The following is a 55,794-nucleotide window of genomic DNA, read 5'->3' on the forward strand; positions in this document are numbered from 1 at the left end:
GCGACCAGCCCGCCCAGTTTCGACAATTCAAGCTCTCGCACTGGAATCTATCGAGCCTTGAGCAGGATCGTTTCGGAATAACATATTACCGACCCTCCAGCGAAGCACTCTCAGATCCCATTCATGAAAACTCACTACCGGCAGAGCGCCTCTCAGTGCTTGAGATTCCTGGTGTCGGGCGAACAGCGATCCTGATCTGTGCTGACATGTCGCGGGACAATCCTGGCGACTGGCTCAGCATTAATGCTGTGCTCGATTGGCTATATGCGCCGATCATGGATAAGTCGGTCTGCTGGCAGATATCCGATCAAACTGCGACCGCGCGACCTTGGATTGTGCAGAGAACTTATCGTTCGGCTCGGCTAGCGCGCACTCTAGTTATAACAACGAACAGCATGGCGTTAAGCCGCTGGGTAAACGAGGCAAACCAGCGCTCCAAAAGTGCGTGGCCGCCCTACACCGAAGTCGGGATCGGTCTTGCGATCGACGGGCGCCGCACCCCCCCCTGTCACAGTCACATAGCGGTCGCCATCGATGGCACCGGTGTTCTCGAATCTTTTTCGCAACCTGTAGACGAATGGAAGCCATTTCCGTCACCGCAATAGTTGTTCTGTTGGACCCAGAGATGCCGCTTCTAACTGATATGTCGGCATTTACCACTGCGTGCTCGGTAACTAGTCGAAAATCCATGTTTCGTTCTGACCGCCACGCCAGCTTCATGCGTTTCAGGTGACAGAACCCACTTTGTTAAATATACAGCAAAATCTTTGTCGTAATTGCAACACGGGGCCAGTGGGACCGGCCCCGCTAAGCCCAAATTACGCCGCCTTGAAAGCCATCACCCTCTCGGTGTTCAGCGTGTAGAGCCGAGGCCGACCAAGGATCGCCCGCGGTGCCTTGCGGGTGTTTCGTCCTTCTTCGCCGGGCATGAGCATCTGCATATCGAGCAACGCTTTGGCCGCCACGTTCGAACTTGCACCGGGGAAAAGTTTTGACCAAGTCATCGCGGGCAAATATGCACGCGTTGCGTCGCGCCAACCTTCCGGCTCGTCACCTTGAGTAAGCGGACCTTTCAAGTCGGGCAGCCCGTTCAGATTAGCAGTGAGGAAGTCTTGTAACGGCTTCACGAAGCTTTCCACAGCTTCACGCTTGGCACCATAGCGCCGATCATACCAGTCATTAAACGCCTGTTCGGCTGCATTTTCGGCTTCACCATCACTCCACCCGGTCAAGCCGAACTTCGTCGCAATGGCACCAGCCGCCCCGATTACTGCGAAACGCTTCGCAACTCGCGCGATAGGTCCATCAGGTGCACTCGGCAGCTTCGCGAGCCAGCTATTTGCATGCCCACGGATCAGCAGTTCAAGGATGTCATGCTTGGCCACGGTTTCGTTTGCAATCAGCGCCTTGACGAATTCGATGCCAACCGCGCCGTGGTGGAGGCGCACCACCTGCTGGATAGCTTCCGCAAAGCTCGCACCACTGACCGCTCCGTGCAGATTGTCAAATACACCATAGGCGCGGCTGTCAGCTTCAACGTCGATCAAGCGCACCTCGTGTCCCGTTTTCGTGTCCAGCCGGGCTTCTTTCAGCTTTTCCTCGACGCTGATCTCACCGGAGGAGATCAGTGCCAACCGCCACCGCACTTGATCAGACAAGGTCGCATCCTTGGTCATCCTGGCTTTGCCAACCCCGTTTGCCAGCATGTAGATCGCGCCGTGGAGATCACGCGGATTGATCTCGGCAATCTCGTCCAGCGGCAACAGCATATCGTTGAGCGATGCCGCCATAGCCTCCAAGCCGTTTGAAGTTGCGCGCCACTGGGTGATGAGGCGTCGATCACCCCAAACCGACGCCGCGAGGTTGAGGAGCGTCGTCTTGCCTGAAGATGATGCGCCGCGGAAGTGCAGGCCACCGCCAGTCAGGCCCAACGGGGCCAGCAGCGGGCCGGAGAACGCCAGCGATACCGCAAGGATCATAAGAGGATTGCCTCGACACATCATGCCGACGTCTTTCTTCCAAGCTTCATTACTACCAACGCTGACAAGTCCGGCCCCGATCCCGATCTGCGGTGCAAGCGGCAAGACATCATCCGTTCCGATCAGCGTCGAACCCAAGACGAATGACTTATGATTATCGTCAACCCAGCCCATGCGGTTGACAGTCCGCAACCGCTGATCAGGCTTCCAAGCTCTCAACAGGTTGAGAAGGCGTTCTTTCATATTCTTGCCCACCGCAAGTTCAAGCCCGCGGTCGAGCATCGTGGCAATCACATCGGTCGAACGGCGCATGAGATCAGCATTCGTAACCGGAATCTCATGCCAACGACCGTCCGCCGACTTCACGCTGATAAGACGCCCCCAGCCTTTGCCGCCTTGATCAGAGAACATTGAACCGCCCCGGGTTTGCCGGAGACCAATTAGTCCGTATTACGCGACCATATCGAGTGTGTTCAGATTTGCATAGAAGGCCTCCTCTGCCTCAGCCGGTGGTATATTTCCGATGGGTTCAAGCAGGCGGCGGTTGTTGAACCAATCGACCCATTTGAGGGTTTCCAGTTCGACCTCGTCCATGGTTTTCCATGAACTACGCCGCCGGATGACCTCGGTTTTGTAGAGGCCGTTTATGGTTTCGGCCAAAGCATTGTCATAGGCGTCGCCGACGCTGCCAACGGATGGTTCGATGCCCGCTTTTCCCAAACGCTCGGTGTATCGGATCGAGACGTATTGGCTTCCCCTGTCGCTGTGGTGGATCAGCCCGCCCCGATGAGCCGGACGGCGGGCATAAAGTGCTTGCTCAAGTGCATCAAGAACGAAGTCGGTCTTGGCAGACCGCGACGCCTTCCAGCCAACAATGCGGTTGGCGAAGGTGTCGATCACGAAGGCGACGTAAACAAATCCCTGCCATGTCGAGACATAGGTGAAGTCGCTGACCCATAGCATATTTGGTGCTAGCGCTCGGAACACGCGGTTCACCTTGTCACGCGGGCATGGAACTGACGTGTCTGGGATCGTTGTTTTCATAGCCTTTCCGCGAACAACGCCCCGCAATCCCATGCTGGTCATAAGGCGTGCCACGGTGCAACGCGCGGCACCTTCACCTTCACGGCACAACTGTCGCCAGGTTTTGCGAACCCCATAGACCTGCCAGTTATCATTCCAGACTTTCGTTATTTTGGGTCGCAAGACCAAATCCCTCTGCTTTCGTGCGGAAGCTTTGGCCGGATCGGCACGCACAGCGAGACAGGCATAGTAAGTAGATGGGGCAATCGGCAGCACCCTGCAGATCGACTCGACCCCATGCACCACGCGATGATCATCAATAAAGCCGATCATGGCTTGAACGGGCGGTCGAGTTCCGCCTGAGCAAAATAAGCAGACGCCTTGCGCAGGATCTCGTTTGCCTGCCGAAGCTGGCGCACCTCACGTTCAAGTTCCTTGATCCGGTCACGCTCAGCACTGGTGGCACCATCGCGTGCCCCACTGTCACGTTCTGCCTGCCGAACCCAGACCCTCAAGGTCTCCGGGATACAGCCGATTTTGGGCGCAATCGCAGACACTGCCGCAGATTGCGTTTCATAGGAGCCTTGATGCTCCAGCACCATGCGAACGGCCCGTGCCCGCATCTCAGGTGAATAGCGATTTGATGTCTTACTCTTTTCCATAGCCCTCATCCTTAGTCAGGTTGAAGGTCTCCGGCAAACCCGGGTAATCCCCCCATTTTTAACGGGGTGCATCCGTAGAACTTACGCGGCCATTTTCAGTTTCTGGGCGGGTGTGATGCCGCCGATGCCCATGTTCGGGCGGTCGTTGTTGTATGTCCATAGCCATTGTGTGGCGTGATCCTGTGCCTCCTCGATGGTTTCGATGATGTATTGGTCGAGCCATTCATGCCGGACGGTGCGGTTGTATCGCTCGATGTAGGCGTTCTGCTGCGGCTGGCCGGGTTGGATGTGCTGGATCGTGATGCCCTGTCTCTCAGCCCAGATCAGCAGCTTGCCACTGATGTATTCCGGGCCGTTGTCGACCCTTATGGTGCCGGGTTTGCCGCGCCATTCGATGATCCGGTCCAGGCTCCGGATGACCCTTTCGGCGGGTAGCGAGAAGTCAACCTCGATACCCAGCCCCTCGCGGTTGAAGTCATCCAGCACGTTCAGCAGCCGAAACGCACGGCCATCACCGAGGCGATCTGCCATGAAGTCCATGGACCAGGTCATGTTGGGTGCCTCGGGCACAGCAAGCACATCAGGTTTGTCCCGCTTCAGCCGCTTGCGGGGCTTGATCCGCAGGTTCAGTTCCAAGGCGCAATAGATCCGATAGACGCGTTTGTGGTTCCACGGATGGCCCTTCACGTTGCGCAGATGCAGAAAGCACAGCCCAAAGCCCCAGGTCTTGCGGGCGTCGGTCAGACCCACCAGAAGGTCGGCGATCTCTTCGTTCTCGGCTTTTAACTTCGGGCCATAGCGATAGCAGATCTCGCTGACCCCGAAGGCCCGGCGGGCCAGCGCAATGCTGACCTTGTGTCGCGCCACCGCTTTCTCGGCCATCTCGCGGCGTTGAGATGGCCGCGTCATTTTTTTCCGAGAGCCTCTTTCAGCAGGTCGGCTTGCATGCTCAGGTCCGCATACATCCGCTTCAGCCGGCGGTTCTCGTCCTCGATGGCCTTCATCTGGCTGATCAGCGACGCATCCATGCCGCCATACTTCGCCCGCCACTTGTAGAACGACGCATTGCTCATGCCATGCTCGCGGCACAGCTCTGCCACCGGCACACCGCCTTCGGCCTGACGCAGGATCGCAAGAATCTGCGCCTCAGTGTATCTGCTTGTCTTCATTCAGAATCTCCTCGTTCATCTTGGCGAGAAAATTCTACTTATGCAGCCCCTTACTTTCGGGGGGGATTACCCCCGGGGCGGTTCAATAGTCTGTTTTTACTGCGCACGGACGGTCAAACACCCGCACCCCTCGTCAAATAGACTCTCTGTGAGTCTGCAGGTATGTCCGGCCCATTGTCAGTAAGAGATCACCACCTGGCGACGTGGTTCAGTTTGTTCTCCCCTCGAAGCGATCCGCAGAAATGCCAATCTCGATGATGCCGTTCAAGACGGCAACACGAACCTGAAACCAGACGACCTGACGTTTGAAGTCCCGTGCCATGAGGTGCTGCCCGAGAGTTCTCCCGACGCGGCTTCGACGGCAGAACCCCGATCGAATTTGCACTCAATGGGTATCACGCAACTTTTGTCGAACGACGTCTCCAATTGCACTCGCCCTCACTTGCGTGCATGCAGGTCATGAAGAACTTGCCACTTCCAAGGGCGCTCTCAGTGCACAAGGATTTGACATGTATAGAAAGTTTCACTTTTTCTCCCCCAGGTTCATCGCCCTCTCGATCTTGATTGCCCTGCCATCTCCTGCACAAGCAGATAGTCCTTGGATGAGAACCGAACAGACCGATCCGATGACGGACGAGACGCAAGTTTTTTACTCGACAATATCGCATGTTCCGTTGAAGTGCAGTATCGGGAGTGCGCGGGCAATGCTGTATCTAACTTGCAGTGATAAAGCCGTTGCTGTGCTCAATACTGAGGGTTGTGTATTCGAAGAGGCGAACGTCTTCTCGTATCGCATCGACAAACGCGAACGCAGTTTTGTTTCCGCTGATGCTTTTTCCTCAGGTCAAGCTGTTCAACTGACCGATTTCCCAAATGACGACCAACCCACAAGACTCATCGAGGAAATTCTCACTGGCGACGAGTTGTTGATCCGAATCAGACCATTCGCTGCGCAGGAAGAAATCGTAGACTTCGAGATCAGCGGCCTCAAAAGTATCGTGACGGACGACTTCAAAGCCTGTTTTCCGGGTGCTTTTGCGGATGCCAAAAAGCAGGAGCAGGACGTGAAGAAACCGACTAACGATGGTACCTTCGAGAGTGTTGGCACATTAGGGCCAAGAGCAGAGAACAGTTTGGAAAGACAGATACTGGAGGAATTGAGCTGCGGGCGGTTGCCAAACCCCTCACCAATCTTCGAGATGCTACGCCAAGCGGGCAAAGTTTCGTTTGATGAGAACGAGGGTGCAGACAGCGCCACCTGTTTCCGAATTCGAGGCGGCTTGCCGATGGGCGGCGTGACGTTCACATCTGTCTGCGGCTTCGAAGAGGACGACAAGATACGTGCGCAGTATCCCGGTCTCTATCATCGCGGGCCGGGCACTTCACCAGGCCAATTCATTTCATTTGGCACTGCGGAAGAAGAACCGACAGTCAAAGACTGGTATAAGGCTAATCTGGACCCGTCCAAAATTGATAAAGCTATAAGTGATCGCTTTTTGCAGCTTGGCGCTTCGACCGAAGTTGGGTGCACCAGTTGGATGTTCCCACCACCGAACTGACTTACTCCTCGAACATCCGGGCGTTGGAAACCTTTTAACCCGCGCACTGGTATGGGTTGCTCCCGAACGGGATGGAAGTCCGCGGGGCGATCTAGCATGATGATAGAACTGTGGGCGCCGGGAAATCTTCCGATCCTTCGATCCGCTTGATAGCGAAGACCAGCGTGGTCAGGCCACAACATCGCTACCCCGACCACCCGTCACACTGCCAGACTCAATGGGGCGACTGCTAAGGTGCATCCGTAGTGCCGGTGATGTCGACTGTGCTGCGAAGGTGAGGACGCTGCCCCTGTCCGCCCCGTGCGCGCTGGCTCGAAAATGGTGCCGTCGTGCTCCGCGTTCACGGTTGGACATGGAGTTTGTTAAATACATGAGGCGACGTGCTCTTGCGAATACACGCATGTGGATGACCAAAGCCTGATGCCGCTGCTTAGTAGAAGGCTAAGGTTGCGCACGCATCGCCGCGTCCATCGTCCTCATGTGCTTTGTCGGTCCTGAATACATCAGTCCGGTCGATGGCGTTGTGGCGTATTTCGATTGCTGACGACCATATCACGGTCCATCTCTTCGGGAAAAATGCAATTTCGAAGGTTGTTTTGTCAACTTTGTGACTGGTTTCGCTCGTTCGGATCAACGAAATAACGGATTTTCTATCGCCGAAACTTAACATCGGTTGTGAATTATGGGCATTATATCTTGCATTTACGTCCCGAAATGCGACGTTTTGAACGGTAACTTAACATCCACCGGGTCAAATTTAACATTTTACTTTCCGACTGTTTTTGTCGGAAAGTGATTTTGTCCACGTGATTACGTCAGAAATGTCAAAGCATGGCAGCACGCATACAGCGATGTGAACGAACAACGTGTCGCAAGAATAGATCACATGTTAGCTAAAACTGTGCTATTAGTGCGCTTCAAGCTAACATACGAGCCAGTCACTGCAAAGGCACCATGATTCCGAACTTTGATACAGCCACCGAAATCCGTGAAGCCATCCGTATTCGCGCGCGATCCCGCAGGAACGCGCATGGGCTGACGCAGGCCGAGTTGGCGGCGCGCTCCGGTGTTCCCCTGGGCACCTTGAAACGGTTCGAACATACCGGCGAGGTGTCGTTCACAACGTTACTTGCCCTTGCTGAAGCGCTGGATGCGCTTGACGGGTTTCATAATCTGTTCCCGACGATTGCGGCGCGCACGCTGGAAGATGTCGAGCGCCAGTCGCAATCACTGAAGCAGGCGCGAGCGCGTAGGAAGAGCGCATGATCCGCAGATTGTCCGTCGCGCTTGATTTCGGCGGCCAGGCTCTCGTGCCCGTCGGCCGAATGGGCTGGGACGCAGCTGCCCGTCAGGCCGTTGTTGAATGGGAAAGCACGTTTATCGTCCAGCCGCTGCCGATCAGCCCGCTTCTAGTCAAGACCTACACAGGCCTGCTGCGGCCGCGTGGACGCGCGTTTGGCGACCTGCCGGGTCTGTTCGGTGACAGTTTGCCTGACGGTTGGGGGAGGTTGCTGATCGACAGAGAGCTCGCCGCGCGCGGGCGCTCAGCGGTGGACATCACGGATCTGGACCGGCTTGCGATGGTCGGCCGCGATGGCATGGGTGCGCTGACCTATCAACCCGAAGAGCAGTCCGAACCACAAGACGAAATCAGCCTCGATTGGTTTGACCGGCTGGTGCCAGAGGTAGGTGGCGCTGCCACGGCAGACGACCTGGAACGACTCCGTATGATGGCGGGCGGCTCTCAAGGTGCACGGCCGAAGTTCGTCGCGCAAATCTCGGTCGATAATGCGCATCTGCGAAGCCACCGGCTGCCGTGGGAGCCAGGTTGGAGGCACGTATTGGTCAAGCGACGTGCTCAGTCAGATGAGGTGGGTGCGGTCGAGGCCGAAGCCGCCTATGCCACGATGGCCCGCGCCGCCGGGATCGACATGGCCCCCGTGGAAGTGTTGCGCGCGACATCGGGCGAGGCGTTTTTTGTCACGGATCGTTTCGACCGCGATGGCACAGGTCGCCTGCACATGCAAACCGTAGCTGCGCTGCTGGACGTGGATTTCCGCAGTGCCACACTCGACTATGCGGAACTGCTGAAGGTCGTGCGCTTGATGACCCGCGACCAGCGTGCTGTGGAGGAGATGTTTCGGCGCATGATCTTTAACGTCCGTGCGATGAACCGCGATGACCATCTGAAGAACCATGCCTTCCTGATGGATCACACCGGCGCATGGCGGCTGGCACCAGCATACGACCTCAGTTTTAGCCGCGGTCCAGGTGGCGAACATACGTTGCTAGTCGGTGGTGAGGGACGCAGGCCGGGCCCGGCCCAGTTCGAAGCCGTGGCGGCGAAGGCGGGGATCAAGCCGAAGCGAGCGGTGGAGGTAGTTGAGGAAGTAGATGCGGCGGTTTCGGGCTGGATGGGCTTCGCGAACAACGCAGACGTTCCTACAAAGCTGAGCGCCGACATCGGCAATCTCCATGGTGTCGCCAGAGGGTGGTGACAATGCACTGGTTTGCAAAGGATAGCCGCGTCGCTGAAGGTGAGCTGCGAATGCTGTGCGTCGGAAATAGTAATTTCAACTATTTTGGTGCATCCATCCCAAAACAGCGTGGGCGGTGACGATGTCTTTGATGCGCAGCTTCACCTCTCTCTGCCCAGTAAGTTCCGCCGTCACAAATATCTGAACTAGCTCTTCCGGTTCTATCGTCAGATCTGACAGGGCCGGTCGACGGAAATACCAAAGCACCCAGGACTGGTTAAGCACTGCCGAATAATACCACCGACTATTGACCTCGAAGCGCAGCTCCCGAGATATGTAGCCATGCGCGCCAGGGCGGACGGTCATGCTGCCTGGCAGCTTGGCGTTAGCGAGCGTCAGATAGATGGATCTGACCGTTTCATCAAAATCGCCATTGAGTTGCGCCTCGAGTTTTTCCGCTTCTACCAGCATGTTCGAAATCCCAACCGCACCGTCCACTGTCAGCTTTGACGTGCGGCAGGCTTATTGCAAGGCGCAAAATCCGCGGTCCTGCACAAGGCTTTCGACTTCACGCGCTGTTAAGGTGGATCGGATAACAGGTGCAAGAACGCAAATGCAGGCAGATGTGTCGCCTGTCGCGAATGCCAACTTGAGCGCCGACGAATTAGATGTGGCCTATCGGGCCGCTCGAAGCGTTCAAGAATGACAAGGGAGTGGAAGGTTGAGGCGCCCCCGACCTGTGGACACCGGCTGCATCCCCATCGTTTTCGCGCGATTTTTCTAGGACTTCGCAGGTCCCGACCTCTCAGCGCAACTCCCACCCGACCGCGCTGCTACGACTCGGTAAGTAAGTCATGTAACCAACAACATGAGCGAGAACATGACCAACCCCTACCAGAACACCGCTACCGCGAAGCTGATCGCTGATCGTGTCCGAGACCTGTCGCACCGCAAGACCCAGGCTGAGATCGCGTCAGAAGCGGGCTTTGCGAATGCGAACATGATGACCTTCCTGAAAAACGGTCGCAACAAGGTGCCGCTGGACCGCGTCCCGTCTCTGGCGAAGGCGCTGGATGTCGACCCTGCTTACCTGATGCGCCTCGCGCTCGACCAGGCTGTCGGCGCGACTGCTGCTAAAGCGATTAACGAGATCTTCGGCACGCCCGCGACCGAGAACGAGCGCGGCTGGCTGAACGAACTGCGCGATGCGTCGGACAACACCGATCCGCGGTTGACGGCTCGGTCGCGCACCGCACTGAGAGGAGTGTTCGGTAAATGAGCGATAGCGATAGCGTGTTCACCCTTCCGACGGCCCCGGCGGGACCATGGGACCAGCTGACCCCGAACGAGCAAGCGTGGGTCGAGTTCATCCGCGTCATCTCATGCGGCAGCGACCCGAAGATCACCCCGACCCGCGTCAGGGCGCTGATGGCGCTTCTCGACGCGGGATGAGGCGTCGGCGAGGAAGATGTCACCCGGTTCCCTCGGCTAGGAAAGGCATCGCAGTGCATCTGGCATTGCGGCGCCACGCTCTAGCGAGGTATCCTTCGGATAGCGTAAATGTAAGAAATCTGGTGCCAGAACCAGGGTCCAATCCGGTGCCAGAATCCTGCGTAACCCATTGATTTTGTTAAGTCATAGCAGAGTTCAATCCTCTCTTGCAGCACCATTTTCCTTGTTTCAGATCAAGAAGATACGCGCCATCAAGGGCTTAGTGTGGCTTCGGTTCTACACCGGAGTCCTACACCGTGGTATTACAAATGGCCCGTCCGCAGAAAAATCCAAAGTCCTGCGTCTACTATTTCCGCCAGAAGCCCCCCTCAGCCCTCGTCGCCATAACAGGCAAGAAAGAGGTGAGTTGGTCGCTGCGGACCAAAAACCCAGAAGAAGCGAAGGTGTGCAACGCTGCGGCAGTTCAGAAGCAGGCGATGATCTGGGCAAGGTACAGCAAACAGCCTGACCCCCTGCCTCAGCAACAAATCGTGGCACTCTCCCGTGTCCTTTACCGCGAGATTATAACTGGGTGGAGTTGGAACCCGGTGAGGCAACCGTCTGGCAAGCGGTGCTGAAACTGCTTGAACGTGTCGCAGCCTCGCCAGATGGTCTGTCGAAATGGTATGGCCTAACTGCTGATAATCTGTTGCTAGGTGTTCAGTCCCGGCATCCGGTGGTTCGGGTTTGGGATGAATCGATCTGGCTCTGATGTCCAGATTTTGCAGATGTATGCGTAGGGCGTGCGGCCGTTCAGCGTCTTGTGCCGTCGGGCGAAGTTGTGGGCGGCCAGGAAGTCGGCAAGGTGCGTGCGCAGCTGATCGTGGCTGTCGTAGTGGAAGCGCTTTACTGTCGCGTCCTTGATCGTGCGGTTCGGTTGGCTGACAGGTGTTTGCCGTCAAACACCGAGAAGCATTCGCTCGACTTGGCCGTTCGTCCATGGGTGGTTGGGTTTCGTCAATCGGGGCTTGATGCCGTTGGCCTCGCAGATCATGTCGAAGCGCATTGGCCGGGAATAGATCGTGTTCCGGTTCCGTGGCTGCTCGGCGAACGGGATGCCCCTCGCCATTGGGCTTGAACCCGTGGCGCTTCCAATGGCTCGATCGGTGAGAATGGTCTGAACCTGATAGGGCACGGCCTCGAGCATGTGTTGCCGGAACTCCCAGGCGGTGCGTCTGTCAGCCGTTGCAACGCGTTGCGCGATGGCGAACTTGGCTGTCCGGTCGATGCCGACGAAGAACGAGAGCTTGCCTTCAGCGGTCTGCATCTCAGCGATGTCCGCTCTTGTGGTTTGCAGGCAAACCACTGCCGGGCAGCGGATGTGGAAGAACCCGCCTCTCGGCGATGCAAGCATCGCCTGTCGGCCAATGGATCGGGTAGCGCTTGAGCTTCTGGCGTTTGGGCTTCTCGCCCTCGACGTCGGGCAGGCGGGAGATGCCATGTCGCTGCAGACACCGGTGCCGCGCCGAACGGGTCAGGTGCGGGATCGGCGGTTGCAATGCATAGAGGCAGTCATCCAACGGCAGCAGCGTATGGCGCCGAAACGCGACAATCATCGCCTCTTCGGCCTTTGTCAGAACGGTGGACCGCGGCTCCGACGGCCCGGTCTTCATATCCTCGACCGTCGCGCGCTTGCGCCACTTCGCCACCGTCTTGGGGTTGATGCCCAGCTCGCGCCTCAACTGCGCGAGCGAAGCTTGTGATCGCTGTATTGCGGCTCTGACGGCGTGCGCCTCTCGGCGAATGCATGCATTCACCTACCGGGCAACGGGATCGTGGTGCTTCCGTGACGAACCTGTCCCATGTTGCTTCCTTCCATGCCTGAGAAAGGATCGCACCATCAAACCGTGGAATCAAACACCTAGGGATGTCCGAAGCAATGGGCGAAAAAAATGGACATTCTCAGGTGCGGCGGTGCTGAGGTCCGGGCTCGCGAAAGCTGCCTATGGCTCGGCTCTACATCTGTCGCTACAGCACTCACAGCCCCAGCGCGCGTTTCCGGGCCTCTGACCAACGCGTGATAAGGTGGTCGGTCATCAGCCCCATGAAGGCCACGGCGAAACCCAGAACCAAGCCTTTGCCCACATCGGTGGAGGACAAGGCGCGCTGCATCTCTTGACCCAAATCTTGCGTGCCGATGAAGGCAGCGATGATTACCATGAACAGCGAAAACATCACCGATTGGTTGGCCCCGACAAGCATGGTTGGCAGCGCCATCGGCAGACGCACATGCCACAGCACTTGGCCGCTCGTCGCCCCGCTCATATCTGCGGCCTCGACCATTTCTGGTGGCACGTTGCGCAAACCTTCGATGGTGTAGCGCACCAGTGGCACGGCAGCAAACACCACCACAGCGGCGACCACCGCCACGTCATTGACACCAAACAGCATGATCACGGGGATCAGGTAGATGAAGCTGGGGAAGGTCTGGGCGGTGTCACACACCAAGAGGATGCGGGCCGCACGCGTGGGATTGCGCGCGCCCCAAATCGCCAAAGGAATGCCCAGAATAGCCGCAATCACCACCGAGATGCAGACCATATACACCGTGATCATCGCGCGGTCCCACCAGCCCGACACGGCGATCAGGCCAAAATACGCCACGCAAATCAGTGCGGATCGCAAGCCCCCGATCGCCCAGCCCAAGGCGGCGAGCAGCAGCAATACGGCGGTGAACGGCAGCCACAGATAGGCATCGCGCATCGGGATCAACACCCAAGTGATCAAAAACCAGCGCAGCCAGAGCGTGACCGGCGTGATCAGCCGGATCACTTGATCCATCAGCGCATCTATCGGCCCCGCCACAGACAGCGCCTGCTTGCGCTCGACTTCGAGAAAATACGGGAAAAAATGCGCCAACCCAAAACCCAAGGCGCAGAGTGCCAGCCAGATCACCAACAGCCGATTGCGTTTGAGCCAAGACGGGCTTGCGGCCTCATGCACGGGGAGGCGCAGCGCCCAAGCCTTGGTCAGCCGATCCAGCGTCACCGCCAGCAACACGATGGTCACGCCGATCTCGACCGACAGACCGATTTTCAGCGATTGCAGCAGCTGCAGCAGTTTCTGCCCCAAGCCCGGCATCCCGATGAAGCTGGCCAACACCACCATCGCCAGACATTGCATGATGACTTGGTTGACGCCGATCAGAATCTCGGACCGCGCGGTGGGGATGCGCGCCCGCGTCAGCAACTGCCAACGGGTGGCGCCTGACATCTTGCCTGCCTCGATCACCTCCTCGGGGACTTTTTTCAGCCCCAGCAGCGTCATGCGGATCATCGGCGGCACCGAGAAGATGATGGTGACAATCGCGCCCGCTTTGGGGCCGACCCCGATGAACACCACGACCGGGATCATATAGGCAAAATGCGGCAAGGATTGCGCGATGCTGAGGATCGGATTCAGCACCCGCTCAAATCGCGGCGACCGCCAAGCCAGCACCCCCAGCACAAGACCGAGTGTTACCGAAAACGGGGCGGCGACAACGATCACCGACAGGGTTTCCATCGCCCACTGCCATTGTCCCATCAACGCGATCCAGACAAAGGTGCCGCCGCTGATCAGCCCCAAGCGCCAGCCTTTCAGCGCATAGCCGGCCATAAAGGCGGTGACGGCAATGACGCTCCACGGGATCGGGCCAAGGTTCGGCCAGCGGCTTTTGCCGTAAAGCAGGTTGGCGGTAACATTCAACAACCATTCCACCACGTCGGAAAATGCCCGCGTCACCGCCATCAGGCCCAGATCGTTTTGCAGGAAAGCGAAAATCGCGTTGATCCAATCGGCAAAGGGCAGCACCAGCCATTCCGGCGGGCGGATCATGCCTTGCGGCAGGATCGCCTTGCACAGCATCAACGCCACGGCCAGCGCAAGCAGCAGTTTTGCGGTGCCAGCAAAGCGCGCAGACCGCCACATCACTGTGCATCCCCGAGCAGCACATCCAGCGCCGTTTGCCGCAAGACCGAGCCGATCACTGCGCCCTGATCGTTGATCACCGGAATCTCGATGCGCGGGTCAGAGATCAGTTGCCGGGCCAGATCGCGGATGGTGCGATGCGCGGCCACGGGTTCGCCTATGGCGGGTGAGGTCAGCGGGGCGACAAGACTGCCGATATGCACCACGCGGGCGCGGTCAATCTCGGAGGTGAATTTCGCCACATATTCGGTGGCCGGATGCAGCACGATCTGGTCGGGGGTGTCGCATTGTTCGACACGGCCATCTTTCATGATCGCGATGCGGTCGGCCAGACGCAGAGCTTCGTCAAAATCATGGGTGATGAAGATGATCGTCTTGTTCATCATCCCTTTCAATCGCAGAAATTCATCCTGCATCTCGCGCCGGATCAAGGGGTCTAGGGCCGAAAACGGCTCGTCCAGAAACCAGATGTCAGGCTCGACTGCCAAGGATCGCGCGATGCCAACGCGCTGCTGTTGGCCACCAGAAAGCTCGCGCGGGAAGTAATCTTCGCGGCCTTTCAGGCCCACCAGCTCCAGCATTTCGCGGGCACGGGCGTAGCGGGTGCTGCGATCCTGTCCGCGCATTTCCAGCGGGAAGGCGACGTTTTCCAGAACGGAGCGATGCGGCAGCAGGCCAAAGCTTTGAAACACCATTCCCATCTTGCGACGGCGCAGGTCGATCAGTTCGGGTTCAGACAGGGTCGCAATGTCGCGGCCCTCGACCGTAACCGATCCGCCGGTAATCTCGATCAACCGCGACAGACAGCGCACCAGCGTGGATTTGCCCGAGCCTGACAGGCCCATCACAACCAGCATTTCCCCGCGCCTGATCTCCAGATTAACGTCACGCACCGCATGGACATAGCCTGCCTGCGACAGACCGGGATCGGCCTTCAGCTGCGCCAGATGCTGCGCCGGGTTTGGCCCGAAAATCTTTGAGACATTGCGGCAGGTGATAACGCTTTCCGACATGCGGGAACCTCGATCTTGGGCAAAGGATCGGCCCACCTAGCAAAGCGCTGGATGGGCCAAGTGACTGCGATTGTTCGGCTTAGTTCAGCCAAGCTTTCCAAACGTCCGGGTTGGCATCCATCCAAGCCTTTGCCGCGTCTTCAGGCTCCATCCCGTCGATATCGACCAGTTTGGCCATCTCGGCGATTTGCGGGTTGGTCAGGCTGACTTTGGTCAGCGTGGCATAAGCCGCAGGCCATTTGTCTTTCATGCCATCCCAAGCGGCGATTTTCAGATAGCCGTTGGCGGGGTTGCCGCAGTCATAGGTCTTGTCGGGGATTGGGCCGACAGACGGATCTTCGTTGCAGCCCGGCACCCATTCGGGGAAGTTCACAAATTCACCCGGCCAGACGGCCTCAGCGAAGTTCGGAGTCCAGTTGAACACCACGATCGGGGTTTTGGTCTTTTCGGCAGCGCCAATCTCGGCCCAGATCGCGGCGGCAGAGCCTGCGTTGACCACGGCGAAATTCATGCTCAGAGCATCGACCTTTTCCTGATCATGCTTCAACCAATCGACCGGGCCGCCCAGAAAACGGCCCTTCTCGCCGGTCTCGGGGGTTTTGAACAAGGCCGCACATTCGTTCAATGCTTTCCAGTCGGGCAGACCGGGGCAGGCTTCTTTGGTCCAGGCCGGATACCACCAATCTTCGCGCGTGATGGCATTGTGGGCACCTGCGGCGTGGATGCCACCCTTGGCGACTGCTGCATCAAAAGACGCACCAAACGCGCCTTCCCAGACTTCAAGCTCTAGCGACGCATCACCCAAACGGATGGATTCGTAAACCGCCTGACTGTCGGTTGTCACATATTCCACGCTGTTGCCCATCGAGGTGAAGACGTCGCCAACGACATGGCTCATCACGATCTGGCTGGACCAATTGTGTACCGGAATCATGATCGGATCGGTCGAATCTGCGGCCCAGACGGCGGGTGCCAGCAAAACCAGTGCCGTTGCTCCGGCAAGCAGTGTTTTCATAGAGTTCATGGTGCATCCCTGTTGGATATCCGCGCCTGCGCGCGGTGTTTCGCGGGAAATTTACGGCCTTCCCTGCGAATCAAAGCTAGGGATGGGTTGTGAATGCGTCAGACCCTTGCGATGAACGGACTCGCACTATTTGTAAAAAATTGTTAACAGCGGGAAACACTCCAGACGGGAGGGCCGATGTCGTCCAGACCAGCGCATATTGTTATCGTCGAAGACGAGCCTGTGACTCGCAGCACTTTGGCGAACTATCTCGGCTCGTTTGGCTACCGGATCTCGGAATGCGACACGGCGGAGAAGGCCGAGAAGATCCTTGCACAGAACACCGCCGATCTGCTGATTGCCGATATCAACTTGCAGGGCAAAGACGGGTTAGAGATTACCCGTGAGCTGCGCGCACGGTCCGAAATCGGCATCATCCTGTTGTCGGGCCGTACCGATGATGTCGATCGCATCGTCGGGCTGGAGCTTGGCGCGGATGATTACGTCTGCAAACCCTTCAATCGGCGCGAGTTGCTGGCGCGGGTGAAAAACCTGTTGCGGCGCACCACCGCGATGCGGGCAATGACGCGGCGGGTGTTCCGCTTCAACGGCTTCAGCTTTGACGTGGCCTCGCGCCAAGTCACCGATGCGGCGGGGCAGCCGATTGTGCTGACGCGGGCGGAATACGAGTTGTTGCGGGTTTTTGTGACCAATCCGGGGGCGGTGATGGACCGTGATCGGCTGATCATGGCGATCACCCACCGGCAAGACGGCACGAACACCCGCACGATAGATGTGTTGGTGCAACGCTTGCGGGCAAAATTTGGCGATGACCCCAAAGCCCCGCGTATCTTCACCACCTCGCATGGCGAGGGCTATGTGTTCACTGCGCAGCTTGGTTGAGGATGGGGTCAAGCACCGCCAGAGCTGTTTCGATGGCCAAACGGCTTTGCTCGGCCAAAGGGGGCAACTGTTGAAGGTAAGTCTCAAGCTGGGTGGACGGGCCAAGCTTGGCCGAACCCTCGATCTGATCCAAATGCGCCGCCAAAACCGGCAGGTCAAAATTGCCCGTAGCCCCCTTCAGATTATGGGCTGCCTGCGCCAAAGCTGTCCTATCGCGGGCCGCTGCGGCGGCGTCGATGGCCAGCAGCGCGTTTTGCAAGCCTTCCAGAAACATACGCGCCAGTCCGCAGGCACGCTCTGCCCCCATATCGGACGCCAGATCGAACAGGACATGCCTTTGTGGAACGACTTCAAGCAGTGCTGCTGACAGCGCGTTGAACGACAAAGGCTTCGGCAAGATCGCTGACATTCCGGCCCGCAGATTTTCCAACCGATCCGCCTCCTGCACATGCGCCGAAACCCCGATGATCGGCAGGCCCGCAATCCGCGCATCCGCCATCGCCCGGATCATCCGCGTCGCGTCGGTGCCAGAAAGACCCGGCAAGTTTACATCCATCAGGATCACATCAAACCGAGTAACATCCAGCACCGCTAACGCGGCTTCGGCGATTCCAACCACATGCACCTGATGCCCCATGTCCTCCAGATAGGTCTGAATAACCATCTGATTGATATTGTTATCCTCCACCACCAGAGCGTGCAGTTTTCGGGCATCGGGCAAAGCCGGAGTATCCACCACATCGCGCGGCAAATCCGCAGCATTGCCGGGGCGGAAGCCTGCAACCAGCGTAAACTTCGTGCCTTCCCCGCTGGCGCTTTGCACCGTCAGTGTCGCCCCCATCGCGTCGGCAAAGCGCCGGCAAATCGCAAGCCCCAAGCCCGTGCCGCCATAATGCCGCGCGGTCTGCGCATCCTCCTGCTCGAACACGCCAAAAATCCGCTCTTGCGAGGCTTCTGCAATGCCTTTCCCGGTATCACTGACGGCAAAGGTCAAGATAAAGCCGCCCGTGTCTTCCTGCGATGTAACGCTTAAACCAACTTCGCCCTGCTCGGTAAACTTCACCGCGTTGGAAACCAGATTGAACAAGATTTGCCGCAGTTTCCCCATATCGCCCACCACCGCTGCCGGCAAAGCGGTAAGCGCGTTCAACCGGAGCAGCAGCCCTTTCTCTTGCGCACTGGGCCGCATCACCACCGCAATGTCGCGCAACAAATCCCCCGGCGAGAAAGTCACTTCCGCCAAGGTCGCGGCCCCGGCTTCAATCTTGGAATAATCCAGAATGTCGTTCAAAATCACCATCAAGCCCTCGCCCGAGGCATGGGCCGCGCGCAACTGGCCCTGCTGACGTGGCGATAGCGCATCCCGCCCCAGACTGCGCAGCATCCCCAATACGCCATTCATCGGGGTGCGGATTTCATGGCTCATCATCGCAAGAAATTCTGACTTGGCGCGGTCGGCGGCCTCGGCCCGGTGGCGCGCTTCGGCATGGGCGCTGACCTCGCCGCGCAACTGCTTGGTCTGCTCTGCCACCAAAAGTTGCAACTCAAGCCGGTGGCGGCGCAGTTCGGCCAGATTCTGATCGCGTTCGGCTTCCAGCGCATGGTTCTCAATGCCTTGCAGACGAAACACCTCAACGGCCGCTTCCATTTCCGCGATTTCATCGGTGCCGTGTGGGGTGATGCGCCCGACTTCTTCGCCATCGGCAAGGCGGGTCATGGTGGCGGAAAGCGTATCCAGACGGCGGGTGATATTGCCGCGCACATAGATCCAGACCACGGCCAAAGAAATCAACAAGGCCGCAACCGAGCCCCAGACGTAAAGCTGCTGCGTGGTGCGGATCGCGGCACTTGCCCCCGCCCCCGCCAAAACCGCCCGCCCGGTGATCTGATCGGCAAGCGCCTGCGCCTCGCGCTCCAGTCGCACCGCCGCCTCTCGCACGTCGCTTTGCGCCACATCGATCAGGCGGTTCAGATCGAGGATACCTTTGGTCAGGCTGAACATGTCGGCGGCATCCGGCGGTGGGGTGGAGCTTGGCCGGATCATCTGCAACAGCGTCAACGCCTGCTCGGCCCGGATCGGATCATTCACCGCCAGAATACGGCGCGTCACAATTTCAATGCGGGCCTGAAGCTCGGCTTGCACCTGCGCAAGCTCTGCCAGGCTTTGCACCGTGGCGATCCGGTTCAGCAACAGCCCCACCTCGCCAATATACGAGCGCATCTCGGTCATCAGACCTTGGCGAAACAAATCGACCTCGATCAGTTTGTCCAACGTTTCTAGGCGCGTCGTGCTGTCGGGGCCGCCGTTATCGGGATCATACAGGCTAGAGATCACCGCCGAGGTGCCCATCTGCGCGTTCGCCACCAGCGTATCGGCGATTTCCAGCAACTCTGTGGTGGCATTCAGCCCGGCTTGCAGTCGCGCCTTCTGCGCCGCAATCGCGATGATACGGTCCTGCACCAGACGGTCGAGCCGCTCGATCCCGCCTCGCACATCGGCCTCGGCTTGCTCCAGGCCCGCCGGGACCGCGTCCCCCGTGCTTTCATAGCGCGCAACCCTGCGTTTCAGCGCATCGGCTTGGGCAAAAAGATAGCCCGCACGTTCCCTTCGCGCGGCCTCGGTGGTGACGGCGGCAAGCTCGGGTGCGACCACGACGATACGGCTGATTTCCTCGGTAAAGCCACGCACTTCGGAAATCGCCGGGATGGTGTCCTTGATCACATTGGTTTGGTTGCGCGCCACCTTTTGCAACTCGATCCAGCCCAACACCCCGGTCAGAGTCGGCAAGCCCGCGATGACCAAAAAGGCCATGAGCAACATATGCCCCAAACTCACGCGCGATGGGCTGGACTTGTGCAGCATCTTCCGTAACCTTACCCGGGATCTGGCACCAGATTACAGGGGATGGAAGCAAAGGCATGAGATTTTTGCGACATGTCCTGTTTGCGGGCATCGCTGCCCTCGCAATCCAACCTGCACGCGCCGAATCTTGGCAACTGGAAGTGCCAATGGTGCCGTTTGACGATGACAGCCCAACGCAGCCGCTGCTCTACCATCCGCTTGATCACGCAGCCAAACCGTGGCGGCTTTGCGTGCTGTATCCGCATCTGAAAGATGCTTATTGGCTGAGCGTCAACTATGGCATGGTCGAAGAAGCCAACAGGCTTGGCGTTTCCTTCGATCTTTACGAGGCGGGGGGCTATCCAAACCTCGCGCGCCAGATCGAACAGGTGAAAGCTTGTGGCAAGCGCAATATGGATGCGCTGATCCTTGGGCCGGTCTCTTATAACGGCCTGTCCCCGGCTGTTCTGGACATTGCGAAACAGATGCCCGTCATCGCTGCGGTGAACGACATGGACGATGCAGGCATCTCTGCCAAATCCAGCGTGCCATGGCGGGAAATGGGCGCGGCGGCGGGGCGCGCCATCGCCCAACGGCATCCCAAAGGCAGCCCTGCGGCCAAGTTGGCATGGTTCCCCGGCCCCAAAGGTGCGGGCTGGGTGCATTTCGTGGAACAGGGGTTTCTCGAAGCCCTTGCCGACAGTTCGGCGCAGATCGTTGCCATTCGCTACGGCGATACCGGGATCGAGCAACAGGTGCTTTTGGTTGAAGACGTGCTCGACCGCGTGCCCGAGGTGAATTACCTCGTCGGTAGTGGCCCGATGGCCGAGGCTGCCGTCTCGATCCTGCGCGCGCGCAATTTGACTGGCCGGATCGGCATCGTCTCAACCTATGTCAGCCACGGCGTCTATCGCGGGATCAAACGCGGGCGTATTCTGGCAGCCCCTACTGATTTCGCCGTGCTGCAAGGCCGCTTTGCGATCGAACTTGCCGTGCGGGCCATCGAAGGCAATCTGACGATCCGCCATGCGGGGCCACGAATTGTCACCCTGACACTTGAAAACATCGACGAGATCGGCACACAGGAATCCCTCGCCCCGGCCTCGTTCGTTCCGGTGTTCAAAGTATCGAACTGACCCAGCCGACCGCATGCAACACCGATTATCCCAACGTGGAATTCGAGCGATGAACTAACATGGCGTCGCCGCTACAGCGACTTGTCGGCAAACGATCGTCAGCTTCTGGCCGAAAATCTTCTTCAGCGACCACATGCGTGCGCAGATCGGCGCAAAGCGGAGCAGTGCCAGATCACTTTTTTCGCAAATATGACGAAGACACATATCCCTTCAGGCCGCGGGCCTGTTCTAACGCGACCTTGCACCAGCGGGTGCCGCCGATAAGCTGACAGCTGTCGATGCGCACCACGGCTCCGTTTGGCAAGCCTACGATGACATTGTAGCCAGTTCCGGGGCCCGCGCGCATCTTCAGCATGTCATCACCCTTGACGTCAAAAACCTCGTATCGGTCACGCCAACCCGCTGCCGCAGGTTCAGCGCTCAATCCCGCAGACAACGCCAACGCCGCCAGTGCAATAAGAACCGTTCTGCGCATTCTGATCTCCCTTTCCGTAAGTCACATAACAGTTTAGCCTGCTGCGCTGCCGAAAGGAACGGCTAGAAGACTGCAGACTGTGGCTTTGCCAGATGCCCGCGCTGCGGTAGTCAATCTGGGCGGTGGCCTGCGTCAGAGCCTTGATTTAGCCACCGAAGCTGATCGGGGTCTGACGGCCAAAGGTATCGATCTGCGACAAGCGGGCGGTAGCGCTGAAATACAGGGTGATCTGCGCCGACATGGTCAGATCGTAACGCCACGTTTGCAAGTTGTACACGCTTGGCACGAGTTTGGCGTCGGATAGTCTGTATGGACGCGGATCAGGATCGCCGCCCACCGGTCAGGGTCGGGATATCGCCGATGCCCGGAAGCAGCGATTTGCGGCGGTCGATGGATAAAAGCGCTGCGCCTATAATCCGGCGTTCGGGCAGGACGGGCAGCGATCTGGGAGAACCGTTAGATCTGTGAACGACGTCGCGAAGCTGAGCGCTGGGAGACAGGATAATCCTGTCATACCCCTTTATGCGATGGCTCCGCCGAACCCCGCGCTTTTTGCTGGCCACGCGCAACGCATAAGTGTGTCTCCCGGCCCGCTTTCCGCCACGGTCAGTTCACCGCCATGTGCGGCCATGATGATGCGGCAGATCGACAATCCCATCCCCATGCCCTTGGGCTTGGTGGTGAAGAATGTGTCGAACATCCGACTTTGGTTTTCAGTAGAGATGCCTGGACCGCTGTCACCTACCGTCAGTACAATCTGCTGGCCTTGCTCGGCCAGCGCGACCGCCAACACGCGACCTGCACCGGGAACCAGGTGCATCGCCTCGACGGCATTCAGCACAAGGTTCAGCACGACCTGGTGCAACTGGACGCGGTCGCCCAGGACGGCGGGCAGACCGATGCGAATGTCGGACTTCAGCACCACTGACCCAGCCGTCAATTCACCCGCCGCCAGAAGCAGGATGTTTTGCGTCACCTCTGCCAGATCGACGGTGGACCGGTCGCCGCTGCGATCAGCAAACATCGAACGCACCGTCGAGATGACCTCTGCGGCGCGGTGGCCATCGGCGGCGATACGGCTCAGCTCGGTTCGCGCTTCGGCGATGTTCGGCGATGCACGATCAAGCCAGCGTTGGGCCGCACTGGCGTTGGCGACGATGGCGGCGAGGGGCTGATTGACCTCGTGCGCGATGGTGGCGGTCATCTCGCCCATGCTGGTCATCCGGTTGGCCGCGCCAGTTCGACGATCGCCACGCGCGCCTTTTTGCTCGGCGAAGCGCCGCTGGTGAAACTGCACGATCAGTGTGAACAGCAGCAGCGTTTGAAAGAGGATCATACCGCCTGCGGTCAACACCTCCGCCCGGTACTGCTCGAACAAGGTGGGGGTATGAAACAGGACAACCGTGCCAGCCGGCAGCTTGTTTTCAGGCAGCCCCCAACGTTGCATTGCCCTTTCATCGACCCGGAACTTTGGCGCGGTGGTCAGGTGCGGTGGCAAGTCATCTCATCGGCATCTGTGCCGTGTAGGATTTGCAGAACCAGGTGTTTGATCCCACGGTTTGATGGTGCGATCCTTTCTCAGGCATGGAAGGAAGCAACATGGGACAGGTTCGTCACGGAAGCACCACGATCCCGTTGCCCGGTAGGTGAATGCATGCATTCGCCGAGAGGCGCACGCCGTCAGAGCCGCAATACAGCGATCACAAGCTTCGCTCGCGCAGTTGAGGCGCGAGCTGGGCATCAACCCCAAGACGGTGGCGAAATGGCGCAAGCGCGCGACGGTCGAGGATATGAAGACCGGGCCGTCGGAGCCGCGGTCCACCGTTCTGACAGAGGCCGAAGAGGCGATGGTCGTCGCGTTTCGGCGCCATACGCTGCTGCCGTTGGATGACTGCCTCTATGCATTGCAACCGCCGATCCCGCACCTGACCCGTTCGGCGCGGCACCGGTGTCTGCAACGGCACGGCATCTCCCGCCCGCCTGATGTCGAGGGCGAGAAGCCCAAACGCCAGAAGCTCAAGCGCTACCCGATCCATTGGCCGACAGGCGATGCTTGCATCGCCGAGAGGCGGGTTCTTCCACATCCGCTGCCCGGCAGTGGTTTGCCTGCAAACCACGAGAGGGGACATCGCTGAGATGCAGACCGCTGAAGGCAAGCTCTCGCTCTTCGTCGGCATCGACCGGACAGCCAAGTTCGCCGTCGCGCAACGCGTTGCAACGGCTGACAGACGCACCGCCTGGGAGTTCCTGCAACACATGCTTGAGGCCGTGCCCTATCAGGTTCAGACCATTCTCCCCGATCGAGCCATTGGAAGCGCCACGGGTTCAAGCCCAATGGCGAGGGGCATCCCGTTCGCCGAGCAGCCACGGAACCGGAACACGATCTATTCCCGGCCAATGCGCTTCGACATGATCTGCGAGGCCAACGGCATCAAGCCCCGATTGACGAAACCCAACCACCCATGGACGAACGGCCAAGTCGAGCGAATGCTTCTCGGTGTTTGACGGCAAACACCTGTCAGCCAACCGAACCGCACGATCAAGGACGCGACAGTAAAGCGCTTCCACTACGACAGCTACGATCAGCTGCGCACGCACCTTGCCGACTTCCTGGCCGCCTACAACTTCGCCCGAAGGCACAAGACGCTGAACGGCCTCACGCCCTACGCATACATCTGCAAAATCTGGACATCAGAGCCAGATCGATTCATCCTAAACCCGATCCACCGGATGCCGGGACTGAACACTTAGCTTACCGTCATTGATTGCAGCGCATTGGTCCCGACTGGCGATTCGCAATCGTGGGATCACCGGCATACATCGAACGGCGCTTTGCTCCGGTTACGCCGGAGGATTTCACAAACCACAACTGTATCATGCTGCGCCTGACTACCTCTGGCGGGATTTATGCCTGAGAACTGAATTGGGGACACCGCGAAATCAACGCGCGGGTCGAGGGCCAGCTCACCTTCAATAGCATCGTGCCCGCGCTAAATGCGGCGGTAGACGGGCTGGGGCTTGCCCACGTGCCAGAGGACCTCGCGCGGCCCTATCTTGTAGATGGTCGCCTTATCGAGGTTTTGACGGTCCGGCGCGATGGCGAGGAACAGGCGGTCACTTAGGGCAATTATGGTGCTGTTGGTGCCTTCCAGCCCAAAGCTGACGGTTGGCCTCGATAGTGTTGCGAGGCGTTGCCCTCCAAAGCTGCCACTCGAAAAATGGTGCCGCATTTCGCGGTCAGGCGGGGATGTGGCGCCTATAGGACGGGAGTGCCTTGCGGCAGAGACAGCTCAGCGGCGCAGGTTTCCTCGGACGACTTCGCTTGCCGGACCACCAAGCGATGAAACGGTGGCCGCGACCTCGGGCCTCATCCAATTGACTCGCTTGCCCCGGTGCGTTAAATGGCGCGCAAGGTGCCGGGCACCTGCCGCCTGCGGACGCAAGTCACGGTGAAGCCCGGATCACGACGACATCTCACCCTCGAAGCATTTCGCGTGGTGGGCAATGCAGGCTCCCATCCATATTGAAATGCCTCATCAGAGGAGTGAGCGATGTCTGTCCGGCACGCTGTCCCACAGGACAATCCGTTTCTGACCGCCCCCATCGGGCGGCTGTTTTTATCGAACGCCCTTCCCATGGCCGTGGTCATGTCGATGGGTGGCATTCTGAACGTGGTCGATGGCGTCTTCGTCGGACGCTTCATCGGGGCCGAGGCGCTGGCGGCCGTCAGCCTTGCCTTTCCGGCGGTGTTGCTGATGTCTGCGCTGGCGACACTGGCGGGCGGCGGCATGTCAAGCTTGCTGGCGCGATCTCTGGGCGCGGGGGATCGCATCGCGGCGGCCCGGGTCTTTGCCGGGGCGCATGGGTTGGCGTTGTTGATTGCGGCCCTTCTGGTGGTGCTTTGGGCGGTCTTCGGTCGGGCGCTGCTTATCGAGCTGGCCGCAGGTAATGCGCAGGTCGCCGAGACGACGTGGACCTACCTGTCCATTCTGATCTGGGCAGCGCCAGTTCAGCTCATCCTTGGCTTGCACGCGGACGCCCTTCGGGTCGAGGGCCGTGCTGGCGCGGTTGCCGCGCTTTCAGTCTTGGTGAACCTGGTCAACATCGGTGCGAATTGGCTGGGGATCGTCATCCTTGGCCTCGGGATTGCAGGCTCCGCCCTGGGGACGGTGGCGGCGCAGGTCCTTGGCCTCGCGCTGGTTCTTGGCCTGCGATCTCGCGGACGTGGGCTGTTGCCGCTTGGGATCCTGCGGCAAGAACGCTGGGATGCAAACTGGATCCAGATCATCACCCTCGGCTTGCCCCTATGTCTGAGTTTCCTCGGAATCGCTTTGGTCGCCAGCGTAGCGATGCTGGCGCTGCGGCATCACGCGGCAGAGTATGACAGGCTGATCGCGGCCTATGGTGGGGTAACACGGCTTCTGAGTCTGGCCTTTCTGCCGCAGTTGGCGATTGCATTGGCTTTGCAAGGCATCGCGGGCCAGAACGCCGGGGCCGGGCGGGACGACCGGGCCATGGCGGCGCTGCGGCTGGCAATGGCTGCAGCCTTCTTGTGGTGTGTTGTGGTGGCGCTGACCGGGTTCTTCGCGGGACACGTGGTCGGCGGCTGGTTCAGCAGCGATCCGCAGGTGGCCATCGCGATTGTCGCAATGCTTCGGCCCATGCTGGCGCTTTACGTATTCGCTGGCCCGATCCTTGTGCTGGCCATGTATTTCCAGGCGCTCGGTCAACCTGGACGGACGGCCGCGCTGACCCTGGTGAAGCCTTGGTTGCTGATGCCCATGATGATCCTTGGACTTTCCGCCGTTTTGGGGGTGAAAGGCATCTGGCTGGCCTTTCCCATGGCGGACGGGGTTGTTCTGCTCATTGCGCTGGTCATCGGACGGGGCATTCTGCTGACTGGGAAAGCGTCTGGTATGGAGGATGCGGCATGACCATCGATGAGGCAAAAGCGCAGGCAAAAGCCCTGCGCGCAGCTCTTCAGGCCCAAGGCAACGCCGTCAGCCATGCCCAGGCGCTGGAGCTGATTGCCCGCCAGCACGGCGCCAAAGACTGGAACACGCTGCATGCCAGATTGGCGCTGCGCAATGCGCCACCGGAACTTGCGCTTGGCGACCGGGTGCGTGGCCACTACCTCGGTCAGGCTTTTTCTGGCCGGGTGGTTGGTCTGTCGGGCCCGTCCACCCATCGGCAAATCGAAATCCGCTTCGACCACCCGGTCGATGTGGTGCGGTTCGAAAGTTTCTCAAACGTGCGCAACCAGATCCGGTCTGTGATCGACGAAAACGGCCGCTCGCATCGCCAGACGTCGGACGGCGTGCCGCAGCTGATCGTCGGGAGAGAGGGCGGGTGAAAAGGAATGATGAGTTCTGCTCCGCAGCCCAAACTAGGTGTCCAGGCCCCTAATTTCCGGCAAATCGACAACGGACAGTGCATGTTCGCATAGGATGCCAGTCGGTGCCTCTTCCCAGGTCATGGCAGGATCGAACCAGCCTTACGCCGATTGCAGGCAATCGCCTACCGGCCAATGGATCGTCAGCGAGCCGCGGCGCTTGAGCGCTTCGTTGTCGCTCAGCCAGTTCTGGGTCTTGTAGGCGGGGTGTGGGTCAGCTCATGCCGCCCAGCTACCACGCTGGATTCATCAGATGAATCCCTCAGGGGATTTGTGCAACAGAGCCATGCTTTAGTTCTCCGAGATCCACCGGATGCCGATTTTAATCGGACGAGATGTCGGCCAGCTTCAGGCGAGATCTGCTCGTTTCGCCTGAAGCTGGTCAGAGGATGAAGCCTGATCCATCAGCGCATCGCGATCGAAGATCGAGCGGGCTTGCCGGCGACGGGAAGATCACGCTTCAGCAGATGCCGGGATGGTGCTTTTAGCCGCCACTTGCGCCCGAAGGACGGCAACGATTTCTGCGGCCGTTGCCAATTCTGCAAAGAGCATCGCCATATTCATCAGGGTAGCTTTCTGCTCTGCGGCTGTGAGGGTTGCGGTGGCGTCAGAGGCGAAGATCACGTCATAGCCCAACTGCATCGCATCGCGTGCGGTCGATTCGCAGCAGCAGTTTGTCATCGTTCCCGTGATGATAAGCGTCTTGATCCCGCGCGCCCTAAGGGCTGCGTCAAGATCACAGGTGCCATGGGTGAACGCGCTGTAGCGGGTCTTGTCTGCCACCAGATCGGCCTTGCCCACGTCAAGCCCTGCCCAGAGTTCAAGATCCGGCGAGCCCGGCGAGAAAGCCTCCATCTGGGCGGCGGCACGGTTGCCGTCCAGAAAGCGGTTGTAGAATACGTTCCAATAGGCGGGTTCATCCTTCAAAAAGGCAAAGCGCGTGAATGCCACCAAGCCGCCTGCGGCGCGCAGCGCCTTAGAGATGGCGTTGACCGCTGGCACGATCCCCCGGGCATCAGGCACTTCAAGCAGGGCCCCCTCGCGCATGAAACCCGCTTGCAAATCAATGACCACATGCGCAGTGGTCGCTGGATCAAGCCGATCCATCAACCGGGTGGTGCCGCGTGTCGCTTGAATGCGAGACACTATATCAAGGTCGAAGTTATAGTTCTGCATCGAAGGCTCCATTGGCTGCGAAGAAGGTGGGACGGCAAGAAAAACGCTGCTCATATTCTGTGCCCGCCCTCGTCAGAGGTCGAGAGCAATATGCCCGTTTGGCCGGGAGCAACACAGAAGCACCTGACCATCAGCGGGCCAATCAAGTGGTTCGGTGGCATAATCGACTTCACCCGCGAGCAAACGGCAGGCGCAATTCCCGCAAACACCGGCCCGACAGCTGAACTCTGGCTCAAGCCCCTGTGCTTCGGCAAAATCGAGCAGGCTGGTAAAGCTGTCGCTCCAAGCCACCTTCAGGCCCGACCGGGTGAATTCGATGGTTTTCCCGCGTGCATCACTTTTGGTGGCTGGGGTTTCGGCAACGGGTGGGTTGAGCGCGGCTTGTCCGAACACCTCTCGGCGGATCGCGGCTTTTGCGACGCCAAGGCTCTGCAAAGCGGTCTCTATCGCGGTCATGAAACCGGGCGGGCCGCAAAGATAGACGTGATAATCGTCAAGCGGCAGCAGACGGCGCAGCACATTCCGGTCAACGAAGCCAAGATGATGGCAATGGCCGGATCGGATATCTTCCTCGGTGCCCGTCGCATAGGCGTTGAATACGCGCACCCAAGGGCGGTTCGCGGCGAGGATTTGAACCTCATCGGCAAACGAATGTTCGCTGCGGTCATTGCAGGCATGGATGAAATAGACCTCGCGCCCGGCTTCCTGCGCCAAGGCGTGCAGCATCGAGATGGCCGGGGTGACCCCGATCCCACCAGTGATCAGCACGACCGGGTTTGGCGCGGCTTCCAGAACGAAACTGCCACGCGGCGCGGCGGTGCGCAGCACGGTTCCGATCTGGGCCTGTTGGTGCAGGAAGCGAGAGCCGCCAAGGCCGTTCGGCTCTAACTTTACGCTGATCCGATAGCTGTCGGTCGCATCTTCGGCAGAAGACAGCGTGTAGGTCGCAATATTGCGACTGTGAAGACCCAGCCGCAGCGGCAAATGTTGTCCGGCCCGGAACGGTGCCAATGGCTCGCCCGTAGTGGCGCGCAGCACAAAGGACACGACATTGCGGCTTTCCTGGACGCGGTCGGCGACCACAAGGTTCAAGTCGTTGCGTCCTGCGTTCTGTGCTGGCGCGGATGTGGTCATGTCAACTCCTCTGGATGAGAGCTGCAGCGGCGGGAAACGCCCGCCTGAGCTGGCCCTGTCTGCGCGGCGGGCCTTCGTATGCCACAGTTGCGCGCGCAATCTTCTGTATCCGCAGGGGATGGACCAACAGATGTCGGCCCACCCCCTGCCGCGTTCAGTCGTGGAAAACATAGGCGCCATTGCCGGGTGCCGAGGCATCTTCGGTGCGCTCACGCTCCAGCATTTCGGCAATGCGCTTGCGGTAGACCATTGGTCCGCGATCAATAGCGATGCGGATCGGGCGGCGTTTTTTCGGTCGCTGTTCTTCGGCGTGAACCGCCTCAAGGATTTCCTTGTCCTCAGAGAAGGCGATCTCAAACATCCGGTCGATCTTGACCGAGGCTTCTTCGGTATCAATGGCTGTGTTGCGCAGGTGCATCCAGCGGTCAATCGTGTAGTTTTCATCCACCGGGGTCAGGAAGTGCAGGGCGAAAACGCGGTTGCCACGATCGCGTTCATCCTCTGCAATCTCCAGCCCGGCATCCGCCGAGCCGAAATCAATGTAGGCGGTGCAGGGTAGGTGGAGGTAATAGTAATGCCAGCGATCGACATTGCCGGTAAAGCCGCCAAACGCCTTGAAAAAGCCGATCGGTTCAGAGTTGCGAATCCAGCGCCACGCGACGATGGCATCGCCATCGGTCGAGATATGGACCGGAACATTTTCTGAGGCCGAGTTGCCCAACGTTGTCGGATGGACAAAACTGACATGGGCCGGATCGACAAGGTTTTCCGCCACGTTCAGATAGTTCGACTTGATATGCAACGCGCCGCCGTGGTGCATATGCCAAGCCGCGTCGTCGAATTGGGGAAGGCTGAAGATCGTGGCCGGATCCGCGCGCTCTTTGTCGCCCATCCAGATCCAGACGATGCCGTGACGCTCTTCCACAGGATAGGCGTCGACATAAGCGGCAGTCGGCACCTTGTCTTGCCCCGGGACGCGCACGCATTTGCCGTCGGCATCAAACGTAAGCCCATGGTAGCCACATTGCACAGCGTCGCCGATCCGCTTGCCCTTGTGCAAAGGCAGAAGGCGGTGCGGGCAACGGTCTGCCAGTGCCGCGATACGTCCGTCGGTGCGGCGGAAAAGCAGAACGGGATCTTCCAGGATTACAAAACGACGCAGTTGTTCGTCGACTTCCGTTGACCAGGCGGCAACGTACCATGCGTTGCGGACAAGTGTCGTCATATGCTTTTCCTCCGGGTTTGTCGGTTGCCGACACCATATATTTAGTAGGCGAAATACTATAGTTAGTGAACGAAGTATTTTCTTGATTGTTGATTCGGTCAACAAAAATCGCGTTCGTGCAACAGTTGAACGCGGAAAATGGTGAAGAATGCGCGGCGAGACATCGGCTCAGATTGCATCCCACTTTTCTGCAGCTGTTGTTTTGCGCGCAGGCGCCGTGACGTATTGTGCCTACCCTCTTGCTGCGCACAGCCGGGCTTTGCATCGCCATTCCATGCCGCCCGTGTCAGCGTGCGGCGGGAAGACTGCTTAATTCTTCGCGTTTGTCGCTGACCGTTGCCCAGACATCATGATCGGCCGGAGGCGCGCCTTTGCTGTTAATGTTCGGCCATATCTCGGCGAAACGCCGGTTGATCGCCAGCCAATACTCGATGTTGGCTTCCGTATCCGGTTTGATCGCATCCACCGGGCATTCCGGCTCGCACACGGCGCAATCGATGCATTCATCCGGGTGGATGACGAGCATATTTTCGCCTTCATAAAAGCAGTCGACGGGGCAGACCTCAACGCAGTCTTGATATTTGCAGCGGATGCAGGCCTCTGCGACAACATATGTCATCTTGAATGATCCCTCTTCGTGGAAGTGCAGCGCCGATAAAAATCGGCATGTAGAAGCAAGCCATCAGGTCATGGTCTGACCCGATGATTTGTACGATGGGTGTGCCCTTAGGCCGGGCTGTTAGCGGGATTTCGACAGATTCAGGATGCGCCCGAACAAACCGCGCGGCGCAAGAATGACCACGAAGATGAACATCAGGCCCATCGCCAACAGCCAGTATTGCCCCAGCTTGTCCGACAGCAGGTTTTCGACCCAGCGCACAAATATGGCACCAACAAAGGCCGCAAGCAAAACCTCGCGCCCCCCGACAGCGACCCAAATCAGCACTTCGGTCGAAAGACCAAAACCGACAAGCGGAGGCGACACGAAGCCGAACTGCGCCGTAAACAAGGCCCCCGCCAGCCCGGAAATCATCCCCGCCAACGAAAAGGCGAACAGTTTTGCGACTGTTACATCAAAGCCAAAGTAGCGCGTCCGGTTTTCGTTGCTGCGGATCGCCGCAAGTAGCGTTCCAAATGACGATCGGCTGATTAGAAGCAGCAGCAGATAGACGGCCATGACGATTGCAAGCACGAGGAAGTAAGTCTCGTTCGAGCTAAGGAACATGTCGTCGCGTGTGTAGGGCGCTACGAGTGGCGGCACGCCAAGCAAGCCATTGAAACCGCCAATGAAATCCCAGCGTTGGGCGGCAACTTCGGCCACAACGGCGGCGCAGAGGGTCACGATTCCAAGATGCGCGCCGGACAGTCCGCGCCCGCCCAGCATGAAAAGTGCCAAGCCGAAGGCCCCGACTCCGCCCCCGACAGCACCCAGGATGATACCCGTCCACTGGCTTTCTCCCAGCAGTGGCAGCTTGCCCAAGGTGATCAGCGCCATCAGATAAGCGCCGATGCCGAAGAAGATCGCCTGACCGAAACAAAGAATACCGGCTTGCCCCCAGATGAACGCCAGACTGAGCGCAAAGAGCCCATAGGTCAAAAATTGCGCGAGTTGGCTGATGCGCCAGTCGTCAAGGGCCAAAGGCGCAAGTAGCAACAAGACCCAGATGCCGATGGTCAAGAACAGTGGCAAGCGGCGAGTCATTAACGGAATCCCTTCGACAAGCCATTCGGAAACAGCCGGATGACGACAATGGCGATGACGAAGACGCAAATCTGGGCGGTGGCTTGCGCCATACCGCTTGAAAGCGTGGTGGAGGCGCCGCCGATGATCCCGGCCCCGATCACGGCACCGAGCAACGAATTCAGGCCCCCGACAAGCACGGCAAGGAAGGCGGGGATCAGAAAGCCGACACCCATCTGGGGATCAACGCTCATGATCGGAGCCATCACAGCGCCAGCTATGCCGGCCAGTGCTGCGCCAACCGCGAAGGTGCCGCGATCCATCAAGCGGGTGTTCACGCCCAATGATCCGGCCATGCCACGATTGGCAATGACGGACCGGATCTGAAGCCCGATCGAGGTGCGAAACAACACCAGATAGACGGTGGCAGCCAGAAATGCCGACACTGCCATAATCACCAGCCGATAGGCGGGATAATCTATGCCCAGCACCGAGACCGATCCCGGCAGCGGGTTTGTGAGGCTGATCGCGGCTGGCCCGAACACAATAATGATCAGTTGCTTGATGGCAATTGACAAGCCCCAGGTCGCAAGGATCGTGTCGATTGGCCTGCCATAGACATGCCGTATCACCAATTCCTCAATCAGCAACCCGGCGAGCCCCACCACAAGCATGGCCAGTAGAACGCCGGCCCAGAATGGCAACCCGGCCGACTGCGCCGCCACCAAAGTATAGGCCCCCAGCAGAAAGAGTTCGCCATGCGCCATGTTGATCACGTTCATCATGCCATACACGATCACGAGGCCAAGCGTGACCAGAAGCAGCGTCAGTACGAAGCTGAGAGCATCGAGGCCGATTGTTAATACGAGTTCCATTCGCGCTCCTTTGGGTCAAACGGTCAGATAGCGGTTGATGAGATCGGCGTCGGTCTGAAGGCGCGCAATGTCATCCACCCGCTCGACGATCGTGCCGTTCTCCATGAACAATGCGTGATGCGCGAGCAGGTTCACCAGATCGAGGTTCTGCTCGACCAGCAGGATCGTCAGGCCATGGGTGTCGGCGTACCGCCGCAGCGTGGTGCCGATGTCGTGCACAATCGAAGGCTGAATCCCTTCAGAGGGCTCGTCGAGGATCAGAAGGTCCGGCTTGCCAAGCAAGGCACGCATGATAGCAAGCTGCTGCTGCTGCCCGCCTGACATGGTGCCTGCCCGTTGGTCGCGACGCTCTGCCAGGATGGGGAAAAGCTCATAGGCGAGGTCAGGGACGGTCGATCCGAGCCCCGGCTTGCCCAGCACGCCCATGCGCAGATTTTCCTCGACCGTAAAATCACTGAAAATATCCCGGCCTTGCGGTACATAGCCAATCCCGGCGCGTGCGATGCGATAGGGCGGCTTACCTGCTATGTCGGCACCTGCAAAGCGGATGGAGCCTGCCGTGGGTTTAAGATGGCCGGTCAGGGTGCGCATCAGGGTGGTCTTTCCCATCCCGTTGCGGCCCAGAATGGCAACCGACTCGCCCTTGCCAATTTTCATCGACAGGCCATCGAGAACCTGGCTTCCTTTAAGGTATCCAGCGTGCAAACCATTGATTTCAAGCATCATGCCGCCCGCCCGAGATAACATTCGATCACGCGTGGATCGTGGCGCACTTCGTCATAGCTGCCATCGGCAATAACAGTGCCGCGCGCCATGACCGTGACCGGGCAATCGAGCTCGCGCACAAAGTTCATATCGTGTTCGATGACCAGCACCGTTTTGCCGAGTTCCGACGTCAGTTTGCGGATCAGCGCTGCAATGGCCGAGGTTTCCCCCTTTGACATCCCGGCGGTCGGTTCATCCAGCAGCAGAAGGTCGGCATCGGTGGCCAGAAGCATCATCACTTCCAGCTTTTGCTTTTCGCCATGCGACAATTCGGCAGCAGTCACATGCCCCTTCTGGGACAGGCCTGCAAAGCCCATCAGTTCTGCAATCCGGGCGCGGTCAGGGCGCTGACGAAGCAAGGACCACACGCCGGGATGACGGTTCGCCGCCGCCAGCGGAAGTGCGATATTTTCTATCACAGAAAGCTCGGGATAGATCCCCGGCACCTGAAATTTGCGCGAGATGCCGAGCCGCGCGATCGCTGCTGGGCTTTTTCCGCTGATCATTGCGCCTTGGAAGCTCACGGTTCCTGAGGTCGGGCGCAGCGCGCCTGTCAGGACGTTGAACAAGGTTGTTTTTCCACAGCCGTTGGGACCAAGAATGCAGCGCAACTCTCCGGCCCGCAGCGACAGATTAAGGCCGTCCAAGGCCACGATGCCGCCAAAGCGCATCGTGACCTCTTTGACCTCAAGGATTTGAGGGGTAGTTTCCATGCAAACCGCTCAGGAGCACTGGCTGGGTGCAATGATGCGCCCAAGATCTTTCAGCACTTCCATCTTACCGCCGCGTGCTTCGAAAATAAGGATGTTGAGGTCGGCATGCCGATCTGCGGACCTGAGCTGCACCTCGCCGTTGCCAGACATCATCGGCATGTCGAGCATCGCCGCAGAGAAAGCATCGGTCTGGTCAGAATCTGCCTTCTTCAGGCCTTCGACGAGGAAGCGCGTCGCGGTATAGTGGGCGTCCACCGTATTTGAAACGATTGCGGCGTCGCCATAACGGGCCTTGACCTTGGCGACAAATTCCTTGGCTTCTGGTTTGTCGAGCGTGGCGATGAAGTTTGCGGTGCCGACGATGCCTTCTGCTTCCTCCACCGACAGGCCCGACAGATAGTTTTCGCTGAAACCAAAGAAGATGATCCGCACTTTGCCCTTAAGTGCCGATGCCGCGAACTGCTTAACGAACGTGACGGCATCACCACCAACGATGGTCAGCACCACCGTATCGGCCCCCGAACTCTCGATCTTGCGCAGCGTCGGCGTGTAGTCTTTGGAACCCCATGCCCCATATTCTTCGCCTGTGATTGTCGCACCGGCTTTTTCCGCTTCGGCGCGGAAAGCCGCATTCATCTTTTGTGGCCAGATGTAGTCGCTGCCAAGCAAATAGAACGCCTTGCCAACATTCTCGACAGCGTATGGCACAAGCGGGGTGACCGAATGTTGCGGAAGTGCGCTGTAGCAGGTGATATATTGGCTGCAAACGCCGCCTTCATAGTCCGTTGCATAGATCAACGGGGTCTTGAAACGCTCATAGGTCGACCGGATGGCATCGCGCTCGGCGCTGGTGACCGGGCCGATCACGGCCGCGACCTTTTGCGCGCGGATGAGCTCGTTGGACTTTTCGACGGCGGTTTTAGGGTCGGTTTTGGTGTCAGCACGGATGATTTCAAACATCCGCCCGCCAAGAATGCCGCCTGCGGCATTGGCTTCGAGCAACGCCATTTCGATGCCCTGCGCGCCTTGCTCGCCCAGCAGTTCGAGGCCGCCGGAGAACGGCTGCAGCACGCCGATGCGGATCGGCTCTGCCGCACGCAAAATTGTCGGCATCCCTAAAGATGCCAAAGCGACGCCGCCAAGGCCGACTTTGAGCAGGCTGCGGCGGGTCGTGGAACCTATCAGTTTTTGATCCGTTTTCATTTTCTCACCCTGTTGTGGTTTTTGTTTATTTAGAAACTGTTGCCGTCCTGAACGGGCAGAGGTTTACATGTGCAAATGCTTTCCACGATACTGCGGGCATCACTGACGACCCCGAAGTGGGTCGAGATATCGTGGAGTGTCGAGGCTTGCTCACGAGGACCGGTCGCCGCGCAGCAGTCTTGGGGCACGATTACGGTGTAGCCGTGAAAGAATGCGTCATGGACCGTCGAGCGCACACAAATGTTGGTAACGACACCCATGACAATGACGGTATCCACCATCATATCACGCAGCGTTACGTCGAGGTCCGTATTGAAGAACCCGGAATAGCGACGCTTTATAACCGCGATGTCCGAAGGAGATTGATCAAGCTCTGGAATGACCTGCACGCCGGGCGTGCCCTCAATACAGTGAGGCATCCTCTTCAGAAATTCGCGGTCTCTTCTGGCCTGTGGGCGATGTGCATCGACGATAAATACAATAACGGCACCAGCATTGCGCAGCGCCCGGATCACCTCGTTTTGCGGCCCAACGAGTGCCTCATAACCGGGCAGCACCATTGCTCCGCCGGGAAGGCAAAAGTCAGCAAGCATATCGACGACGAGAACAGCCGTGGATGTCGGCTTGATAGCGATTTCCGAAGCCGTTTCCTGGTAGGCAGAGAAGTGAACCATACTACACTCCAAAGCTATTCTATGATGGAATCAGGCTATTGCTTAGTGTACTAAGTGTCAACGCCGCGGTTATCATATGCGCAGGAAAGACGTATAAAAAATGCAGAAAATCGAACCCGTAGAAATCAACGACAGTTTTTGGCAACAGGACGGCAGTAAAAACGAGTCGACTGAGATAATCGGACAAGATTACGATCTGCACGCGCAGATTGGGTATCGGCTTCGCGTTGCGAATCAGATCGCGGTTGAGATTTTTTCTGAAGTTCTTGGGGCGCAGATCGGGTCATCAAAAGTGACCACCGGGCAGTTTGCTGTCCTTTCTGCTCTGTGGGTTCGCCCCGGGATGGCGCAGTCTGAATTGGCACTGCAGACGGCCATGGATATGCCGACGCTTAACGGTGTCTTAAAACGACTGACAAGCCGCAAGCTGGTTGATGTGGCGGTGGCAGAAGATGACAAACGGTTCCGGGTGATCAGCCTTACGCCAGAAGGCAAGACATTGGCCGAAAACCTGCGGTCGCAGGCGCATCTGGTTTCCGAACAGGTTCTTGCGCCGCTTAGTGTGCCAGACCGCGAACATCTGCTTGATCTGCTTGACCGATTGATCTTGGCGCATCGGTCCGACTGATGTCGCGGCAAGCTGACAAGTTGCACTTAGCCTTTAGCCACAGATACGCTGCGAGCTGCGCACAAAAGGCCATCCAATATGAACGTTCGACCGGATCAGAAATGTGACAGGTCAAGATAATGAATGACTTCTCCAGCGATTCGGCGTCCGATTACGTCCTTGAAGATCAGATCGGGTTCAAGCTGCGCCTCGCCCATCAAAAGCACGCCGAAACCTTTGCGCTGACTCTTCCCGACGTGACGCCGACGCAGTTTTCTTTGCTCTGGAAACTGCACGAATGCGGGTCGGTGTCGCAGAACGAACTTGGCAGGCAGGTGGCGAGCGATGCCGCAACCGTCAAGGGAGTTATTGACCGTCTGAAAAAGCGGAGCTTCGTCCAGACACATCCATCAAAGACAGATCTCAGGCGCCTAGATGTTTCGCTTACCGAGGAAGGATCCGCTTTTCTGGTTTCTGCCATAGTCAGCGCCCGCAATATCTCGAAGTTGACAACGCGGCGGCTGAGCAAACGCGAAGAGCAGCAATTACTGTCCTTGTTGGACAAACTCATCGAATAAAGCCTCCCCGCACGGGCGGGGAGGCTTTATTCAGCGAAGGCCGTCTTTGCCTTCGACCTGATCATGCGTCAATCCACCAACCCGGGCGAGAGGGCGGCCGCTGTCGGTGACCGCGACGGCGACCATAATTTCGCCCGCGCGCGGCGCATCGTTCAAGCGCACTTCGATGCCGTCGAAATGGCTTCTGACATAGGCCGCATCCTTGTGTCCGAGCGGCACGTCAAGCACTTGGCCAACGCTGCCCATCTTCTTCGAAGACGGAACAAGGGCGGCACCTTTGCCGACGGCAACCCGCAATGGTGCGCCAAGTTTGGGGTGCAGGATTGCGGCTGCATGTTCCAACTCACCCGCTTCGCCAACCATTGCCGCCTTGCCATAGCTCTGCGCGTCATCCGGCGCGATGCCCAGCGCCGCCACGCAGCGCGCGCCCAGCAAGCCGCCAAGCTCGGCCCCGATATCCATCAAGACAGAGAGATCCTCGACAAACCGTCCGGCGAACGGATTGGCAATGACCGCAACCGCCACTGCCTTGCGGGTGGGATGGGCAAGTTGCTGCCCCATCTCACGCTGGGTTTCTTCGACCCATACAGCGATCTTCCTGATTTCGCACTTCATCGCAGACCATCCTCGCCGATGATCTCGGCGGTGGTAAAACCGCCAGACCGACTGTGCACGCGCGGTCCTGTCGTCATAACGAGGGCGACAAGTATTTCATTCGCCCGCGGCCCGTCGGAAAGCCCGATCTCCATAGAGTCGAAATGGCTGCGCACATACGAGGCATGAATATGTGTGATCGGAATGTCGAGCCGCGCCCCGACGCCGCCCACTTTTTTGGTCGAGGCAACGATGGCCTTGGCACCGCCAAGGGCCTCACGCATCGCATAGCCGCCCGGCGCATGCCAAAGCGCGCCATGTTCAAGCTCGCCGCCCGCGCCGACGATGGCGCCTTTGCCATAGCCTTCGATCTTGCTGGCATCGCCGCCAAGTACGGCCAGAAGCCGGTTGGCGAGCTCTAGGCCCAGCGGCTTCAAGTCTTCCATGAAAGGCTGAATCTCTTCGACATAGCGACCGGCAAAGGGATTTTCGATGACCGCCATCGCCGCGCCGCGCAACAAGGGAACGCTGGCCAGCGGTCCGCCCTCATGTCTGATTTCCTCGACCACAGTTGCGATCTTCCGAATGCGTACTTCAGGCAAGTTCAGCCTCCTTCACAGATGATATCAAACAAAATTCGTTCTGCCCGACCGCCACGTTCCGTCGCCGCAAGAACAGCGCGGCGCCGGGTGTCATCCGGCCTCGTCTTTGTCGCCAAGCCGATGCCAGCGAAAATTCTGCGCATCATGGGGATGCTGTGCAGACGGATCGTGCCGCACCCGGCGCAAGCCATTTCGCGGCACGTCTTCGATCGGGATGATCTGCGAAACATGTCCGCCCATCTCGGCGTAATCTTGGCGTAACAGCGTAAACTCGATAGGGGCAACCAACGCTGGCGTCGGCACATATCCGAACGAGTTTTCCGGCATGTCCAGCACATCAACCATGACGGTGATCCCGCCGCCCGGCCAAATGTAGGTTTCGGCGCCGCCGCAAGTGACATGCGTCAAGGCCTCCTTGACCGATCGCGTCAGCCGCACCGGATTCTCGGTTACGCCCGCCCGCAGAGAGCCACCAGCGCCGCCCATGAACAGCACCGAGCAGACCGAGGGTTCGCAATTTTCCGCAATCCGCTCTGCCGTCGCCTGAATAGCCGCGGGGGCCTCTGCCGGACGCGGCACCAGCGTGTCGTCAAGTTCGTAATAGGCCCACTGCTCTCCGGTGGTCGAGACCATCAAAAGCCGCAGGCCCGGCCATGCAACCTTTGGATCGAAGGGATTGAGGATTTCTAGCGCGTCCTTGATGCTGGTGCCGCCCCAGCCATCGCCCGAGTCCGCCACCTGAAAGTAGCGTCCGGGAGTAGAGCGCCGGCCCTTCAACCGAATGCCCGTTGGACGGACATCCAGCAATTTCCCGGCCTGATGCTCTGAAAGCACCCCGGTGATATGGTCGTCGACCACAACGACCTCGTCGACAAGATCCGCCCATTGTTTGGCAAAGATCCCAATCGTTGCAGAGCCGCAACCGACACGCATCAGCCGCTCGGGCACGCCGTTGATGATTGGCGGCTTGCCCGCCTGCACCACGATGGTGACGCCATCGTCGATGGACAAATCAACGGCCGCACGATTGCACAACCGCAAAAGAGCGTCACAGGTGACACGGCCTTCTTTCTTCGATCCGCCGGTCAGGTGGTCCACGCCGCCCAGCGACAACATCCGCGAGCCATATTCCCCGGTCATAACATGCCCGATCGGTTCGCCGTCGACGCGGATAACGGCGCACTCGTCGCCGATATGGCGGTCGGTGTCGATTTTCACCTTCACGCCGCAATAGCTGAAAATCCCTTCCGTCACGACGGTGATCATGTCCGCACCCTGCACGGACTGACTGACGATGAAGGGGGCGGGTTTATAATCGGGATAGGTCGTGCCCGCACCAACTGCGGTCAGGAACGTCCGGTCGCCGCGGATGATGTCGCCGTTCCAGTCCGCCGGATCAGCGTCGGATCCAAGGAAAGCCACTGAGGGCGCACCCGACTGAAGAATGGTGATCGGATCAAGCCGGACCAGCGTGCCAGCATGATTGGCATATCGGTCGCAGGCACCAGCATTGCCATCGGCGATGTAACACATGACCGGACATGCGTCACAGCGGATCTTGCTGGAGGGGGCGGCGGCTTCGGCCATGGGATTATACTCGCGCGGGTGGGGTGGATTCAGTCGACGAAGGCACGTTCGACAACGAAAGTCGCGGGAGCATTGTTGCTGCCCTCGACAAGATCGAAAGCCTCTAGGGTCCAGACTCATTGATCGTCAAAGCCAGAACAAGACGGTTGCGGCGAGAGCGACGGCGGAGAGGAAGACTTTTGGGCATCTGTCGTAACGTGTTGCCACCCGCCGCCAGTCTTTGAGACGGCCAAACATGATCTCAATCCGATTGCGGCGTTTGTATCGGCGTTTATCGTATTTGACAGGCTTCGCGCGTGACTTCCGGCCGGGGATGCAAGGCGTGATCCCCTTGTTTTTCAGGGCGTCTCGGAACCAGTCGGCGTCATAACCCCGGTCAGCCAGCAGCCACGTCGCTTTGGGTAAGCTGCCCAGTAAGGCCGCAGCGCCGGTGTAATCGCTGACCTGACCTGCGGTCATGAAGAAGCGGATCGGTCGGCCGTTTTCGTCAGTGACGGCATGCAGTTTGGTATTCATGCCACCTTTGGTCCGGCCAATCAGACGACCGCGCCCCCCTTTTTCACCCCAAGGCTTGAAGCCGTGCGGTGCGCCTTGAGATAGGTCGCGTCGATCATCACCGTCTTCGGGACCGCCGCCTCGGAGGCCAACCCTTCCATCATCCGGGCAAAGACGCCCATGTCGCCCCATCGCTTCCAACGGTTGTAAAGCGTCTTCGCCGGGCCGTATTCCTTCGGCGCGTCAGACCAACGCAAGCCATTGCGATTGATGAAGATAATGCCGCTCAAGACCCGACGATCATCGACACGCGGCACCCCGTGGCTCTTGGGAAAGAAGGGTTTAAGTCGAGCCATCTGCTCGTCCGTCAGCCAGTAAAGGTTGCTCATTGCTCAGTCTCCTTGCGGAGCCTGAATCACGGCTGCGTTGCAAAATCAATAGGTCCTGACCCTAGTTGACATGCCCGAGATTGGCAGCCTGACCAACAAACAAGTCGGCAGCCTCGCGGGTCTTGCTCCGATGTCACAAAGCTCGGGGAAATGGCAGGGCAAGGCGCGGATTTTGGGCGGACGTCCCAACCTGCGCCATGCGATATTTATGCCCGCACTTGTCGCGATCAGGTTCAATTTGGATATGAAGCTGAAATACGCAGCCCTGATCGCTGCGGGGAAAGAAAAGAAGGTCGCGATCACAGCCGTCATGCGAAAGCTTCTTGTGTTAGCAAATGCTCTGCTGCGCGACGATAGAAAATGGGCCGCAAAACCGACTTGACCAAGACGGATACTCCTCCCGGAGTATGCGGTTCCCTTTGCGAAGCCGGTCGTTCTCGCGCAGAAGCTCAGCATCCTGTGCGGGCACCTTAGCCTCTTCGGCAATAGCCCGAATCCACTTGCCGAGCGTCGAAAGCCCGATCCCCAAATCAGATGCAACCTGACGCATGCTCAGACCGCTGGTCTGCGCGATCCGAACCGCATCTCGTTTGAACTCGTCGCTGGGTCGTGCTGCCATATCAAGTCTCCTTCATGGCGATCATCGCTCTCAGAACACCGGAACGAAACCGGTGCAGGTTCAGGGCGATGCCCGGTCGATTGAGCTGCGCTTGGTGCAATCGTCGAACCCGTCCATCGACACGTCAATCCGCGCCGGTATTGCGCCTTTAACCAAATTAAAGTCCCGCTGAACCTGCGGGTCCATGGATTGCCTCGGCCACGGCGTCCTGGCCCTTGTTCATGTCGGCATTGTCATTCGTGAAACCGCCAAAGGCATCGAAGACGAATTTGTGGTTCGGGGTGGCGGTCGGCGACGGGAAGCACAGGAAATCCACGCCGGGCTTCATGCCTTTGGCCTGAAACTCACCCTTGGCCCAATCCCCCATGATCTGCATGTCCGCTTGACCCATTGGCACAAGGTTGGTCGCCGCAGCCCAATCGCATCCGGTATAGCCATCGTCATGCAAGCCGCGAATCTGGCCCAGAAGATCAAAGACCTTGATCCTCTCGGGGTTGGAAAGCGTGGTCCCATCCAGATCAATCGTGGCTTTTTTTGTAGAAATCCTGGCCGTTTACATCGGCGACCATGCTTTCCCAGATCTCTTCGATCTGCCAGCTTTCGTCGCTCATCGCGATCGGGATGACCCCGGCGGCTTTCCGCCTCTGGGCATTGGCGATCAACTCCTCCCAACTGGTGGGTTCAGTGATCCCGTTCTTGTCGAAGATGGCCGTGTTGGCCCGAATTATTTCAGCGATCCCTATGATCTGGATGCCCTCACCAATGCTGGGCTTTTCGCGATGGAGGCGATGGATCAGCCCGAGATGCGGCGCTACATCGCCCAGCGCCAAATCCCCGGCCCAGCGATCACCCGCGACGGTTTCCGGCGCTTTTGCCAGACCGAGGTCCATGCAGCTTTGCATCCGGTGGGCACCTGCCGGGCTGACAGCGACGCGATGGCCGTGGTGGATCCGCAGTTGCGGCTGCATAGCATAACTGGCTTACGGGTCGCGGATGCTTTGATGATGCCGCAGCTGATTTCCGGCAATCCGAACGCGGTTTGCATCATGATCGGGGAAAAATCAGCTGATCTGATCAAGGCGGCGCAAGCCTGACACCCCGCTGTGCGGGGCCAAACGCCCGCAGCGTTGTTTCCAGCATCACTGGCAAACGCCTAATAGAAGGGGATAGGTGAGAGGCTGACAACGACCCAAGCGGGGCTCGTTACGGCTGCTTCCTTCCGGACCTGACCGGGTTGGCGAGGCGCTTACCCGCGCCAACCTCTCAATCTTCGATATAGGGCGGTGCAATCGGATTCGCAAGGCTTCGTGACAGGGTCGCTGATGGGGCGTGATTTCGGGCAAAAGCGCAGACGGCTATGCCTTACCGCCCGCAAGCCCTTTCAGAAACCCAATGGCGGATTTCAGCATTCCGTCCAGCCACAGCCGCCCGGCATCCACCGCCGCGACATAGGCTTGCAACGCCCCCGCCGCCGCCGGGAATTGCTGCGCCAGTTTCGGTGCCATCACATAGGCGGTCAGCAGCGCCACGCCCAGAACCAGCATCAGCACGAAGCCCGAGCGGAAGCTGGATTTCTGCGCACCATCTTCGCCCAAAGTCTCGGCAATCGCCGACTGGCCCGAACGTTTTTCGCTGCTGGCGCGCAGGGTGGAGTTGATTTCCTCAATCTCGGGCAGCATTTCGCGCCGGGTTTGCGGTTTGACCACCGCCTCGGGCTCGCCCTTCATCCGCGCCAAGCGGCGCGCCACAGCCCCCGCCGCCGGAGTCTCCAGCCCCAGTTCGGTCTGGGTTTCCACCACCGGAGTTTCCACCTTACGGGCCTCGACCTCACGCTCGGCTTCCTCACGTAGTACCGCCAGCACGCTTTCATCAATGCTGCGCAGGGCGGGTTCGGGCACGGGCGGCGCAGCCTCGCTCATCGGCGCGACTTCGGTCAACGGCGGATCAAGCTCTGAATCATCCACATCGGGCCGCTCCGGCGCGGCGACATCGGCTGCAGCCGAACGCGCAGGTCTATCCATCTGCGCGGCAATCTGCGCTGCAATCGGCGGGGGCGCATCAAACAGCGCCTCCTCTGCCGCCAATTCCGCCTCCACCTCGGGCGACAGCTGAAACCACGCATGGCCACAGTTGGAACATTGCACATCGCGCCCCCCATCGGGGATCGCAGCCGCATCAACCTCATATTCCGCATCGCAATTCGGGCAAACTAGACGCATTGTTGGGGTCCGGGGTCATTTCTGTGAGGCAGGCTGCTGACTTGTAGCAATGAAGGAAACATTCTGGAAGCCTTTGTGGCAAAACTTGACCCGAAGCGATTGAATCCCTTGCCACCTTGGGCAATGGTGCAACGCAATGCGGCCCAAACAGGATGAAACCCGGTGATTGCCTTCGACAATGTGGCCTACAGCTACGGTGGGGGCGAATTGCTGTCCGAGATTTCGCTGCGCTTGGCCCCCGGTTCGTTCCATTTTCTGACCGGGCCGTCGGGGGCGGGAAAATCCACCTTCCTGAAACTGTGCTACGGTGAACTTTTGCCCAGCGCCGGACGGATCACTCTGTTTGACCGCGAAGTGCGCAGCCTCAGCCGCGACGATATCGCCCTGACTCGCCGCCGCATTGGCATGGTGCAGCAGGATTGCCAGTTTCTCGACCATCTGCCCTTGGCCGCCAATGTCGCCTTGCCGCTGACGGTGGCGGGCAAAGCTTCTGTCCCGCAGGATCTCAGCGATCTGCTGGGCTGGGTCGGCTTAGGCCAGTTGGCCGATGCGTTGCCGCCGTCTTTGTCCGGGGGTGAGCGGCAACGCGCCGCCCTCGCCCGCGCCATCATCATCGGCCCCGATGTGGTGCTGGCGGATGAGCCCACCGGAAACCTCGATTGGGAGATGTCGCTGCGCCTGCTGACCTTGCTGGTCGAGTTGAACCGGATGGGCAAAACCGTGCTGATCGCCACCCATGATCTGAACCTGATCCGGCAGGCGAAAAGCCAGATCGCCGCCCGCGTGCTGCGGATATCCAAGCGCCGGATACAACTGGCCGGGGCTGATTTATGAGCCTGTTGTCGCGGCTCACCCCTGACCGTAAGGCCGACAGGCAGGCCGACCGCGTGGTGCCACCCTCGGGCCACACCGCATGGCTGACCTCGTTCACCGCAGGGGCGATGGCATTTCTGGCGGTGTTCGCACTGGCCTTGTCGCTGGCAGCGGGGCGTTTGGCAGATCGCTGGTCGGATGCGCTGGAACGCACCGCCACAGTGCGGCTCTCCGCGCCCGAAGACCAAATGGATCTGCAAACCAAAGCCGTGCTGGCCGTCCTATCAACCACCCCCGGCATTGCCTCGTCTCGCGCCATGACCGACGCCGAACAGCGCGCGCTGTTAGAGCCGTGGTTTGGCCCCGACCTGCCTGTGGATGCCCTGCCGCTGCCCCGGCTGATCGAAGTCACCGAAAGCGGCGCGGGTTATGACGGCGAAGGCCTGCGGCAACGCCTCGCCGCCGAGGCCCCCGGAGCCGTGCTTGACGATCACACCCGTTGGCGCAGACCGCTTGCCGTCGCCGCAGGCCGCCTGCGCCTGCTCGGCCTGCTCTCCATCGGGCTGATCGGCACCGCCACCGCCGCCATGATCACCCTCGCCGCCAGTGCAGCCCTCGCCGCCAACACCCAAGTCGTCCGCGTGCTGCGGCAGGTGGGCGCGCGCGATGCCTATATCGCCCGCGCCTTCGTCCGCCGCTTCACCCTACGCGCGATCACGGGTGCTGCGGTGGGCACGCTTGTGGGCATGATCGGCGTGGCCCTGCTGCCCTCCACCGATACCGCTGGCGGCTTTCTGACCGGCCTCGGATTTCAGGGCCTAGGCTGGCTCTACCCGCTCACCCTGCCCCCCCTCGTCGCCGTGGTCGCCTTCGCAGCCACCCGTGCCGCCGCGTTCCGCAAACTCCGGGAGCTGACCTGATGCGCAACTCACCCCTATGGCGTCCCATTCAATGGCTGCTCTCGCTGGTGTTCATCCTGCAAATGTATCTCGCCATGCTGGTGCTGGGCATCGTCTACCTGCCCTACGCTCTGCTGAACCGGGACGGAGCCGTCGCCGCCTGCCATGCCTTTTGTGCATGGGTCCGCTTCAGCCTGCGGGTGATCTGCGGCCTACGCACCGAAATCCGCGGTGAGGTGCCGCAAACCGAAGTGCTGATCGCCGCGAAACACCAAAGCTTCCTCGACATCATCCTGATCTACGGTGCCCTGCCCCGCGCCAAATTCATCATGAAGGCCGAGCTGCGCTTCGCCCCGATCCTCGGCTGGTACGCCCTGCGCATTGGCTGCGTCCCGGTCAACCGCGGGAAAAGGGGGGCTGCGATCACCCAGATGATGGCGGATGTGAAATCCGGCCTCGCCCGCCCCGGTCAGTTGATCATCTACCCGCAAGGCACCCGCGTCGCCCCCGGCGAAACCCTGCCCTACAAGATCGGCACCGCCGCGCTTTACAGCCAGCTCGGCCAGCCCTGCGTACCCGTTGGCACCAATGTCGGGCTGTTCTGGCCGAAACGCGGCATCCTGCGCCATCGTGGGACGGGCGTGGTCGATTTCCTGCCCGCCATCCCGCCCGGCCTCAGCAACGCCGAGTTCATGACCCAACTAGAGGCGCAGGTCGAAGCCTGCTCCAACGCATTGTTGGTGGAAGCTGGATACAAATGAGCACTTCCTCCGCCACCATCGAACACATGCTCGACACGATCCCGCTGACGCTGACGGTGAAGAAGATGTTCGGCGAATACGCCCTGTATCTGGATGGCATCGTGGTGGCCTTCGTCTGCGATGAGACCTTGTTCATCAAACCCACCCCCGGTGCCAATGCGATCCTGCCCGACGCCGAGCGCGGCCCCGCCTATCCCGGCAGCAAAGACTATATTATCGGCTCCGAAGCGCTGGACGACCCCGATGTTTGCGCCCGCGCCCTCCGCGCTGTCGCCGCCGACGCGCCGCCACCCAAACCGAAGAAACCGAAGGCCGCGAAGAAACCCAAGACCTGCTAAACTTGGGCTCTTAGCTCATCCTCTGCGCTCAAATATCCCCGCCGGAGGCTTCCGAACAAAGCCCCACAAACCAAGGTCCACCCATGACGCCCCCCACTTGGATCACCACTCTAGACGACCTGCACGCCCATTACGGCACCCCCGGCAAACCGGCCCTTGCCAAAGTCACAGCACATCTGACCCCCGCCTATGCCGCCTTCATCGCCGCCTCACGGTTCTGCATCCTGTCCACGGTTGGCCCCGAAGGCACCGATGGCAGCCCGCGCGGCGATAAGAACCCGGTGGTGATCCCGCTCGATTCAGAAACTCTCCTGATGCCCGACTGGAAGGGCAACGAACGCATCGACTCCTTACGCAACATCATCCGCGATGGCCGTGTATCATTGATCTTCCTTGTCGCAGGCTCCACCACCGCCATCCGCGTCAACGGCACCGCCAAAATCACCGCCGACCCCGATCTGCGCGCCCGCTTTGACCGAGAGGGCACCCAGCCGCGCAGCGTGATCGTGATCCGCATAGCCGAGGTCTATTCGCAATGCGCCCGCGCCCTGCAACGCTCGGCCCTGTGGACCGCTCCCCATGCCCAAAACCTGCCCACCCCCGGCCAAATGCTGCAAGACGCGACCGCAGGCGCGATCAACGGGGCCGATTATGACGCCGAGCGCGCCACCCGCGCGCACCTCGGCTGGTGGTGATCAGCGCCGCGCCAAAGTGCCAAACACCCAATCCCACAAAGGTGAGGTGACGCCGAAATTATGCGCAACATCATGATGATGCACGGCATGGAGCCGGATCAATCTCCGCAGCCATGCCCGCCCGCCGCTGCCCAGATGATGCACCACATAATGCACGCTGATATAGCCGAGATAGCCGAACAGCACGCCCGCCATCACCGCGGCCGCCCACTCGGGCCGCAAAGCCCACGTCAGCGGCCAATAGATCAGCCCATAGAACACCAAGAGCGTCACCAACATCGGCGTGCCTTGCAACTCACGCGGGGCCGCGTGATGCGCCAGATGGATCTGCTGCAACAGCGGTGCGTGGTGGAAGGCAAAGCGGTGGATCAGATATTCTGCCAAACTCCAGCCCAGTAGCCCCAGCGCTATCAATCCTCCCGAAGCAAATCCGCCACCCGGCCCAAACGCCAATACAACACACAGCAGGATCAACGGCGGATAGACCAGAAAATCGAGGAAAAACATCCAAGCCGGCATTTCCGCGCTGAACATTTGCAAAATCCGCGTTTTGACTTTGCGCACGCTTTGCCAAAACGGATGGGTCTGCATCGCGTTAGGGTCCATATCTGTCGCCTGCCTTTATGCCGATGGCTCTGCGGGACGCATCGGCTGTCATGACGCCGTTACTCTCGCAGAGATTGCATAAAATATCCAGCCCGGCCCTGTGGATCGGAAGCGGGGATCGCAGCAGCCCAAAAGCCTGAACTAAAAAAGGACTAAAAAAGGCCCGTATCTTCATCCGCGATAGCGTCGTCAATAAAGCCGCCCGGATCAGCCATAAAAGCTTGATACAACTTGAAATGCCGCGTCTGCCGATAGTCGACCGCTGCAAGACCGCCTTTGCTGATTTCCAAAACCTGCGCATCGGGCAGCGCCATCAGCAGCGGCGAATGAGTTGCCATGATCACCTGCGCGCGACCCAGCGACTGAATACGGCTGAGAAGACGCAAAAGCTGCAACTGGCGCTTGGGCGACAGCGCAGATTCCGGCTCGTCGAGAAAATAGGTGCCCTGTCGCGACAGCCGTTCCTCAAAAAACCGCAAGAACCCCTCGCCATGGCTTTCCGACAGATAATCCGGTGGCGGGCCACCGCTATCCCGCGCCGCTTCGTCCAGATAGCGCGCCACGCTGAAGAAAGATTCCGCCTTGAAAAACCAGCCATTCGTAACTTTCGGCAACCATGCCGCCCGCATTACCTCGCCCAGCGCGCTGCCACTGGTATCAATCGCACGCGCGTGGTCGACTGGACGATAGCCCTTGCCACCCCCGGCCTCGTCATAACCGCTGAGGCCCGCAATCGCCTCGATGAGTGTGGATTTTCCAGTGCCGTTTTCACCGGTGATGATGGTAACGGCGGCAGTGAAATTCAGTTCAAACTCCGGGTCGGCCAACCAAGGCAGGTTGAAGGGATAATCCTTGCGCCCCGCGATCCGCTCCGGCAACAGGCTGATCCGCTTCAAGAACGGCGGTGGCAGACTGGTTCCTGTGCGTTTGCGGCTCATCGTGATACCTTGGCGGCCCTGTCACCGCATCATGCGGCAAAAGTTAAGGCCGCGTAAACACGCGGCCATAACCCATTGATTCTTTAGAAATGCAGCATGTGTCCACGCGTGGACACCCCCGCTTAGGCCGCCAGCCCCTTGCTGCCCATATCAAGGAATTTCTGGCGACGATCCCTAATCAAAGCCTCGGGTTTCTTGCCCGACAGCTCTTTCAGCATGGTTTCAATCGCCTTGCCGACCGCTTCAATCGTGTCTTTCCGCCCCCGCTGAGCGCCCCCCAGCGGCTCCTTCACGATGCGATCAATCACGCCCAATTTCTGCAAATCCTGCGCCGTCAGCCGCAAAGCCTCGGCGGCTTCCCGCATCTTCTCGGCATCTTTCCACAGGATCGACGCGCAGCCTTCCGGCGAGATCACCGAATACACCGAATGCTCCAGCATCGCGATCCGGTTGGCGGTCGCAAACGCCACCGCCCCGCCAGAGCCACCTTCCCCGATGATCACCGAGATCAACGGCACGCCAATCTCCAGACATTTCGCAGTCGAGCGCGCAATCGCCTCGGCCTGCCCGCGTTCCTCGGCACCCTTGCCCGGATAAGCACCGGGGGTGTCGATCAGCGTGATCACCGGCAGATGAAACCGATGCGCCATATCCATCAACCGCACGGCTTTACGATAGCCCTCAGGCCGCGCCATGCCGAAATTGCGTTCAATGCGGGATTTGGTGTCGTTGCCTTTTTCGTGCCCGATCACCATCACCGGGGTGTCGTTGAAGCGCGCGAGGCCGCCCATCACCGCGTGATCGTCCGAGAACCCCCGGTCGCCCGCAAGCGGAGTGTATTCCTGAAACAGAGCCTCGATGTAATCTTTGGAATGGGGCCGCTCGGGGTGACGCGCCACCTGACATTTCCGCCACGGCGTCAGATCCTTGTAGAGATCCTTCAGCAACTGATCCGCTTTGCGGTCCAACTGCTCGGCCTCTTTGGTGACATCCATCCCGGTATTGCTGCGGGCCATCGCGCGCAGTTCCTCGGCCTTGCCTTCAATTTCGGCCAAAGGCTTCTCGAATTCGAGGTAGTTCATCGAGCACTCCATCGCAGGCCAGATCATCGGCAAGGCCCCCTATATGGCCGCGTGACGCGGAAAATGCAACCGACCACAACTATCGCCGGACAGAGCGCCCTTTCGCGTTGTCGATAGCAAAGCACGACGCTACCACTTGAGCGCACGGCTGGTTTGGCAGGTATGTGAGGGATTGTGCGGGTATTTCTGGCAAACGACACCTCGCGCAGCGCACATGCGGGTTGCAAAGCGGTGATGCGATCACTGCACGCCGCGATGGCCGCCGTGCCGGGGCTAGAGATTTGCGGCACCCACAGCGTCGGCACCCGCGAGATCGACGAGGACGCCTTCAATGCCGCAGATGCCGTGCTGATCAACGGCGAAGGCACCATCCATCATTCCGGCCAACATGCGACCTATCTGCTGGCGCTGATTGCCGAGGCAAAGGACGCGGGCAAGAAAGTGCTGCTCGTCAACGCACTGTTCCAGCAATACGAATGCCAGTCCGATGATATTCTGGCCGATTTGGCCTTACTCACGGTGCGCGAGCCGCGCAGCGCTGACTTTGCTCGCCGCTATGGTGGCACGCCGCGCGTATTGCTCGATAGCGCCGCCGATCCGGCCTTTACCGAAGGCGGCACGGCCACGCCGCTGACGCATGGTTGGGTGATCGGCGGCTATATCGACAGCGGGTTGCTGAAAGACCCGTTCAAGCGCATCGCGGGCCACCATTTGAATATCCACAAAAGCCCGTTTGAGGATATCATCGCCACGCTGCGGACTGCCGAGTTGTATCTCACCGGGCAACATCACGGAGTTTACGCAGCAGCAATTGCGGGGTGCCCGTTTATCGTCACGCCCTCGAACAGCCATAAGATCGAGTCGTTTGTGGAATGGACCGGCCTGCCAATCCCGATCTGCATGCAGCAAAAAGAAATCCTGCCCGCCGCCGCCTTCGCTCTGCGCAATCCCTCGATTTATGCCGATTTGCAGGATTTTATGAAAAGTCAGTCGGTTCTGACCAGCGCGATGCTGGCCGAGGCGTTGGGCTGACAGCTGCGCTGACCGCAGTTCGGCAAGATTTGTGATATTGCACCATGCTAGCCCTTTTTTAGAACGAGCATGTCCAAGATGACCAACAGCTATGAAACCCGCCTGATCCGCGTGTTGGATTACATCCATGACAACCCCGCCGGGGATTTGAGCCTAGATGCTTTGGCCGATGTGGCGGCACTGTCGCGGTTTCACTTTCACCGGGTGTTTCATGCGTTGATGGGGGAAACGGCGGCGCAGGCGGTGCGGCGGATGCGGATGTACCGCGCGAGCGTTGCACTGGTGCAGACCACCGCGCCCTTGGCCAAGATCGCCCACGCCGTTGGTTATCCCAACCTTGCCTCCTTCACCCGCAGCTTTGCCGAACTTTATGGTGTGCCCCCGGCCGCCTTTCGCGCCAAGGGCGAGCTGCGTCCTCTGCCCCCCTTGTTCAGAACTGGAGAGTCTCTGATGTATGCTGTTGAAATCCGACAAGACCCCGCCCGCAGGCTGGCCGCGATCCCGCATAAGGGCGCTTATACCGAGATTGGTCGCGCCTTTGAGAAAGGCGGTGCGGTGCTGGCTGCGCGCAAGCTGATGGGTGCCTGTGGCGGCATGGTCGGGGTCTATTATGATGACCCTGCCGCGGTAGCTGTGGCGGACCTGCGCAGCCATGCCGGGTTTGAGATTGGCTCTGGCCAGATTGATCCGCCGCTGGAGTTGGTGAACCTGCCCGCGGGACGCCACGCCGTGCTGCGGTTTAAGGGCTCTTATTCTGGCCTGCCCGCCGCCTATGAACAGCTATACCGCAACTGGTTGCCGGGATCGGGCGAAGCCCCAGCCGACAGCCCGGTGTTCGAGGTTTATCTGAACACGCCGATGGATACAGCACCCGAGGAATTGCTGACCGAGATTTGCCTGCCGCTGGCTTGAAGGCGGCTTAAATCCAAGGCCTAAAAACAGCACAGCCCCGTGGGTTACCACGGGGCGTGCATCCTCCCGAGGATGCGGCATCGGGCCTCCTCTCCCTTTGCCGCGCGGGTATCTCTGGGGCATACTGTCGCATGCCGCAGCGTCACAGTGCCGTCACAGAACGCACGAGTCAACAGGATCTTTTCGGCGCTGAAACATTAAGCAGCGGCGATCATTTCCGCCTGTTTCACGATCACTTCCGCCTGTTTAATCGAGGCAATATCGACCAGACGGCCCTTAAAGACCGTGGCACCCTCGCCCCGCGCCTTGGCATCGGCCATTGCGGTGAGAATCTCCCGCGCCTCAGCCACAGCGGCTTCAGACGGCGTGAAGACCTCGTTCGACAAAGCGATCTGTTTGGGGTGAATCGCCCATTTGCCAACCATGCCCAAAGTGGCCGAGCGGCGGGCTTGGGCGCGAAAACCCTCATCATCGCTGAAATCGCCGAACGGGCCATCGACGGGCAAGATGCCATGGGTGCGGCAGGCGGCAACGATGACCACTTGTGCCCAATGCCACGGATCGGACCAATGTTTCACACCCTCGCGCAGCATGTAATAGTTTTCCTGCGTGCCACCGATACCGGTGGTCTGCATCCCCATCGATGCCGCGAAATCCGCCGCCCCCAAAGACATCGCCTGCAAGCGCGGGCTCGAGGCCGCGATTTCCTCAACATGCGCGATGCCAGCAGCGGATTCGATGATCACCTCAAAGGAGATAGGCTTGGCACGGCCCTTGGCGCGTTCAATCGCGGTGACGAGGGCATCGACGGCATAGACATCTGCGGCACAGCCCACTTTGGGAATCATGATCTGATCTAAGCGCGGGCCGCATTGCTCCAGCAGATCAACCACATCGCGATACCAGAACGGAGTATCGAGGCCGTTGATCCGCACCGACAGGGTTTTCTTGCCCCAATCGAGCGTATTGACCGCATCGATGATGTTGGCGCGGGCTTGGTCTTTGTCGGAAGGTGCCACCGAATCTTCCAGATCAAGGTTGATCACATCCGCCGCCGAGGCGGCCATCTTGGCGAACAGCGCGGGGCGCGAGCCGGGGCCGAACAACTGGCAGCGATTGGGGCGTGCCGGGGGGCTGGGTTGCAGACGGAAGGACATTTTTGCCTCGCAAGGATATTTCACGGTATTTGTAACATTTGGTATATTGTTGCGTCATTGACGGCAAGTTGAATTTGCAGTTGCAGCAATTTGGCAAGCAGTCGCGCAGAAATTATTGATCTTTCTGCGATAAATCATAGATTTTTGGCCATAAATCCGAAGATTATTCCGATAAATCAGAGAATTCATTATACTAATCCCTACACCAAAGCCTTTGCGTGCAGTTCCTTGCAAAGGCTCGCCGCACAGCAGCGGCACAATGGAGCGACCTTGACCTCCCCGCGCTTCTGTCTCACACCCATGCGCGCAGAATGGGCCGCCCTGCGCGGATTTGAGGATAACACGATGACCAGAACCGTCTACCTGAACGGCGAATACCTGCCGGAAGCCGAAGCGAAAGTCTCGATCTTTGACCGCGGCTTTCTGATGGCCGATGGCGTCTATGAGGTCACCTCGGTGTTGGACGGCAAGCTGATCGACTTTGGCGGCCATTGTCTACGCCTTGCCCGCAGCTTGTCGGAATTGGAGATGCAGAACCCGCACTCGGATGCCGAATGGCTGGCGATCCACCGCGAATTGGTGACACAGAACGGCATCAGCGAAGGCATGGTCTATCTGCAGGTGACGCGCGGCAATCCGGGGGACCGGGATTTCGCCTATCCGCCGGAGGATGTGACGCCGACCGTGGTACTATTTACCCAAGCCAAGCCGGGGCTGGCCGACAATCCGGTGGCGAAGGTCGGGTTCAAAGTGATCTCGATCCCCGATATTCGCTGGGGGCGACGCGATATTAAAACGGTGCAGTTGCTCTATCCTTCGATGGGCAAGATGGCGGCGAAGAAGGCCGGGGTGGATGACAGCTGGTTTGTTGAGGATGGCGTGGTGACCGAGGGCACCTCAAACAACGCCTATATCGTCAAGGGCAACAAGATCATCACCCGTCAGCTTTCCAGCGATATTCTGCACGGCATCACTCGCGCGGCGGTGCTGCGCTTTGCGGTAGAGGCGCAGATGGAGGTTGAGGAGCGGGCGTTCTCCATCTCTGAGGCCCAAGACGCGGATGAGGCGTTCATCACCTCGGCCTCGGCCTTTGTGATGCCAGTGGTTGAGGTTGACGGAGCGGCGGTCGGCACGGGAAAGCCAGGCCATATCGTGGCGCGGCTGCGCGAGATTTACTTGGATGAGATGCGCAAGGCGGCGGTCTGAAACGGCGGCTCGGGCTTGCATATAGCAAAGCCCGAGCCGTCATTGCTAAAACTGAAACACGGACACCTGCGAGATCGCGAAATTGTTCGCGTTCAGCAGATGGGCCAGTTCGATGGTTTGATCAGGATCGGCATTACTTTCCAGTCCGACCGTAACAGTGCCAGTGTCGGCGTCCGTCTGTGAAAACAGTGTCCACTGCGACAGATCGGCGACGCGCTGATCGACATCCAGCTCCAGACGGTCATCGTTGCCATCATAATCGCTGACGGTGATCGCTTCTGCGTCGTCGCGCTCATGCACAGTGACCATCAGATCATTGCCCGCCCCGCCCGTTAGCGTGTCGCCATCATCGCCAATCAACAAATCATCCCCGGCGCCACCCGAGACGTGATCCGAAGCCTGCGCTGCGGTTTCCCAGCCATCCAGCTGATTGTCGGTGGCCGAAACAATATCATTGCCGTCACCGCCATCCAGCGTGTTTTGGCCAGAGTAATCCCAGACTTCATCATTGCCTGCCTCGCCATGCACAACGTCATCGCCAAGCTGGCCGTGTTCAAACGCGTAATTGGAAACTTCGTCATCCACCCAACTGACATCATTGCCCGAGCCGAGCGAAATCTGATCATTGCCTTCTTCGCCCAGCATAACGTCACTGCCGCGACCGCCGAACAGGCTGTCATCACCGCTAAGCCCCAGCACAAGATCATTGCCCGCGCCGCCGTAAAGCTGGTCATCCCCCACGCTGCCATCGACAAAATCATCGCCGTCGCTGCCGCTTATGGTGTCATCGCCTGCGTTCCCGATCAAAGAATCATCGCCGCCGAGGCCGCTGATCTGATCGTCGCGTGCGGTGCCAAGCAGGGTGTCGCTGCCATCGCCACCCGTCAGCGTTTCGCCAGTGTGATCAGGTTCGTCGGGTTTGTCGTCATCGTGACCAGACCCGGAAAAAGCGAAACCAAGTATCGGCAAGGCGAGTAACAGCAAAAATTCCATCTTTGGCACCCGGTAAAATTACTCTGAATTAGATTAAAAGGTCGAAAGCAGCTGCGCGTCAACTTTCGCGACAATTTTGCCTTAAATTTTCCACAATTTTAGAATGATCGCGCGATTGTTTCCAAAAGAGCGCTAACCAGCCAGCCCCGCCAGCACTTCGCTTAGAATCGGCGCAAGCAGCAGCGCCCAAGCT

General features: G+C 59.2%; 54 protein-coding genes, 1 other RNA gene, 6 pseudogenes and 1 other annotated feature (2 of these 62 cut by a window edge). Of the genes and pseudogenes, 24 read left to right on the top strand and 37 right to left on the bottom strand.

Annotation, left to right across the window (positions count from 1 at the left end; genetic code table 11):
- A protein-coding gene (locus tag ACS5RD_RS21140; RefSeq protein ID WP_489929008.1) for a hypothetical protein crosses the window boundary here: on the top strand, positions 1–605 show its 3' end. Its footprint begins 1,075 nt before the window's first position; 605 of the gene's 1,680 nt are visible here — the last part of the coding sequence; its start codon lies beyond the left edge, outside the window; the stop codon is at positions 603–605.
- 213 nt (positions 606–818) lie between these two features.
- Here the strand turns inward: ACS5RD_RS21140 and ACS5RD_RS21145 are convergent, their stop codons facing one another.
- The 4 genes and pseudogenes from ACS5RD_RS21145 to ACS5RD_RS21160 form a co-directional block, all read right to left on the bottom strand.
- A complete protein-coding gene (locus tag ACS5RD_RS21145; protein ID WP_489929009.1) occupies positions 819–2,390 on the bottom strand; it encodes a DUF927 domain-containing protein in 1,572 nt (523 codons plus the stop codon).
- 39 nt (positions 2,391–2,429) lie between these two features.
- Positions 2,430–3,664 (bottom strand): IS3 family transposase gene (locus ACS5RD_RS21150; protein WP_489928112.1). Its coding sequence is split into 2 segments (ribosomal slippage): positions 2,430–3,370 and positions 3,370–3,664, totalling 1,236 coding nucleotides; the frame shifts between segments, so codons are not numbered across the junction.
- Positions 3,261–3,377: a sequence feature (AL1L pseudoknot), on the bottom strand. It overlaps the preceding gene by 117 nt.
- Positions 3,665–3,745: 81 nt before the next feature.
- A protein-coding gene (locus ACS5RD_RS21155) for an IS3 family transposase (RefSeq protein ID WP_489929010.1) occupies positions 3,746–4,833 on the bottom strand; the annotation gives its coding sequence in 2 pieces (ribosomal slippage) (positions 3,746–4,578 and positions 4,578–4,833; 1,089 coding nt in all).
- Positions 4,834–5,041: 208 nt separating this feature from the next.
- Positions 5,042–5,206, bottom strand: a pseudogene (locus ACS5RD_RS21160) (IS5/IS1182 family transposase); the annotation flags it as partial.
- Between the two features lie 136 nt (positions 5,207–5,342).
- On the opposite strand from ACS5RD_RS21160, the gene ACS5RD_RS21165 reads away from it, so the two are divergent.
- The 3 genes from ACS5RD_RS21165 (at position 5,343) to ACS5RD_RS21175 (ending at position 8,890) form a co-directional block, all read left to right on the top strand.
- Positions 5,343–6,392, top strand: coding sequence for a hypothetical protein (locus ACS5RD_RS21165; RefSeq protein WP_489929011.1), 1,050 nt, complete (start codon positions 5,343–5,345; stop codon positions 6,390–6,392).
- A 954-nt stretch (positions 6,393–7,346) separates the two neighbouring features.
- On the top strand, positions 7,347–7,658 hold the full coding sequence (locus ACS5RD_RS21170; protein ID WP_489929012.1) for a helix-turn-helix domain-containing protein: 312 nt from the start codon (positions 7,347–7,349) through the stop codon (positions 7,656–7,658).
- Entirely contained in the window at positions 7,655–8,890 is a 1,236-nt protein-coding gene (locus ACS5RD_RS21175; protein WP_489929013.1) for a type II toxin-antitoxin system HipA family toxin, read from the top strand. Before ACS5RD_RS21170 ends, ACS5RD_RS21175 begins: the two co-directional genes overlap by 4 nt.
- A gap of 75 nt (positions 8,891–8,965) precedes the next feature.
- On the opposite strand, the gene ACS5RD_RS21180 is transcribed toward ACS5RD_RS21175, so the two are convergent.
- Positions 8,966–9,340, bottom strand: a complete 375-nt coding sequence (locus tag ACS5RD_RS21180) for a hypothetical protein (RefSeq protein WP_489929014.1) — start codon at positions 9,338–9,340, stop codon at positions 8,966–8,968.
- A gap of 409 nt (positions 9,341–9,749) precedes the next feature.
- Between ACS5RD_RS21180 and ACS5RD_RS21185 the strand changes: the two genes are divergently transcribed.
- From ACS5RD_RS21185 to ACS5RD_RS21195, 3 genes are all read left to right on the top strand, one after another.
- Positions 9,750–10,148, top strand: coding sequence for a helix-turn-helix domain-containing protein (locus ACS5RD_RS21185; RefSeq protein WP_489929015.1), 399 nt, complete (start codon positions 9,750–9,752; stop codon positions 10,146–10,148).
- Positions 10,145–10,321 (top strand): hypothetical protein, encoded by a 177-nt coding sequence (locus ACS5RD_RS21190; RefSeq protein WP_489929016.1) that lies wholly within the window; start codon positions 10,145–10,147, stop codon positions 10,319–10,321. Before ACS5RD_RS21185 ends, ACS5RD_RS21190 begins: the two co-directional genes overlap by 4 nt.
- 308 nt (positions 10,322–10,629) lie before the next feature.
- Positions 10,630–10,938 (top strand): DUF6538 domain-containing protein, encoded by a 309-nt coding sequence (locus tag ACS5RD_RS21195; protein ID WP_489929017.1) that lies wholly within the window; start codon positions 10,630–10,632, stop codon positions 10,936–10,938.
- Between the two features lie 74 nt (positions 10,939–11,012).
- Here ACS5RD_RS21195 and ACS5RD_RS21200 read toward each other — a convergent pair.
- From ACS5RD_RS21200 to ACS5RD_RS21215, 4 genes and pseudogenes are all read right to left on the bottom strand, one after another.
- A pseudogene (locus tag ACS5RD_RS21200) lies at positions 11,013–12,117 on the bottom strand (integrase core domain-containing protein).
- 220 nt (positions 12,118–12,337) lie between these two features.
- Positions 12,338–14,269 carry an ABC transporter permease gene (locus tag ACS5RD_RS21205; RefSeq protein ID WP_489929018.1) on the bottom strand — a complete coding sequence of 644 codons (1,932 nt, stop codon included), beginning with the start codon at positions 14,267–14,269 and terminating at the stop codon, positions 12,338–12,340.
- Positions 14,269–15,282, bottom strand: a complete 1,014-nt coding sequence (locus tag ACS5RD_RS21210) for a quaternary amine ABC transporter ATP-binding protein (protein ID WP_489929019.1) — start codon at positions 15,280–15,282, stop codon at positions 14,269–14,271. The genes ACS5RD_RS21205 and ACS5RD_RS21210 overlap by 1 nt, the downstream gene beginning before the upstream one ends.
- A 79-nt stretch (positions 15,283–15,361) precedes the next feature.
- Positions 15,362–16,297: an ABC transporter substrate-binding protein gene (locus ACS5RD_RS21215; protein ID WP_156317486.1), complete on the bottom strand. Its 936-nt coding sequence runs from the start codon at positions 16,295–16,297 to the stop codon at positions 15,362–15,364.
- A 186-nt stretch (positions 16,298–16,483) separates the two neighbouring features.
- Here ACS5RD_RS21215 and ACS5RD_RS21220 point away from each other — a divergent pair, with 186 nt between their 5' ends.
- The gene (locus ACS5RD_RS21220) at positions 16,484–17,188 is read left to right on the top strand and encodes a response regulator (protein WP_489929020.1); all 705 of its coding nucleotides are present in this window, start codon (positions 16,484–16,486) and stop codon (positions 17,186–17,188) included.
- On the opposite strand, the gene ACS5RD_RS21225 is transcribed toward ACS5RD_RS21220, so the two are convergent.
- Positions 17,169–20,000: an ATP-binding protein gene (locus ACS5RD_RS21225; protein WP_489929021.1), complete on the bottom strand. Its 2,832-nt coding sequence runs from the start codon at positions 19,998–20,000 to the stop codon at positions 17,169–17,171. The genes ACS5RD_RS21220 and ACS5RD_RS21225 overlap by 20 nt on opposite strands.
- Before the next feature lie 107 nt (positions 20,001–20,107).
- Here ACS5RD_RS21225 and torT point away from each other — a divergent pair, with 107 nt between their 5' ends.
- Complete coding sequence (gene torT / locus ACS5RD_RS21230) at positions 20,108–21,166, top strand: TMAO reductase system periplasmic protein TorT (RefSeq protein ID WP_489929022.1); 1,059 nt, start codon at positions 20,108–20,110, stop codon at positions 21,164–21,166.
- Positions 21,167–21,338: 172 nt separating this feature from the next.
- Here torT and ACS5RD_RS21235 read toward each other — a convergent pair whose 3' ends face one another.
- From ACS5RD_RS21235 to ACS5RD_RS21245, 3 genes are all read right to left on the bottom strand, one after another.
- Positions 21,339–21,641 (bottom strand): SH3 domain-containing protein, encoded by a 303-nt coding sequence (locus tag ACS5RD_RS21235; protein WP_489929023.1) that lies wholly within the window; start codon positions 21,639–21,641, stop codon positions 21,339–21,341.
- A gap of 145 nt (positions 21,642–21,786) precedes the next feature.
- Positions 21,787–21,918, bottom strand: coding sequence for a hypothetical protein (locus tag ACS5RD_RS21240; RefSeq protein WP_489929024.1), 132 nt, complete (start codon positions 21,916–21,918; stop codon positions 21,787–21,789).
- Between the two features lie 243 nt (positions 21,919–22,161).
- Positions 22,162–23,139, bottom strand: a complete 978-nt coding sequence (locus tag ACS5RD_RS21245) for a sensor histidine kinase (RefSeq protein WP_489929025.1) — start codon at positions 23,137–23,139, stop codon at positions 22,162–22,164.
- A gap of 148 nt (positions 23,140–23,287) precedes the next feature.
- On the opposite strand from ACS5RD_RS21245, the pseudogene ACS5RD_RS21250 reads away from it, so the two are divergent.
- The 3 genes and pseudogenes from ACS5RD_RS21250 to ACS5RD_RS21260 all read left to right on the top strand — a co-directional run bounded on the left by ACS5RD_RS21250 (position 23,288) and on the right by ACS5RD_RS21260 (position 26,994).
- Positions 23,288–24,392: pseudogene (locus ACS5RD_RS21250) on the top strand (integrase core domain-containing protein).
- A gap of 800 nt (positions 24,393–25,192) precedes the next feature.
- Positions 25,193–26,575, top strand: a complete 1,383-nt coding sequence (locus ACS5RD_RS21255) for an MATE family efflux transporter (protein WP_489929026.1) — start codon at positions 25,193–25,195, stop codon at positions 26,573–26,575.
- The gene (locus tag ACS5RD_RS21260; protein ID WP_489929027.1) at positions 26,572–26,994 is read left to right on the top strand and encodes a glyoxalase superfamily protein; all 423 of its coding nucleotides are present in this window, start codon (positions 26,572–26,574) and stop codon (positions 26,992–26,994) included. Before ACS5RD_RS21255 ends, ACS5RD_RS21260 begins: the two co-directional genes overlap by 4 nt.
- A 492-nt stretch (positions 26,995–27,486) precedes the next feature.
- On the opposite strand, the gene ACS5RD_RS21265 is transcribed toward ACS5RD_RS21260, so the two are convergent.
- The 10 genes from ACS5RD_RS21265 to ACS5RD_RS21310 form a co-directional block, all read right to left on the bottom strand.
- Positions 27,487–28,209 carry a cysteine hydrolase family protein gene (locus tag ACS5RD_RS21265; RefSeq protein ID WP_489929028.1) on the bottom strand — a complete coding sequence of 241 codons (723 nt, stop codon included), beginning with the start codon at positions 28,207–28,209 and terminating at the stop codon, positions 27,487–27,489.
- A 72-nt stretch (positions 28,210–28,281) separates the two neighbouring features.
- Positions 28,282–29,343 carry a 2Fe-2S iron-sulfur cluster-binding protein gene (locus ACS5RD_RS21270; protein ID WP_489929029.1) on the bottom strand — a complete coding sequence of 354 codons (1,062 nt, stop codon included), beginning with the start codon at positions 29,341–29,343 and terminating at the stop codon, positions 28,282–28,284.
- A 154-nt stretch (positions 29,344–29,497) separates the two neighbouring features.
- The gene (locus ACS5RD_RS21275) at positions 29,498–30,568 is read right to left on the bottom strand and encodes an aromatic ring-hydroxylating dioxygenase subunit alpha (protein WP_489929030.1); all 1,071 of its coding nucleotides are present in this window, start codon (positions 30,566–30,568) and stop codon (positions 29,498–29,500) included.
- A gap of 286 nt (positions 30,569–30,854) precedes the next feature.
- Positions 30,855–31,187, bottom strand: a complete 333-nt coding sequence (gene fdxA / locus ACS5RD_RS21280) for a ferredoxin FdxA (protein WP_489929031.1) — start codon at positions 31,185–31,187, stop codon at positions 30,855–30,857.
- Between the two features lie 120 nt (positions 31,188–31,307).
- On the bottom strand, positions 31,308–32,270 hold the full coding sequence (locus tag ACS5RD_RS21285) for a branched-chain amino acid ABC transporter permease (RefSeq protein ID WP_489929032.1): 963 nt from the start codon (positions 32,268–32,270) through the stop codon (positions 31,308–31,310).
- A complete protein-coding gene (locus tag ACS5RD_RS21290; RefSeq protein WP_054008804.1) occupies positions 32,270–33,124 on the bottom strand; it encodes a branched-chain amino acid ABC transporter permease in 855 nt (284 codons plus the stop codon). Before ACS5RD_RS21290 ends, ACS5RD_RS21285 begins: the two co-directional genes overlap by 1 nt.
- Positions 33,125–33,139: 15 nt before the next feature.
- Positions 33,140–33,850 carry an ABC transporter ATP-binding protein gene (locus ACS5RD_RS21295; protein WP_489929033.1) on the bottom strand — a complete coding sequence of 237 codons (711 nt, stop codon included), beginning with the start codon at positions 33,848–33,850 and terminating at the stop codon, positions 33,140–33,142.
- On the bottom strand, positions 33,847–34,602 hold the full coding sequence (locus ACS5RD_RS21300) for an ATP-binding cassette domain-containing protein (protein WP_054008803.1): 756 nt from the start codon (positions 34,600–34,602) through the stop codon (positions 33,847–33,849). The genes ACS5RD_RS21295 and ACS5RD_RS21300 overlap by 4 nt, the downstream gene beginning before the upstream one ends.
- 9 nt (positions 34,603–34,611) lie before the next feature.
- Positions 34,612–35,805 (bottom strand): substrate-binding protein, encoded by a 1,194-nt coding sequence (locus ACS5RD_RS21305; protein WP_489929034.1) that lies wholly within the window; start codon positions 35,803–35,805, stop codon positions 34,612–34,614.
- Between the two features lie 29 nt (positions 35,806–35,834).
- Entirely contained in the window at positions 35,835–36,479 is a 645-nt protein-coding gene (locus ACS5RD_RS21310) for a cysteine hydrolase family protein (protein WP_489929035.1), read from the bottom strand.
- Positions 36,480–36,579: 100 nt separating this feature from the next.
- Here ACS5RD_RS21310 and ACS5RD_RS21315 point away from each other — a divergent pair, with 100 nt between their 5' ends.
- Both ACS5RD_RS21315 and ACS5RD_RS21320 read left to right on the top strand, forming a co-directional pair.
- A complete protein-coding gene (locus ACS5RD_RS21315; RefSeq protein ID WP_489929036.1) occupies positions 36,580–37,107 on the top strand; it encodes a MarR family winged helix-turn-helix transcriptional regulator in 528 nt (175 codons plus the stop codon).
- 119 nt (positions 37,108–37,226) lie between these two features.
- Positions 37,227–37,664 (top strand): MarR family winged helix-turn-helix transcriptional regulator, encoded by a 438-nt coding sequence (locus ACS5RD_RS21320; RefSeq protein ID WP_054008799.1) that lies wholly within the window; start codon positions 37,227–37,229, stop codon positions 37,662–37,664.
- A gap of 30 nt (positions 37,665–37,694) precedes the next feature.
- Here the strand turns inward: ACS5RD_RS21320 and ACS5RD_RS21325 are convergent, their stop codons facing one another.
- From ACS5RD_RS21325 to ACS5RD_RS21340, 4 genes are all read right to left on the bottom strand, one after another.
- Complete coding sequence (locus ACS5RD_RS21325; RefSeq protein ID WP_489929037.1) at positions 37,695–38,279, bottom strand: amino acid synthesis family protein; 585 nt, start codon at positions 38,277–38,279, stop codon at positions 37,695–37,697.
- Positions 38,276–38,860 carry an amino acid synthesis family protein gene (locus tag ACS5RD_RS21330; protein WP_054008797.1) on the bottom strand — a complete coding sequence of 195 codons (585 nt, stop codon included), beginning with the start codon at positions 38,858–38,860 and terminating at the stop codon, positions 38,276–38,278. Before ACS5RD_RS21330 ends, ACS5RD_RS21325 begins: the two co-directional genes overlap by 4 nt.
- 90 nt (positions 38,861–38,950) lie before the next feature.
- Positions 38,951–40,447, bottom strand: a complete 1,497-nt coding sequence (locus tag ACS5RD_RS21335; protein WP_489929038.1) for a 6-hydroxynicotinate reductase — start codon at positions 40,445–40,447, stop codon at positions 38,951–38,953.
- A gap of 126 nt (positions 40,448–40,573) precedes the next feature.
- Positions 40,574–41,331 (bottom strand): IS5 family transposase gene (locus ACS5RD_RS21340; RefSeq protein ID WP_489927796.1). Its coding sequence is split into 2 segments (ribosomal slippage): positions 40,574–41,013 and positions 41,013–41,331, totalling 759 coding nucleotides; the frame shifts between segments, so codons are not numbered across the junction.
- A gap of 61 nt (positions 41,332–41,392) precedes the next feature.
- Between ACS5RD_RS21340 and ACS5RD_RS21345 the strand changes: the two are divergent.
- A pseudogene (locus ACS5RD_RS21345) lies at positions 41,393–41,713 on the top strand (transposase); the annotation flags it as partial.
- A 12-nt stretch (positions 41,714–41,725) separates the two neighbouring features.
- On the opposite strand, the pseudogene ACS5RD_RS21350 reads toward ACS5RD_RS21345, so the two are convergent.
- Both ACS5RD_RS21350 and ACS5RD_RS21355 read right to left on the bottom strand, forming a co-directional pair.
- A pseudogene (locus ACS5RD_RS21350) lies at positions 41,726–41,950 on the bottom strand (transposase); the annotation flags it as partial.
- A gap of 157 nt (positions 41,951–42,107) precedes the next feature.
- Positions 42,108–42,398, bottom strand: a complete 291-nt coding sequence (locus ACS5RD_RS21355; protein ID WP_489929039.1) for a hypothetical protein — start codon at positions 42,396–42,398, stop codon at positions 42,108–42,110.
- Positions 42,399–42,474: 76 nt separating this feature from the next.
- Between ACS5RD_RS21355 and ACS5RD_RS21360 the strand changes: the two are divergent.
- A pseudogene (locus ACS5RD_RS21360) lies at positions 42,475–42,945 on the top strand (GMC oxidoreductase); the annotation flags it as partial.
- A gap of 173 nt (positions 42,946–43,118) precedes the next feature.
- Here the strand turns inward: ACS5RD_RS21360 and ffs are convergent.
- Together ffs and ACS5RD_RS21370 are read right to left on the bottom strand one after the other, a co-directional pair.
- Positions 43,119–43,216, bottom strand: an RNA gene (gene ffs, locus ACS5RD_RS21365) — signal recognition particle sRNA small type.
- An 89-nt stretch (positions 43,217–43,305) separates the two neighbouring features.
- Positions 43,306–44,169 carry a zinc-ribbon domain-containing protein gene (locus ACS5RD_RS21370; RefSeq protein ID WP_489929040.1) on the bottom strand — a complete coding sequence of 288 codons (864 nt, stop codon included), beginning with the start codon at positions 44,167–44,169 and terminating at the stop codon, positions 43,306–43,308.
- Between the two features lie 162 nt (positions 44,170–44,331).
- On the opposite strand from ACS5RD_RS21370, the gene ACS5RD_RS21375 reads away from it, so the two are divergent.
- The 5 genes from ACS5RD_RS21375 (at position 44,332) to ACS5RD_RS21395 (ending at position 47,675) form a co-directional block, all read left to right on the top strand.
- Positions 44,332–45,003 (top strand): cell division ATP-binding protein FtsE, encoded by a 672-nt coding sequence (locus ACS5RD_RS21375; RefSeq protein WP_054008906.1) that lies wholly within the window; start codon positions 44,332–44,334, stop codon positions 45,001–45,003.
- A complete protein-coding gene (locus tag ACS5RD_RS21380; RefSeq protein ID WP_489929041.1) occupies positions 45,000–45,902 on the top strand; it encodes a cell division protein FtsX in 903 nt (300 codons plus the stop codon). The genes ACS5RD_RS21375 and ACS5RD_RS21380 overlap by 4 nt, the downstream gene beginning before the upstream one ends.
- Positions 45,902–46,642, top strand: a complete 741-nt coding sequence (locus tag ACS5RD_RS21385; RefSeq protein ID WP_489929042.1) for a lysophospholipid acyltransferase family protein — start codon at positions 45,902–45,904, stop codon at positions 46,640–46,642. Before ACS5RD_RS21380 ends, ACS5RD_RS21385 begins: the two co-directional genes overlap by 1 nt.
- Positions 46,639–46,980 (top strand): TfoX/Sxy family protein, encoded by a 342-nt coding sequence (locus ACS5RD_RS21390; protein ID WP_489929043.1) that lies wholly within the window; start codon positions 46,639–46,641, stop codon positions 46,978–46,980. Before ACS5RD_RS21385 ends, ACS5RD_RS21390 begins: the two co-directional genes overlap by 4 nt.
- Before the next feature lie 83 nt (positions 46,981–47,063).
- Positions 47,064–47,675, top strand: a complete 612-nt coding sequence (locus tag ACS5RD_RS21395) for an MSMEG_1061 family FMN-dependent PPOX-type flavoprotein (protein WP_489929044.1) — start codon at positions 47,064–47,066, stop codon at positions 47,673–47,675.
- Here ACS5RD_RS21395 and ACS5RD_RS21400 read toward each other — a convergent pair whose 3' ends face one another.
- The 3 genes from ACS5RD_RS21400 to ACS5RD_RS21410 form a co-directional block, all read right to left on the bottom strand.
- On the bottom strand, positions 47,676–48,281 hold the full coding sequence (locus tag ACS5RD_RS21400) for a sterol desaturase family protein (RefSeq protein WP_489929045.1): 606 nt from the start codon (positions 48,279–48,281) through the stop codon (positions 47,676–47,678).
- A gap of 152 nt (positions 48,282–48,433) precedes the next feature.
- Entirely contained in the window at positions 48,434–49,219 is a 786-nt protein-coding gene (locus tag ACS5RD_RS21405; protein ID WP_489929046.1) for an AAA family ATPase, read from the bottom strand.
- Between the two features lie 122 nt (positions 49,220–49,341).
- Entirely contained in the window at positions 49,342–50,301 is a 960-nt protein-coding gene (locus ACS5RD_RS21410) for an acetyl-CoA carboxylase carboxyltransferase subunit alpha (RefSeq protein ID WP_489931417.1), read from the bottom strand.
- A gap of 174 nt (positions 50,302–50,475) precedes the next feature.
- On the opposite strand from ACS5RD_RS21410, the gene ACS5RD_RS21415 reads away from it, so the two are divergent.
- Both ACS5RD_RS21415 and ACS5RD_RS21420 read left to right on the top strand, forming a co-directional pair.
- Positions 50,476–51,333 (top strand): polysaccharide pyruvyl transferase family protein, encoded by an 858-nt coding sequence (locus ACS5RD_RS21415; protein ID WP_489929047.1) that lies wholly within the window; start codon positions 50,476–50,478, stop codon positions 51,331–51,333.
- A 78-nt stretch (positions 51,334–51,411) separates the two neighbouring features.
- Complete coding sequence (locus tag ACS5RD_RS21420; protein WP_489931418.1) at positions 51,412–52,245, top strand: AraC family transcriptional regulator; 834 nt, start codon at positions 51,412–51,414, stop codon at positions 52,243–52,245.
- 197 nt (positions 52,246–52,442) lie between these two features.
- On the opposite strand, the gene ACS5RD_RS21425 is transcribed toward ACS5RD_RS21420, so the two are convergent.
- Positions 52,443–53,402 carry an L-malyl-CoA/beta-methylmalyl-CoA lyase gene (locus ACS5RD_RS21425; protein ID WP_489929048.1) on the bottom strand — a complete coding sequence of 320 codons (960 nt, stop codon included), beginning with the start codon at positions 53,400–53,402 and terminating at the stop codon, positions 52,443–52,445.
- Between the two features lie 345 nt (positions 53,403–53,747).
- Between ACS5RD_RS21425 and ACS5RD_RS21430 the strand changes: the two genes are divergently transcribed.
- Positions 53,748–54,608, top strand: coding sequence for a D-amino-acid transaminase (locus ACS5RD_RS21430; RefSeq protein WP_489929049.1), 861 nt, complete (start codon positions 53,748–53,750; stop codon positions 54,606–54,608).
- A gap of 45 nt (positions 54,609–54,653) precedes the next feature.
- Here the strand turns inward: ACS5RD_RS21430 and ACS5RD_RS21435 are convergent, their stop codons facing one another.
- Both ACS5RD_RS21435 and ACS5RD_RS21440 read right to left on the bottom strand, forming a co-directional pair.
- On the bottom strand, positions 54,654–55,601 hold the full coding sequence (locus ACS5RD_RS21435) for a calcium-binding protein (protein ID WP_489929050.1): 948 nt from the start codon (positions 55,599–55,601) through the stop codon (positions 54,654–54,656).
- 132 nt (positions 55,602–55,733) lie between these two features.
- Positions 55,734–55,794, bottom strand: partial view of an N-formylglutamate amidohydrolase gene (locus ACS5RD_RS21440; protein WP_489929051.1) — the final stretch only. The gene runs 671 nt beyond the window's last position; only the last 61 of its 732 coding nucleotides appear in the window; its start codon lies off the right edge, out of view — the gene reads right to left on this strand; its stop codon occupies positions 55,734–55,736.

It is taken from the genome of Cypionkella sp. PAMC25878 (assembly GCF_058135695.1).

Bases quoted from the DNA above. Each gene is read 5' to 3' on its own strand.
- ACS5RD_RS21290 (WP_054008804.1), bottom strand. From the start codon at position 33,124: ATGGAACTCGTATTAACAATCGGCCTCGATGCTCTCAGCTTCGTACTG.
- ACS5RD_RS21195 (WP_489929017.1), top strand. From the start codon at position 10,630: ATGGCCCGTCCGCAGAAAAATCCAAAGTCCTGCGTCTACTATTTCCGC.
- ACS5RD_RS21410 (WP_489931417.1), bottom strand. From the start codon at position 50,301: ATGAACTACCTCGAATTCGAGAAGCCTTTGGCCGAAATTGAAGGCAAG.
- ACS5RD_RS21270 (WP_489929029.1), bottom strand. From the start codon at position 29,343: ATGACCACATCCGCGCCAGCACAGAACGCAGGACGCAACGACTTGAAC.
- ACS5RD_RS21260 (WP_489929027.1), top strand. From the start codon at position 26,572: ATGACCATCGATGAGGCAAAAGCGCAGGCAAAAGCCCTGCGCGCAGCT.
- ACS5RD_RS21210 (WP_489929019.1), bottom strand. From the start codon at position 15,282: ATGTCGGAAAGCGTTATCACCTGCCGCAATGTCTCAAAGATTTTCGGG.
- ACS5RD_RS21320 (WP_054008799.1), top strand. From the start codon at position 37,227: ATGAATGACTTCTCCAGCGATTCGGCGTCCGATTACGTCCTTGAAGAT.
- ACS5RD_RS21370 (WP_489929040.1), bottom strand. From the start codon at position 44,169: ATGCGTCTAGTTTGCCCGAATTGCGATGCGGAATATGAGGTTGATGCG.
- ACS5RD_RS21425 (WP_489929048.1), bottom strand. From the start codon at position 53,402: ATGTCCTTCCGTCTGCAACCCAGCCCCCCGGCACGCCCCAATCGCTGC.
- ACS5RD_RS21190 (WP_489929016.1), top strand. From the start codon at position 10,145: ATGAGCGATAGCGATAGCGTGTTCACCCTTCCGACGGCCCCGGCGGGA.
- ACS5RD_RS21220 (WP_489929020.1), top strand. From the start codon at position 16,484: ATGTCGTCCAGACCAGCGCATATTGTTATCGTCGAAGACGAGCCTGTG.
- ACS5RD_RS21390 (WP_489929043.1), top strand. From the start codon at position 46,639: ATGAGCACTTCCTCCGCCACCATCGAACACATGCTCGACACGATCCCG.
- ACS5RD_RS21300 (WP_054008803.1), bottom strand. From the start codon at position 34,602: ATGGAAACTACCCCTCAAATCCTTGAGGTCAAAGAGGTCACGATGCGC.
- ACS5RD_RS21265 (WP_489929028.1), bottom strand. From the start codon at position 28,209: ATGCAGAACTATAACTTCGACCTTGATATAGTGTCTCGCATTCAAGCG.
- ACS5RD_RS21255 (WP_489929026.1), top strand. From the start codon at position 25,193: ATGTCTGTCCGGCACGCTGTCCCACAGGACAATCCGTTTCTGACCGCC.
- ACS5RD_RS21215 (WP_156317486.1), bottom strand. From the start codon at position 16,297: ATGAAAACACTGCTTGCCGGAGCAACGGCACTGGTTTTGCTGGCACCC.
- ACS5RD_RS21175 (WP_489929013.1), top strand. From the start codon at position 7,655: ATGATCCGCAGATTGTCCGTCGCGCTTGATTTCGGCGGCCAGGCTCTC.
- ACS5RD_RS21305 (WP_489929034.1), bottom strand. From the start codon at position 35,805: ATGAAAACGGATCAAAAACTGATAGGTTCCACGACCCGCCGCAGCCTG.
- ACS5RD_RS21405 (WP_489929046.1), bottom strand. From the start codon at position 49,219: ATGAGCCGCAAACGCACAGGAACCAGTCTGCCACCGCCGTTCTTGAAG.
- ACS5RD_RS21395 (WP_489929044.1), top strand. From the start codon at position 47,064: ATGACGCCCCCCACTTGGATCACCACTCTAGACGACCTGCACGCCCAT.
- ACS5RD_RS21180 (WP_489929014.1), bottom strand. From the start codon at position 9,340: ATGCTGGTAGAAGCGGAAAAACTCGAGGCGCAACTCAATGGCGATTTT.
- ACS5RD_RS21205 (WP_489929018.1), bottom strand. From the start codon at position 14,269: ATGTGGCGGTCTGCGCGCTTTGCTGGCACCGCAAAACTGCTGCTTGCG.
- ACS5RD_RS21385 (WP_489929042.1), top strand. From the start codon at position 45,902: ATGCGCAACTCACCCCTATGGCGTCCCATTCAATGGCTGCTCTCGCTG.
- ACS5RD_RS21430 (WP_489929049.1), top strand. From the start codon at position 53,748: ATGACCAGAACCGTCTACCTGAACGGCGAATACCTGCCGGAAGCCGAA.
- ACS5RD_RS21145 (WP_489929009.1), bottom strand. From the start codon at position 2,390: ATGTTCTCTGATCAAGGCGGCAAAGGCTGGGGGCGTCTTATCAGCGTG.
- ACS5RD_RS21165 (WP_489929011.1), top strand. From the start codon at position 5,343: ATGTATAGAAAGTTTCACTTTTTCTCCCCCAGGTTCATCGCCCTCTCG.
- ACS5RD_RS21335 (WP_489929038.1), bottom strand. From the start codon at position 40,447: ATGGCCGAAGCCGCCGCCCCCTCCAGCAAGATCCGCTGTGACGCATGT.
- ACS5RD_RS21380 (WP_489929041.1), top strand. From the start codon at position 45,000: ATGAGCCTGTTGTCGCGGCTCACCCCTGACCGTAAGGCCGACAGGCAG.
- ACS5RD_RS21185 (WP_489929015.1), top strand. From the start codon at position 9,750: ATGACCAACCCCTACCAGAACACCGCTACCGCGAAGCTGATCGCTGAT.
- torT (WP_489929022.1), top strand. From the start codon at position 20,108: ATGAGATTTTTGCGACATGTCCTGTTTGCGGGCATCGCTGCCCTCGCA.
- ACS5RD_RS21295 (WP_489929033.1), bottom strand. From the start codon at position 33,850: ATGATGCTTGAAATCAATGGTTTGCACGCTGGATACCTTAAAGGAAGC.
- ACS5RD_RS21420 (WP_489931418.1), top strand. From the start codon at position 51,412: ATGACCAACAGCTATGAAACCCGCCTGATCCGCGTGTTGGATTACATC.
- ACS5RD_RS21435 (WP_489929050.1), bottom strand. From the start codon at position 55,601: ATGGAATTTTTGCTGTTACTCGCCTTGCCGATACTTGGTTTCGCTTTT.
- ACS5RD_RS21285 (WP_489929032.1), bottom strand. From the start codon at position 32,270: ATGACTCGCCGCTTGCCACTGTTCTTGACCATCGGCATCTGGGTCTTG.
- fdxA (WP_489929031.1), bottom strand. From the start codon at position 31,187: ATGACATATGTTGTCGCAGAGGCCTGCATCCGCTGCAAATATCAAGAC.
- ACS5RD_RS21310 (WP_489929035.1), bottom strand. From the start codon at position 36,479: ATGGTTCACTTCTCTGCCTACCAGGAAACGGCTTCGGAAATCGCTATC.
- ACS5RD_RS21275 (WP_489929030.1), bottom strand. From the start codon at position 30,568: ATGACGACACTTGTCCGCAACGCATGGTACGTTGCCGCCTGGTCAACG.
- ACS5RD_RS21170 (WP_489929012.1), top strand. From the start codon at position 7,347: ATGATTCCGAACTTTGATACAGCCACCGAAATCCGTGAAGCCATCCGT.
- ACS5RD_RS21225 (WP_489929021.1), bottom strand. From the start codon at position 20,000: ATGGCCTTTTTGGTCATCGCGGGCTTGCCGACTCTGACCGGGGTGTTG.
- ACS5RD_RS21235 (WP_489929023.1), bottom strand. From the start codon at position 21,641: ATGCGCAGAACGGTTCTTATTGCACTGGCGGCGTTGGCGTTGTCTGCG.
- ACS5RD_RS21315 (WP_489929036.1), top strand. From the start codon at position 36,580: ATGCAGAAAATCGAACCCGTAGAAATCAACGACAGTTTTTGGCAACAG.
- ACS5RD_RS21325 (WP_489929037.1), bottom strand. From the start codon at position 38,279: ATGAAGTGCGAAATCAGGAAGATCGCTGTATGGGTCGAAGAAACCCAG.
- ACS5RD_RS21400 (WP_489929045.1), bottom strand. From the start codon at position 48,281: ATGGACCCTAACGCGATGCAGACCCATCCGTTTTGGCAAAGCGTGCGC.